Here is a 55,477-nt window from a genome sequence, read left to right as displayed (position 1 = left end):
CCGGTTCCACACCCCGGGTGGGGCAGCCCCATACCCGCAACGAGGACGCCTGCCATGATCTCAGCATCCGCGTGCGTGACCTCAATCTCTGGTACGGTGAGAGTCAGGCGCTCAAGGGCCTCGATATCGACCTGTTCCAGAAGAACATCACCGCATTGATCGGCCCCTCCGGCTGTGGCAAGTCGACCTTCCTGCGCTGTCTCAACCGCATGAACGACCTGATCCCCGGTGTGCGCATCGAGGGTCTGGTGGAGATGGATGGGCGTGACGTCAACCAGGTGAAGATGGACGAGGTGGCGCTACGCCGCCGGGTGGGCATGGTATTCCAGAAGCCCAACCCCTTCCCCAAGTCGATCTACGAGAACATCGCCTATGCCCCGCGCATGCACGACCTGGTCAGCCGCAAGCCCGAGCAGGATGAACTGGTGGAGAAGGCGCTGCGCGATGCCGGCCTGTGGGAGGAGGTCAAGGACAAGTTGCATCAGCCCGGCACCTCGCTCTCCGGCGGCCAGCAGCAGCGCCTGTGCATCGCTCGAGCCATCGCCGTGCAGCCCGACGTGATCCTGATGGATGAGCCCACCTCGGCGCTGGACCCGATCTCCACCGCCACCATCGAGGACCTGATGGACCGCCTCAAGAAGCAGTTCACCATCATCACGGTGACCCATAACATGCAGCAGGCGGCACGCGTGGCGGACTACACGGCCTTCTTCCACCTCGGTGAGATCATCGAGTACAACGATACCCGGACGATGTTTGCCAACCCCGCCACCAGGAAGGCCGAGGACTACATCACCGGCCGCTACGGCTGAGGGACGTCAGAGGCTGGATATCGGAGATTGAGAGCACCACGGGGAGGCTTTGGCCTCCCCGTCGTCGCCTGTGCGTGTCATGGGATTGACATCGCGGCGGTATATATATGGAATTCCAGATATCGATTTCCTCCGGCGAGAGAGCATCATGACCCTACGAATCGGCATCAACGGCTTCGGGCGCATCGGTCGCCTGGTGCTGCGCAGTCTCTGGCCCCGCGTGGAGGCCGGTGAGGTGGAGCTTGTCCACCTCAACGACCCGGGCGGTGACGCCGCGACCTTCGCCCATCTGCTGGAGTTCGATTCGGTCCATGGTCAGTGGTCGCCGGGGCAGGGGATCCAGGCGGAATCCGAGGCGCTGGTGATCGACGGCCGACGGATGACCTTCGGTGCCAGCAAGGCGCCGGAAGAGGGCGACTGGTCGAGCTGTCGGGTGGTCATCGAGTGTTCCGGCAGGCTCAGGACCGAGAAGGCCCTGCAGGCCTATCTCGACCAGGGCGTCGAGCGGGTGGTGGTCAGCGCGCCGGTCAAGGCGGAGGGGGTGCTCAATGTGGTGGTGGGCGTCAATGATCACCAGTACGATCCCGATGCCCATCGCATCGTCACCGCGGCGAGCTGTACCACCAACTGTCTGGCACCGGTGGTCAAGGTGGTCCACGAGACCTTCGGCATTCGTCACGGCTCGATGACCACGGTGCACGATATCACCAATACTCAGGTCATCCTCGATACCCCCAGCTCGCCGAGCAGCCCCGACCTGCGCCGCTCGCGAGCCTGCGGCATGAGCCTGATTCCCACCACCACCGGTTCGGCCAAGGCGATCACCGCCATCTTCCCCGAACTCGAGGGCAAGCTGAACGGCCATGCGGTGCGTGTGCCGCTGGCCAATGCCTCGCTCACCGACATGGTGTTTGAGCTCGAGCGAGAGGTCAGCGCGGAGGAGGTCAATGCGGCGCTGGAGGCCGCCGCCGAGGGGGAACTTGCCGGCATTCTGGGCTTTGAAAGGCGCCCGCTGGTCTCCATCGACTACCGCACCGACCCCCGCAGCTCGATCATCGATGCACTCTCGACCCTGGTCATCAACGGCACCCAGCTCAAGCTCTACGCCTGGTACGACAACGAGTGGGGCTACGTCAATCGCACCGCAGAGCTGGTCCTCAGGGTAGGCGCCCAGCGGATGGGACGTGGCTGATTCCCTCGCCTCTCGCGTCAGGGCACTGCCCTTCGAGGTGCGTCAGTACCTGTTGATCACCGGTAACTACTGGGCCTTCACCCTGACCGATGGCGCGCTGCGCATGCTGGTGGTGCTCCATTTCCACCAGTTGGGCTACTCGCCGCTGGAAGTGGCCATGCTGTTCCTCTTCTACGAGGCCTTCGGCGTGGTCACCAACCTGGTGGGGGGCTGGCTGGGCGCCCGGCTGGGGCTCAATCGCACCATGAACCTGGGACTCGGCCTGCAGATCCTGGCCCTGGCCATGCTGCTGGTGCCGGCCACGGCGCTAAGCGTGCCCTGGGTGATGACGGCCCAGGCGCTCTCGGGAGTCGCCAAGGATCTCAACAAGATGAGCGCCAAGAGCGCGGTCAGGGTGCTGGTGCCCGGGGATAGCGTCGGCGCCGGTAGTGCCCTCTACCGCTGGGTGGCGATCCTTACCGGCTCCAAGAATGCGCTGAAGGGTGCCGGCTTCTTCCTGGGCGGTGCACTGCTGGCGCTGATCGGTTTTCGAGCCGCGGTGCTGGTGATGGCGCTGATGCTCTGCGGGGTGCTGGTGCTGTCACTCTGGCGGCTTACCGCCGATCTGGGCCGCCAGACGCGCAAGCCGAAGTTCCGCGAGGTGTTCTCCTCCTCAAGGGCCGTCAATGTGCTCTCGGCGGCCCGGCTCTGCCTGTTTGCCTCCCGGGATGTCTGGTTCGTGGTGGCCCTGCCGGTGTTTCTCTTCGAGCAGCACGGCTGGAGTCACTGGACGGTGGGCGGTCTGCTGGCGATATGGGTCATCGGCTATGGCGGGGTTCAGACCCAGGCGCCACGGCTGACCGGCCTGGTCAAGGGCGGGGCGCGAGGCGTTACGGTCTTCTGGGCTCTAGCCCTAGCCGGGCTTCCGGCCCTGCTGGCGCTGTTGCCACTGGCCGAGGTGGGCGCGCTGGTGACGGGCCTGCTGGCCTTCGGCGTACTGTTCGCCGTGAACTCCAGCTGGCACAGCTACCTGATCGTCCACTATGCGCGCGCCGATGGCGTCTCCATGGACGTGGGCTTCTACTACATGGCCAATGCCATGGGGCGCCTCGCCGGCACCCTGCTCTCCGGCTGGGTCTACCAAACCCATGGCCTGGCCGCCTGCCTGTGGATCTCGGCGGCCCTGGTGGTGGCCAGCGCCCTGATGGCCCTGGCCCTGCCCAGGGAGGCCCGGGCCTGAACCTGGCCCGGGCCGTGGCGTAGAATGGCCGAGAGCCTCGACAAGGAATTCTCGATGACGCTGGACCCGCTGCGCCTGTTCAAGTGCCTGAGTGACGAGACGCGCCTGATGCTCACCCTGCTGGTCCTGCGCGAGGGGGAGCTGTGTGTCTGCGAGATGACCCATGCCCTGGAGGCCTCGCAACCCAAGGTCTCCCGTCATCTCGCCCAGCTGCGCCACTGCGGACTGCTCAACGATCGCCGCGAGGGCCAGTGGGTCTACTACGGCCTGGCACCGGCACTGCCCGGCTGGGCGGCGGCCGCGCTGGAGGCCGCGGCCGAGGGGCACGCAGGCGCCCTTGTCACCCTGCAGGAGCGCCTGGCGCACATGGGCAATCGCCCGGAGCGGCGAGCGGCACTGTGCTGATCAGTCTTGGCGTCTCTCGGCATCGATGACGGGAGACGCCTGCTGTTCGGTCAGGCGTCGCATGGCCCAGAGGCCCAGCAGCGGCCCCGGCAGCAGCCACCACACCACCCAGGCTCCTTGAAGAGACCATAGCGAGGTGGTCAGTGAGATGGCGGGAATGGTGAGCGCGAAACCCACGGTGTTCATGACTGCCAGGGTCGAGCCGACCCGTTCGCGAGGGGCACTGGCCGCGGCCAGGGCCGAGAACTGCGGCGAATCGGCGATCACGCTGAGGCCCCACAGGGCCAGTAGCCCCAGCAGCAGCCAGGGCGGTAGCCAGGTCATCAGCGGGTAGGCCAGGCAGATCAGCCCCGAGACAATCAGCGCCCAGCGTGCCACCCACAGGCTGCCGAGCCTTCGGCTCAGCTCTCCGCCGCCCACACAGCCGCAAAGCCCCAAGGCGATGATGCCAAACGACAGCCAGGGAACCCAGGCGAGGGAGGCGTCGAGACGTGCCACCTCCCTGGCGACCAGGAAGGGCACCAGCGTCCACAGTGCATAGAGCTCCCAGCAGTGTCCGAAGTAGCCTCCGGCCACGGCGCGAAACCGCCCCTCGCCAAGGGCCGCCAGCCCCTCGGTCAGTCTTGCACTGCCGCTCGAAGGGGGCAGATGAGGACCGTCGCCAAGGCGCCGGATCAGGCCGCCGCCGATTAGTGCCAGCAGTGAGGCCCCCAGCAGCGGCCACTCCCAGGGCAGGCCGATGGTGATGCCGCGCAGCAGGTGGGGCAGGGCGGTGCCCAGGGTCAGCATGCCCACCAGCCAGGCCAGGGCCGCCCCGGTGTGCTTCGGGGTCCAGCCGATCACCAGCTTCATGCCCAGCGGGTAAATGCCGGCGAGGCACAGCCCGGTCAGCAGGCGCAAGGTAAGCGCCAGGGGCAGATGGTCGGCTACCAGCACGAAGCCGGCATTGGCCAGGGCGCCGGCAAGGCTGGAGACGGCGAAGAGTCGGCTGGCGCGGAAGCGGTCGGCCAGGCCGGTGGTGGCGATTAACAGCGTTCCGGCGATAAAGCCTGTCTGCACGGCTAGGGTCAGGTGACCCAGGCCCGTCTCGGAGAGGCCCAGATCGCGCGACAGGGAGTGTCCCACGCCGTTGACGGAGAACCATAGCGAGGTACCGAACAGCTGGGCCAGCACGATGATAAGCAGCGGGAAGCGCCGCAGGAGGGTCGCCGTCATTGTCTGATCCTCACCGGAGGGCGCCGCGATGCAAGGGGGTTACCTGGCCAGGGGCGCGCCGTCCACGTAGAGATGACGGAAGGGGCCCCACCCCTCGAGGTCGACACGCAGCCCCTCGTCGGCCAGCTCCGGGGCAATATAGAGTGTGATCCCCTCGTGGTCGAGGCAACGATAGCGCTGTGGCGTCGCGGGGGCAGCGGCGTCCGCCACGGCGAGACTGGCCAGGCTGCCGCAGCAGCCGTGGCGTGGCGCGAGGCGCACCGTGACGATGCTGCCGCGGTCTTGCAGCCAGGTCCGGGCGCGCGCACTGAACTCGATGGCCATGGGTCAGCTCCTCGTGGCGTCGCCGGCCGGTGTGGCGGCCGGGAAGCGGGATCGGGTGGTATTGGCGATGCGCACCAGCGCCACCCATACCGAGAGAAAACGCTCGAAGAGCCCCATGCCCTCCGAGGTATCAGGGGGCCGTGCTGACTGATGTGTAGCCATGGCGTGACTCCTGTCAGATGGCGCGCTGGTTGACACGGTTGGCTGGCTGCTCGGCCGACTCCTTGCGTTCGGAGTAGCGTTCGAGACCGGGCAGGTCGTTACTCGGCGAGCTGATCACGCTGTTTCCGATAAGGCGGGTCGATGAGTTCGAAGATGTCCGTGCCGACAATATATGATTTTTCCATATATTCTCAATAAGGTTGCCGTGTTGTTGCCTGGAGACTGTCTTGTCGACTATCGATGCCCTGAGCCTGGAGCGGCTCGCGGTGGGTGAGCTCGCCGATGCAAGCCTGACCATCCATGCTGGCGAGGTTCACTGCCTTTCCGGCCCCAGCGGTTCGGGCAAGAGCCGCCTGCTGCGTGCCGTGGCTGATCTTGAGCCACATGGTGGCCAGGTATGGTTGGGCGATATTGCCCAGTCATCACTGCCGGCGCATGCGTGGCGAGCGAAGGTCATGCTGGTACCCGCGGAGAGTCAGTGGTGGGCGGAGCGGGTGGGCGAGCATATGCCCCGACCCAGTGACACGGACCTGGAGGCGTTGGGGTTTACCCCAGAAGTGCTGGACTGGCAGGTGGCGCGGCTCTCCTCCGGAGAGAAGCAGCGCCTGGCACTGTTGCGGGCGATCAGCCGTGAGCCGGCAGCCCTGCTGCTCGATGAGCCCACCGCCAATCTGGACGACGCCACCACCCGACGGATCGAGACCTGGTTGTCCCAGCGCATCCGGGAGCGGGGCTGGCCGGTGATCTGGGTCGCCCACAACCCTGACCAGATCGCCCGGGTGGCACAACGCCACTGGCGCATCGCGGGCAGCGAGCTGATAGAGGTGGCGGCATGGATGTGATTGCGCTTGCCTGGTGGCAGCTGGCCCTGGCGGCCTTGATGGTGGTGGCGCTGGCCGGCTGCACCGCTGTTGCCAGGCTGGGGATGGGACGCAGCCTGCTCATCGCCGCGTCGCGCACGGTGATCCAGCTGGCGCTGATTGGTCTGGTGCTCGAGGCGCTGTTCGCCTCGGCACGCCTGTACTGGGTGGCACTGATGGCGCTCGCCATGCTGCTGATCGCCGGACGCGAGGTGATGGCGCGCCAGCGGCGTCGTCTGCTCGGCGGCTGGGCCTTCGGTATCGGCACCGTGGCGATGTTCCTGTCGTCGTTCAGCGTCACCGTGCTGACGCTGACCCTGATCATCGGCCCGGAGCCCTGGTATCGCCCCCAGTATGCCATCCCGCTGCTGGGCATGATGCTCGGCAACACCATGACCGGCGTGGCCCTGGCGATGGACCGGCTCACCGACACCGCCTGGCGCCAGCGAGCCGCGATCGAGAACCGCCTGATGCTCGGTGAGCCTTGGCAGCAGGCGGTCGGCGATATTCGCCGCGAGGCGATGCGCAGCGGCCTGATGCCGATGATCAACGCCATGGCCGCCGCCGGGGTGGTCAGCCTGCCGGGGATGATGACCGGCCAGATACTGGCCGGCACGTCGCCGGGGCTGGCGGTTAAGTATCAGATTCTTATCATGTTCACCATCACCCTGGGTACCGGCTTCGGCACCCTGGCCGCGGTGGCAGCGGGAAGTCGACGGCTGTTCGATGACCGCCAGCGACTGCGCCTGGATCGCCTGTCTCGCCCCAGGGGATAGCTGGCCCCCGCTTGCTCTTAATCGATCAGCTCGACGGCCACCGCCGTGGCTTCACCGCCGCCGATGCAAAGGCTGGCGATGCCGCGCTTGCCACCCTTGGTGCGCAGGGCGTGGATCAGGGTCGCGATGATACGCGAGCCGGTGGAGCCGATGGGGTGGCCCTGGGCGCAGGCACCGCCGAAGACGTTGACCTTGTCATGGGGGATATCGAGTCCGTCCATGGCCAGCAGGGTGACCACGGCGAAGGCCTCGTTGATCTCGAACAGGTCGACGTCGTCCACGCTCCAGTCGAGCTTCTTCAATAGCTTGTCGATGGCGCCCACCGGGGCGATGGTGAACTCGCTGGGGTGCTGGGAGTGGGTGCTGTGGCCCAGCATGCGTGCCAGAGGCTTGGCGCCGAGCCGCTCGGCGGCGGCACCGCTTGCCAGGATCAAGGCCGATGCGCCATCGGAGATGGAACTGGCGTTGGCCGCGGTGATGGTGCCCTCCTTGGCGAAGGCGGGGCGCAGCGAACGGATCTTGTCGAGCTTGGCCTGGAAGGGTTGCTCATCGTGGTTGACCACGCTCTCGCCCTTGCGGCTGGTGACGGTGACCGGTGCCATCTCGGCATCCAGGTGGCCGGCGTTGGTCGCCTCCATGGCACGTTCCAGCGAGGCGATGGCGAAGTCGTCGAGGCGCTCGCGGCTGTAGTCGCGCTGAGTGGCGATATCCTGGGCGAACACGCCCATCAGCTTGCCGGTCTCGGCATCCTCGAGGCCGTCGAGGAACATGTGATCCTTCAGCTCGCCATGCCCCAGGCGATACCCGGCGCGGGCCTTGGGCAGTACATGGGGGGCGTTGGACATGGACTCCATGCCGCCGGCCAGGGCGACCTCGGCGCTACCCGCACGAATCAGGTCATGGGCCAGCATGGTGGCCTTCATGCCCGAGCCACACAGCTTGTTGATGGTGGTGGCTCCGATGGCATCTGGAATGCCCGCCTGGCGCATGGCCTGGCGTGCGGGCCCCTGCTTGACGCCGGCCGGCAGCACGCACCCCATGATGCCCTCATCGATGCTCTCGGCGTCGATGCCGGCACGTTCGATGGCGGCGCGGATGGCCACGGCGCCGAGCTCGGGGGCGGTGAGGCTGGAGAGGCTGCCGAGCATGCCGCCCATGGGGGTGCGAGCGGCGGAGAGGAAGACGATATCGTTGGAGTGGCTCATGATGGTTCTCCCGATGTGGAGAGCGGTACCCGATGGGGCCGCGTTGTAATGGTCGTTATGGCTGTGATGGTCGTTATGGTTGTAGTTGCCCTGTGTCACGTTGACCGACTGGCGGGGCTGTGGTTCTCTCACATTCAACCAAGCAAGCGCTAGTGTGAATGCCGATGAATGTAATGAATGCGTCCCCACGCCGCAAGGAGTTGACCCGCCTGGCCGCCCAGTTGTTCGTCCAGGAGGGCTTCGATCGTACCACGGTGCGTATGCTGGCCCAGGAGATGGGCATCAAGTCCGGTAGCCTCTTCCACCATTTCCGCGACAAGCAGGAGATCCTGGCTGCGGTGATCGAAGAGGGTACCGAGAATGCCCTGATCATCGCTCGAGACGCCCTTGCCCGCTGTGACAGCAGTGCCTCGGCACGCTTGCATGCCATGGCGCGTGCCCACCTCGAGACCCTGCTCACCGATCGCAATGCCCATGTGGTTGCGCTCTACGAGTGGCGCCGACTCGACACCGAGGCGCGTGCCCATCTGAGCCACCTGCGCGACGCCTACGAGGCGTTGTGGGAAGAGGTGATCGACGAGGCGCTGGCCGAAGGCCTGGTCCACGGTGATCGCTTCCTGGTCTCCCGTTTCGTGATGGGGGCGCTCAACTGGACGGTACGCTGGTATGACCCGGAAGGCACGCGTACCCCCGACGAACTGGCCGATGAGCTGGTGGCCATGATCACGCGCTCAGCCTCAACTCCTTGAATCCGGCGCCTATTCGGCGCCGCCTCGACCATCGTCTAGGCGCTTCTCTCTGCTCCTGCCCTTGTTCTGTGCGGTCCGACTCGCTAGGTTAGACCTAGCGCTTGTTAGGTTTACGCTTACGTTAACTGCTAACCATAACAATCACAAAACAAACCATGAGGACAGCCCATGAGCACGCAAGCCCGCCTGCCCAACTACCGTGACTACCTGGAGCGATTCTCCATCGATGACGTCATCGCCCGCCTGGACGACCACCGGGATGGCAAGTTCAACGCCTTCGAGTCCTGCTGTGGTCGCCACCTGCGAGCCGGGCGGGGCGATGTGCTGGCCCTGGTCCATGAGGACACTCAGGGCAACGTCAACCGGATGACCTACGCCGAGCTCGAGGCCGAAAGCGCCAGGCTCGCCGGCTGGTTCGCCGAGCGTGGCCTCGGCGTGGGGGACCGCATCGCCTGCATGCTGCCACGCTCGCCCCAGCTGCTGGTGGCCATACTGGCCACCTGGCGGATCGGTGCCGTCTATCAGCCACTCTTCACCGCCTTCGGCCCCGACTCCGTCGACTACCGGCTGGGGCGCGCCGATACCAAGCTGGTGATCACCGATCACCCCAATCGCTATAAGTTCGATGGCTTGAGCCAGTGCCCGCCGGTGCTGGCGGTGGGAGGCCCCAGCGGCGAGCATGCCGACGATCTCGACTGGCATCAGGCGCTGGCTCATGCACCGGTCGCGACCCAGCCGCCGCGTCTGGACCGCGAGGCTCCCTTCCTGCAGATGTTTACCTCCGGCACCGTGGGCAAGCCCAAGGGCGTGGCCGTCCCGCTCGCCGCGATGCCGGCCTTCGCGCTCTATATGGAGCTGGCCGTCGGCCTGCGCGACAGCGACCGCTTCTGGAACATGGCCGATCCGGGATGGGCCTACGGCCTCTACTACGCCATCACCGGGCCGCTGCTGCTGGGTGTGACCACGCATTTCTGTGAGGCAGGCTTTACGGCCGAGGGCGCACTGGCCTTCATGCGTCGTCACCGCCTCACCAACTTTGCCGCTGCCCCCACCGCCTATCGCCTGATGAAGGCCTCCGGCCTGTTCGACGATGCCCATCAGACTCTCAAGCTACGCGCGGCCAGCTCTGCCGGCGAGCCGCTCAATACCGAAGTGGTGAACTGGGTGGAGCGCTCCCTGGGGTGCCCGGTGACCGACCACTACGGTCAGACCGAAACCGGCATGACCTGCAACAACCATCAGGCCCTCGAGCATCCCAAGCATGCCGGGGGCATGGGGGTACCCATGCCCGGCTATCGCCTGGCGATCCTCGATGCCGAGTACAACGAGCTGCCACCGGGCGAACCCGGGGTGCTGGCGGTGGATATCGAGAACTCTCCGGCCTTCTTCTTCCCCGGTTACACCTGGCAGGAGAAGCACCCCTTCGCCGAGGGGTACTACCTGACCGGTGACGTGGTGGTCCGCAACGAGGATGGCACCTTCCAGTTCGCCGGCCGCGATGACGATATCATCACCACCGCCGGCTATCGGGTTGGGCCGACCGATGTCGAGAATAGTGTCATGACGCACCCGGCGGTGGCCGAATCGGCCGCCGTGGGCCAGCCTGACGAGATCCGCGGCGAGGTCATCAAGTCCTATGTGGTGCTTCGCGATAATTTTGAACCGAGCGACGCCCTGGCCGACGAGATCCGTCAGCAGGTCCGCGAGCGCCTCTCGACCCACGCCTTCCCGCGGGTGGTCGAGTTCGTGGATGAGCTGCCCAAGACGCCGAGTGGCAAGATCCAACGCTTCAAGCTGCGTGCCGATGCCGTCGACAAGGCCGCAGGCGAGTAATTCGAGGAGTTCCTATGCAGATCAAAGACAGTACCTTCCTGATTACCGGGGCCGCCTCCGGGCTGGGTGCGGCCACCGCCGAGCGCCTGGTGGCCGCCGGTGGCCGCGTGGTGCTCTGTGACCTGAGCGATGCCGTGAATGACCATGCCGAGCGCCTGGGAAAAGCGGCCCGGGCGGTGCGTGGCGATGTCACCTCGGGAGAGGAGATCCAGGCCGCGGTGGATGCCGCCGTCGAACTCGGTAGTGAGGGCGGTCTTGCGGGAGTTGTGCACTGTGCCGGTGTCGTCAGTGTGGGCAAGCTGGTCGACCGTGAGGGCAACCCTGCCGACCTGGAAGCCTATAACCGTGCGATCCAGATCAACCTGGTGGGAACCTTCAACGTGATGCGCCTGGCCGCCGCCGCCATGTCGAAGAATGCACCGGGCGAGGATGGCGAGCGTGGGGTAATCATCAATACCGCCTCCATCGCCGCCTTCGACGGTCAGGTGGGGCAGTGCGCCTACAGCGCCTCCAAGGCCGGGGTGGTAGGCATGAGTCTTCCGGCAGCGCGCGAACTCTCGCGCCACGGTGTCAGGGTCATGGCCATCGCCCCGGGTGTCTTCGAGACTCCCATGATGAGCGAGATCCCCGATGAGGCCGCCCAGGCCCTGGCGGCCGCCGTGCCCTTCCCCAAGCGCCTCGGCCGGCCCGAGGAGTTTGCCCGCATGGCCGAGCAGATCATCACCAATACCATGCTCAATGGCGAGGTGATTCGCCTCGACGGCGGGATTCGCATGCAGTGACCCGGTGTCGCCGGGAGCTGTAAGCCGTAAGCTGTCAGCTTTAAGAAAATGCCCGCGGTGTCGTTGAACAGCACCCCGAAGGCTGGACACTCGATCCAACCTTCGGGGTGTGTTCTTTTTTTGGGGCGTTCTCTCTTTTGGGGTGTGTTCAGTGGAGGGCAGCAGAGCCCGTACCGCTCGAGCTTTCAAACGAACGCTTGACTCTCGGTCGTGTGGCGGCTACTTTCAAACACATGTTTGAAAATGGTTGCCGTTGCCTTCCTGCAATCGACAGCTGGCGCCACTCTTGTGGTTTACCGAGTGGCGGTCAACCGAAGAATTGGAGAGTTCGAGATGCCCGACTATCAGGCCCCCCTGCGTGACCTTCGTTTCGTGATGGATGAGATGCTGGACTACCCGGGCCACTATGCTCGACTGCCCGGTGGGGAAGAGGCGACGCCCGACGTGGTCGCCGCCATCCTGGAGGAGGGGGCGCGCTTCTCACGCGAGGTGTTGCTGCCGCTGAACCAGAGTGGCGACCGCGAGGGCTGCCTGCTGGAGGGTGGCGAGGTGAAGGCCCCCAGGGGGTTCAAGGAGGCCTACGCCCAGTATGTCGAGGGTGGCTGGCCGAGCCTGGCCGCCGACCCCGCCCATGGTGGTCAGGGGCTGCCTCACTCGCTGGCCATGGTGCTCAACGAGATGGTCTGCTCCACCAACCTGGCCTGGGGCATGTACCCGGGGCTCTCCCATGGCGCCGCCGACGCGCTGCGTCATCACGGAACCGAGGAGCAGCAGGCCACCTATCTCACCAAGCTGGTGGAGGGCACCTGGACCGGTACCATGTGCCTGACCGAGCCTCACTGTGGCACCGATCTGGGCCTGATCAAGACCCGTGCGATGCCCAATGACGATGGCAGCTACGCGGTGACGGGCACCAAGATCTTTATCTCCGCCGGTGAGCATGACCTGGCCGAGAATATCGTCCATCTGGTGCTGGCCAAGCTGCCCGACGCGCCGGAGGGCTCCAGGGGCATCTCGCTGTTTGTGGTGCCGAAGTATTTACCGAATGAGCACCTGCCCGATAGCGACGGCAACCCCGGTGAGCGCAACGGCGTCACTTGTGGCTCCCTGGAACACAAGATGGGTATCCACGGCAACGCGACCTGCGTGATGAACTTCGACTCGGCGAAGGGCTTTCTGGTCGGGGCACCCAACAAGGGCCTGGCCTGCATGTTCACCATGATGAACGCTGCCCGCATCGGGGTCGGCATCCAGGGGCTGGGCCTCACCGAGGCCAGCTTCCAGAACTCGCTGGCCTATGCGCGCGATCGCCTGCAGATGCGTGCACTCTCCGGTGCCAAGGCGCCCGACAAGGTCGCCGACCCGGTCATCGTTCATCCGGATGTGCGGCGCATGCTGCTGACCCAGAAGGCCTTCGCCGAGGGTGGCCGGATGCTGGTGCTGTATACCGCCCAGATGATCGATATCGTCGAGCAGGGCACCGATGCCGACGAGAAGGCGCGGGCCGAGACCCTGCTGGGCCTGCTGACGCCCATCGTCAAGGCGTTCCTTACCGAGGTGGGCTTCGAGGCGACCAACGAAGGCGTGCAGGTCTTCGGTGGGCACGGTTTCATTCAGGAGTGGGGCATGGAGCAGCTGGTGCGCGATGCGCGCATCACTCGCCTCTATGAGGGCACGACCGGTATCCAGGCCCTCGACCTGCTGGGTCGCAAGGTGCTGATGAGCCAGGGCGAGAATCTCAAGGCCTTTACCAGGGAGATCCACAAGTTCTGCCAGGCCGAGGAGGGCAACAGCGAGCTCGCCGAGTTCGTCCGCCCGCTGGCCAAGCTCAACCGGGAGTGGGGCGAGATGACCATGGCGATCGGCATGAAGGCAATGACCGATCGCGAGGAGGTGGGGGCGGCCAGCGTCGACTATCTGATGTATTCGGGCTACGTGACCCTGGCCTACCTGTTCGCTCGTGCCGCCCGGCAGGCTCGCGCCGCACTTGCCGAGGGCACCGACGAGGCCGCCTTCTACCGGGCCAAGCTGGATACCGCGCGCTTCTTCTATCAGCGCCTGCTGCCGCGCACCCGCGCCCACAAGGGCGCGCTCGAGGCTGGGGCCGAGCCGCTGATGGCCATCAGCGCCGAAGATTTCGGGCTCGGCTTCGAGATCTGACGCCAGATTTCCCTGGCAAAACGATCGATGGGCGGCGAGGGCAACCTCGCCGCCTTTCTTGTGATGAACCTTTCCTGTTGGGACTGCTGGTGCCGGCGAGGCTGGGCAGGCATCATGCGTGACATACACGTCGTATCGACGCGCGCCAAGGTGCCGGGAGGCCAGCATGACCCGTTCCACTCGATTGCAGACGCTCATTCGCCTTCTGCGCCATCGCCAGGAGCCGATGCCTGGCCCCGCCCTTGCCGAGGCCCTGGGTATCTCGCTGCGTACCCTCTACCAGGAGGTTGCCGTGCTGCGCGCGGTGGGGGTCGAAGTGGTCAACGAACCCGGCCAGGGCTATCTATTGCCCTCTGAGGTGGTGCTGCCACCACCGGCCCTGCAGGAACCCCAGGTGGTCGGGCAGGGTGAAGGGGCCTCACCCCAGGCGCCGGCCGACGCACTGGTCTTCTATACCAACCCGCTGTCGCGTGGCGGCATCGTGCACTGGATGCTGGAGGAGCTCGACATCAACTACCGCACGGTCACGCTGGAGTACGGCAGCGCCATGAAGTCCCCGGAGTACCTCGCCATCAATCCGCTGGGCAAGGTGCCCGCCATCTGTCACGGCGACACCGTGGTGACCGAGGCCGCGGCGATCTGCGCCTATCTGGCCGATGCCTTCCCCGAGGCGGGGCTGGCCCCGCCGCCCGCCGCGCGCGGCGACTACTACCGCTGGCTGTTTCTTGCCGCCGGCCCCCTGGAGAGCGCCATCGCCCTCAACGACCTGGGCGTCACACCCAGCCCGGAGCAGGCGATGCGCCTGGGCTGCGGCGACTATTACACGCTGGTGGATACCCTGGCTGGAGCCGTGGCGGGCAAGCCCTTTATCGCCGGCGACGCCTTCAGCGCGGCGGATGTCTATGTGGGCTCGCACATCGGCTGGGGCATGCACTTCGGTACACTCCCTCGCCGCCCCGAGTTCGAGGCCTACTGGGATGGCTTGCGCGAGCGACCGGCCCAACGGCGCTGCGAGGCCTTTATCGAGCGGGTACTGGCCGGTGGCGCCTGACTTCCCTCAGGCACCGTGCAACCGGCGATGCAGAGAGCGGATCCGCTCGGCGAAGGCCGGTACCGGCCCCTCGACCACGGCGTCCGGCACCACCTGCTCGATGGGCAGTGGCGCCACCGGCGCCGGCGCAACGCCCATCTCCCTGAGCCAGCCGATCAGCTGCTCGGAAGAGCTGGCGTAGACGATGCGCCCGAGGCCGACCCAGCCATGGGCCGCCGCGCACATGGGGCAGTGCTCGCCGGAGGTATAGACGGTCGCCCCGGCGCGCTGCTCGGGTGTGAGGTGCTCCGCCGCCCAGCGGGCCAGGAAGAACTCGGGGTGCTGGGTGGCGTCGCCGCCGGCCACATGGTTGTGGTCCTCGGCCAGCACCTCGCCTTCTGCATTCACCAGCACCGAGCCGAAGGGCTCGTCACCCGCTTCCAGTCCTTTCTCCGCCAGCGCCACGCAGCGCTCCAGATGAACCATATCGGTGGCATCGATCATGTCAGGTCTCCAGTGGTGAAAGGGCCTCCAGCATAGGAAGCCTCGCCGCGATTTGCACTCCCCCCAGAGCGTCGCCCATGGCTGGCGTTCTGGTAAGATGGCCGGCCCAGATCGGATGCCTCTGCCAGGAGTGGCTCGCTCAACATGATCCCCGACCGTCTTCCTCAGCTCGACAGCATCGCCGCGGAGCGTGCCGTGCGACGTCTCGACCGACTCACCAAGCCGCCGGGGAGCCTGGGGCGCCTGGAGCGTCTGGCCGTGGAGTTGGCGGCCATTCAGGGGCAGCCGCTCCCCCAGGTTACGCCGCCCGCCATGCTGGTGTTTGCCGCCGACCACGGGGTGGCCGCCGAGGGGGTATCGGCCTTTCCCCAGGAGGTGACCGCGCAGATGGTGGCCAACTTCACCGCCGGTGGGGCCGCCATCAATGTTTTCGCCAAGCAGCACGCGGCGCACCTTGAGGTCATCGATGTGGGGGTGGTCACTCCCTTGCCCGAGGAGGTAGCCCGTCATCCGCGACTGGTGAACGAGAAGGTTCGTCTCGGCACCGCTAACATGCTGGAAAATGACGCCATGACGCGGGGCGAAGCCCTGCAGGCCATGGCGGCAGGGGCGCGCGCCGCCAAGCGTGCCGCCGCGGCTGGCTGTCGGTGCCTGGTCATCGGCGAGATGGGCATCGCCAATACCACGGCGAGCAGTGCCTTGCTGGCCGTGCTGACCGGCGGTCCTGTGGCGGGGCTGGTTGGAAACGGTACCGGTCTCGATGCCAGCGGTGTGGCCCATAAGCGCTCGGTGATCGAGCGCGCCCTGGCGGCACGTCGGCCGGATCGAAACGACCCGCTGGGGGCTCTGGCCGCGGTGGGGGGGCTGGAGATTGCCGCCATGGCAGGGGCCTTTCTGGGCGGTGCCGAACAGCGCCTGCCGCTGCTGGTGGATGGCTTTATCGCCACCGTGGCGGCGCTGGTGGCCCGTCGGCTCTGCCCCGGCCTGCGAGAGTATCTGATCTTCGGTCACCGCTCCCAGGAGCCGGGACATGAACAGGCGCTGAAGGCCCTCGATGCCCGACCGTTGCTCGACTTCGGGCTGCGCCTCGGCGAAGGCACCGGCGCCGCCCTGGCCTTTCCGCTGCTGGACTCGGCGTGTCGCCTGCTGTCGGAGATGGCCACCTTCGATGATGCCGGGATCGGCGCTGGGTCATGACGCCGGAGACTTCCCAGCTCGCCTTTGGGCCGGGGCTGACCCTGGCCGTCGATAAGGGGTGCGTGCACCTTGCCAGCCCGCAGCCACTCTGGACGCTGAGCAGCGCCCTGGTGGGTGGCGGCTTCGGCTGGCGTCACCATTTCTGCAACTTTCATGTGAACAAGGACTACGCTGGCCACGACCCGGCCGGGGATCTGGCGAGGTGGCTGACGGCACGCGGTATCCCGCTGGAGGGGAGCCTGGCCATGATGACCGCGGTGCGACTCGAATATCTGGCGGTGATGGAAGGGGAGGGAGTAGTGGTGGCGGTGACCGCGGGGGCAGGCAATGCCGTGGATATCACCGCCCCCCTGGCTGGCGACCCTCGACCGGTGGGCACCATCAACACCCTGGTGCTTATCGATGGGTGCCTCAGTGACAGTGCCATGGTCAACGCCTGCCTGTCTGCCAGCGAAGCCAAGGTACGCGCCCTTCAATCGCTGGAGGTGCGTGATCCCCACAGCGGCACGCCGGCCAGTGGTACCTCCACCGACTGCCTGGCGATCGCCGCGACCCGGCAGGGCGCGGTGACTCCCTATGCCGGGTCCGGTACGCGTCTGGGACGCGAGCTGGGCAAGGCGATATATCGGGCCACTCGAGAGTCGCTGCTCGCCTCCCGGGAGTGGCGGCGAGACGCCGAGGAACGGGCGGTGTCCCATGGCTGAGCCGCTATCGCTTGCGCTGCTCGGCCTGGTGCTGGCCGCCGTGGGAATCGACCTGCTGATCGGTGACCCGCGTCGCCTGCCGCATCCGGTGGTGGGCATGGGGCAGGTGATCGCTCGCCTGGAAGGCGCCTGGAACCATGGCAGCCCGTTGAGCCGCCGGCGCAAGGGGGCCTTGATGACGGCGCTGGTGGTACTGGGCAGCGGGGGACTGGCCTGGTCGGCCATTACGCTACTGGCACGCGTTCACCCCTGGCTGGGCTGGCTCGCCGAGGGGTGGCTGCTGGCCAGCTGTCTGGCGATCAAGGGCCTGCGCGACGCCGCCCTCGCCGTCGCGGCGCCCCTGACGGGTGGCGATCTGCCCGGCGCTCGTCGGGCACTCTCCATGATCGTCGGGCGCGATACCGCCGAACTGGATGAGGCCGACATCGCCCGTGGCACGGTGGAAACCGTGGCCGAGAACAGCGTGGATGGCATTACTTCTCCGCTGTTCTTTGCCCTGCTGGGCGGTGCGCCTCTGGCGCTGGCCTACAAGGCGATCAACACCCTCGACTCCATGGTGGGCCATCGCAGCGCGCGCTATCTCGACTTTGGCTGGGCCTCGGCCCGGCTCGACGATCTGGCCAACTGGTTGCCGGCACGCCTGACCGCCCTGACGCTATGGCTCGGCGCGCGGCTGAGCGCTGGGTGGCGGACCCGGGGAGCGCTGGTCGCCACCCGCCGGGAAGCGCCGCTCCACCTTAGCCCCAACAGCGGCTGGCCCGAGGCCATGGTGGCCCATCTGCTGGGCGTGCAGCTCGGTGGCAACAACCACTACCTCGGTGAACTCTCCGAGCGGGTTCGGCTCGGCTTCCCCCATGAGGCTCTCGGTGCCCGGCATATCCCGGCGGCGGTTCGCTTGATGCATGGCGGTTGGGTCGTCTTTCTGGCGTTGCTGGCCCTTGTCATCCTGCTGAAGGAGGTGCTGACATGAGTTCGAAGGAGTGGCCGCTCCACGGCGGTCAGGCGGCGCCCTTGCTGGCTCGCTTCGGGCTGGCCGACGACACGCCGGTGCTGGATGCCAGCGCCAATCTCAATCCCCTGGGGCCGCCGGCCTGGCTCCCCGACTGGGTGTCGGCTCGTCTGCAGGGGGAGGGTGAGGCACTGGCCCGCTATCCCGATCCCGACTATCGCGAGGCGCGTGAGTCGATCGCCGTCCACGATAGAGTGGCACCCGAGCAGATACTGCTGACCAACGGTGGGGCCGAGGCGGTCTTTCTGGCCGTTGCCCTCCATGCCCGGGAGTTCCCTGGCACTCCCGTGGCCATCGTCGAGCCCACCTTCGCCGAGTATGCACGAGCCTGCGCGGCCCATGGCCTGCCAGTCACTCGCCTGACTCTCGAGCCACCGGACTTTCGCCTCGACCCGGAGGCGGTGGTCGCCGCCCTGGGCGAGGCGCGGCTGCTCTTCCTGTGCCGACCCAACAACCCCACCGGCACCCTGGTGCCGCGAGCGTGGATGCAGCGGCTGCTCGAACTCACCGCGGAGCGTGGCTGTCGCGTGGTGGTGGACGAGGCCTTTATCGATTTCGTGGGCAACGCGGAGGGAAGGTCGACGGGAGAGGAGGCCTTGACGCCTCTGCTGACCCGCTTCGAACACCTGATCCTGCTGCGCTCGTTGACCAAGCACTTTACCCTGCCCGGATTGCGCCTGGGCTATCTGCTGGCCGACCGCGAGACGGTGCGACTTGCCGCCGGCTGTCAGCCCGCCTGGAGCGTCAATGGCCTGGCGGCGGCACTGGTGGCACCGCTGCTCGCCGACCGCGACTTCGCCGGTCGCACCGAGGCGTGGCTCGCCACCGAGCGGCCACGGCTGCAGGCGGGTCTCGCTGCCCTGGGCCTGGAGGTGATCCCCAGCCGGGCCAACTTCTTCCTGGTGCGTCACCCCGGGGGGCGCGAGGCGACGCGCCAACTGCTACCGGCGCTGCTGCGCCGCGGTGTGCTGGTGCGTCATACCGAATCCTTCCCGGGCCTCGACGGCGGCTGGTTGCGTCTGGCCCTGGGCGATGCCACGGCCAATCAGCGCCTGCTGGCGGCCCTGGCCGAGGTGTTGCGGGAAGCCGAGGAGGGCGCGCCGTGATCGCCTTCGTCGGTGGTGGGGCGCGCTCCGGCAAGAGTCGCCATGCCGAGGCGCTGGCCGGCGCCTTGCATCAATCCCGCGGTGGCGAGCTCGTCTATCTTGCCACGGCCCAGGCCACGGATGCCGAGATGGCCGCGCGAATCGCGCGCCATCGTCACGAGCGTGGCACCGGTTGGCGCACCCTGGAGGCGCCCCTGGCGCTGGACACGGCCCTTGCCGAGGTGGCCGCGGGAGATAGCGTGCTGCTGGATTGCCTGACCCTCTGGGCCAGCCAGTGGCTCTATGCCGGTGGCGGCCCGGAGACCGACGGGGAGGCGATGCTGGCCCGGGTGGTCGAGAGGGCCCGCATGCGCGATATCGCCCTGGTGGTGGTCTCCAACGACCTCAACGAAGCGCTGCCGCCAGCCGATGCCGAGACCTGGCGCTACCTGGCCTTTCTCCAGCGACTGCATCGCCGGCTGGCGCGAGAGGCGGACCGGGTGATCGAGGTGGTGGCCGGCATGGCGCTCGAGTGGAAGGCCACCGACGGCCAGGCTGCAGGGGATTGCCGCGCGGGGGCGAGACGATGAAGGAGGCCCTCCATGGGCTGGTGCTGGCCCTGCAGTTTCTGACTCGAATTCCTCTGCCTGTTGCCTGCCCGTGGCATGCCGGCACCTGTCGCTGGGCGTTGCGCTGCTATCCCCTGGTGGGTCTGCTGATCGGCGCCGCCCTGGCGGTCGTGGCCGCTCTCGGGATGGGGCTTCCCACCCCGCTGCTGACGCTGACCCTGCTCAGCCTGTGGGTGGCCCTCAGCGGGGGGCTACACCTCGATGGGGTCATGGATCTGGCCGATGCACTGGGCAGCAATGCGCCCCTGGAGCGGCGCTGGGCGATCATGAAGGATAGTCAGGTGGGCAGCTTCGCCATTCTCGCCCTCGTCTTCCTGCTGGCCTGGAAGGGGGTACTGCTGTGGGCGCTGCTCGACGCCGGGGTCAGCCCCTGGCTATGGGTGGCACTGCCGGCCCTGGCGCGCTTCGGCGCCCTGGTGCTGTTGCGCCTGGCGCCCCTGGCACGGCGGGAAGGGTTGGCCTGGACCTGGCGGCAACACCTGGGGCATCGCGACCTGGCGCTGTCGCTGCTGCCGTTGCTGGCCATCTTCGGCTTCGTGCCCGGCGGCGCCTGGCTGCTGGGGGCTCTGCTGCTCTTTCTATGCCTCTATGGCCTGTTCATGGTCAGGGCCTTTTCCGGCATCAACGGCGATATCGTGGGTGCCGCCATCGAGGGAGGAGAACTATGGCTGCTGCTCGCCGCCTGGAGCTGGTGGTGGTTCGGCATGGCGTGACGCGCTGGAATCTCGAACGACGCTACCAGGGGCAGCGCGACATTCCGCTGCTGCTGCCCGATGCCGTGCCAGGCATGGAGTGGTTGCGCGAGCATCTGGCGGGCATCGAGTTCGATGCCATCCACTGCAGTGACCTGGCCCGCTGCCGACAGACGCTGGCCCATGTTCAGCCGGGCCGCGACGCCTCGGCGCTGTTTGACCCGCGCCTGCGCGAACTCGACTTCGGCGAGTACGAAGGCCGCACCTGGGACGAGCTCAAGGACGATCCGCACTATCGGGCCTGGATCGATAGCGCCGGCATGCAGGCACCCCCCGGCGGTGAGTCGGCCGATGCACTCTGGGGCAGGCTCTCTGCCTGGCTGGAGGGTGTGCTTGCACAGTCAGGTGAACGACAGTGCGTGTTGGCGGTAAGCCACGGTGGCGTGATTCGCGAGCTGCGCCGTCGTCTGGAGGCCGTCGACTTCTGGGAGGGCGTGGTGGGCCAGGCCCAGGGGCGTCATTTCACGTTTACCCACCAGGAGGGAGGCTGGAGATGCAGTGCTTCATCGGCGGTGCCTGTTCAGGGCGACGCGAACTAGTCAGCAAGCGCTTTCCGGCGGCGCACTGGGAGCGGCTGAACCCGGGGGAGGGTGTGGCGGACTGGCTCGGCGACCTGCCTGAAGGTGCGACCCTGGTGGTCACAGGCTGGGCCGGCTGGCTTACCGCCGCCCAGGCCGAGGTTGATGACGACGGCGTACGGGCAAGCTGGCGTGCCATGCTGGAGGCACTGGCGGCGCAGGAGACCCGGGGGCTGGAGGTTGTACTGATTCTCGACGAGATGGGGCGCGGCATCGTGCCGATGGCGCCCGAAGCTCGCCGGCTGCGGGATCTCAATGGCTGGCTGGTCCAGGAGGTCGCGTCACGCTGCTCGGCGGTGTGGTATGTGCGCCATGGGCTGGCCAGACGACTGGATCTTGCTCAGTAGCTGCCCAATGTGTAGCAGGGCTATCGCAGATAGCTTGGCTGCTCGATAGCTCGGGGCTGATCTGGCGACAAACCTACGAGGGGGCGCTATGAACCCCTCCATGGGCGCTACCGACGCCTTCCCTGGCGTAGGACCCCCTCTTCGGCTTGTCCCCAGCGCCCCTTGGCTCGGTAACTGCGATAGCCCTGCAAGGCGTCGACGCCGCGTTGACGCTTCCCATGGGGATTGGTAGCTTACGCGCACTCTCAGGTGCTGGCGGAGTGAATGCCGCCAGGTAAACGGGAAGTCGGTCCATTCCGACGCTGCCCCCGCAACGGTGATCGAGTCAAGAACCGTCACTACCCTCAAGGGTATGCCACTGTGCCAATCGGCATGGGAAGGCGACGGTTCTGCAGGGTCGTTGGCATCACGCCAGCCCCTCGCTCGTCAGTCCGGAGACCGGCCCGAGAGCGCATGCCGGACCGCGGAGGGTGGTCAACAGGCAGGGCATCGACCGCACGCTTCCTCGCCGTCTCCCTACCTTCCGTCCCTCTGCACCGGCCCTAAAAAAGCAGTATGACACCGTGCGGGTGAGTACGGTGAGCAAGGGACAGAAATGAACACGACACACGCAACCCGTGGCCTGGCGACCTTCGCACTGGCCGCACTCCCCTTGGCTGTGCAGGCCGCTGACGCCCAGACCGCCGACACCGGCGAGACTCAGGTACTCAACCCCATGGTGGTCACAGCGGCCCTGGCGCCGCGCACCGCCGACGAGAGCCTCGCCTCGGTGACGCTTCTGGATGAGGCTACCCTGCGTCGCCAGGACCCCGCCAGCCTGACCGATCTCTTCCGCGGCCAGCCGGGAGTGGACGTTAATACCAGTGGCAGCTTCGGCAAGAGCAGCAGCATCTACATTCGTGGCACGTCCAGCAATCAAAGCCTGCTGATGATCGATGGTATTCGCCTGCGTTCGGCGACAACAGGTGCTCCGGCCTGGGAATTTCTCGATCCGCGCATGTTCGAGCGAGCCGAGATTGTGCGCGGCCCCCGCGGTAGCCTGTATGGCGCCGATGCCATGGGTGGGGTGATTCAGCTGTTTACGCCCGAGGGTGAAGAGGGCGGGGCGACACCGCGCATCTCCTTCGGCGGCGGCTCCTTCGATACCCAGCGCTACAGCGCCAGCCTCTCCGGTGCCGAGGGTGGCACGCGATACCATTTCGCCGCCAGCCGCTTCGACACCGAGGGTGCGCCGGTTCGCCGCGACGGCGACGACAAGGGCTTCGACAATACCACCGGCCTGGCTCGGCTCTCGCATACCTTCGAAAGCGACGCCGAGGTGGGGGTGCTGGCGCTGCGGGCAAGGGGCAATACCGAGTTCGACGGCGGCGAGACCGACTTCGTCCAGCAGGTGGCCGGGGTCTACGGCGAGATTCCTGTCAGCGAAACGTGGCGCAGCCGCCTGACCTTGAGTGAGTCACGGGATGAGAGCGATACGCTCGACGCCTTCGGCTTTTCCGTCTTCGATACCCAGACCCGGACGGCACGGTGGGAAAATACCTTTGGCGTCGGTGTTCATGAGCTGGTGGCCGGAGCCGAATATAGCGAAGACAGTATCAGCAGCACGAACGTCTACGACGAGACAAGTCGTGATAATGCCGCCGTCTTCGCCCAAGGCCTGCTCGATTTCTCTCCTGTCGCCGTCCAGGCAAGCCTGCGCTACGACGATAACCAGGCCTTCGGTGAGGAGGTCACGGGCAGCCTGGCGCTGGGTTACGATCTCGACCGCCACCATACGCTGCGTGCCAGTTACGGCACGGCCTTCAAGGCGCCAAGCTTCAATGAACTCTATTTCCCCAGCTTCAGCAACCCGCACTTGAATGCGGAGACTTCAGAGGCGCTCGAGCTGGGTATCCGTGGTCAGTACCGAACCCTCTTCTGGGATCTGGTGGCCTATCAGACCGATATCGATGACTTGATCATCAACGTTGACACAACGGGAGATGGTTGGGTCGACACGCCACAGAACGTTGCCAAAGCGCGTATTCGAGGTATCGAACTGGCTGCTGGAGCCGAGATTGACGATTGGACCCTGGCAGCGGCGCTGACCTATACCGACCCTGAAAATCGCAGTGGCGACAATGCAGGCAATCGATTACAGCGGCGTGCCAGCCAGAGCCTACGTTTCGATGTCGATCGCGAGTTGGGCGACTGGACACTCGGGGGCTCCTGGATCGCGCAGAACCACCGTTATAACGACGCCGGCAACGATGTTCGTCTGCCTGGCTACGGCATCGTCAATCTACGTGCTGGTTGGGCGTTTGCCCCGATGTGGTCGGCTCGCGTGACGCTCGAGAACGCCCTGGACAAGGAGTACACCACGGCCAAGTTCTTCGACGGAGATGACTATATCAATGCCGGTCGTGCGGCCTTCCTGAGCGTGCACTTCGGACCGTGATAACCAGACGGCTCTCTCGGCTATTGCTGGCCGGTCTTGTGTTGGCCAGCCTCGCGCTGCTGCCCCTGGTGGCGGCGCAGGCCCGGGCCGAAATATGCGCGGTCGATGCCCTGGATCGCGAGGTGTGCCTGGAGCGGCCCGCCTCGCGCATCGCCGCGCTGTCACCGGGTGCCACCGAGCTCGCCTTCGCCGCCGGCGCGGGTGAGCGGGTGGTGGCGGCGGTCGAGTACAGTGACTATCCGCCCGAGGCCCTCAAGATTCCTCGAGTCGGCAGTCATAACCGCCTCGATCTGGAGCGCCTGCTGGCGCTCACTCCTGACCTGGTGATCGGCTGGGTCACCGGCAACCCCGCCGAGCAGCTCGAGCGCCTGGAGGCGTTGGGCATGGCGGTGTTCTATATCGAACCACGCAACTTCGACGAAATAAGTGCCACGATCGAGCAGTTGGCCCGCTTCGCCGATACCCGGGAAGCGGGCGAGGCAGAGGCCGAGCGTTTCCGCCGGGAGATAGCCTCGCTGGCCGAGCGCCATGCTCAGGCCGAGCCGGTCTCGGTCTTCTACCAGGTCTGGGACCAGCCACTGATGACCATCAACGACAGGCACTGGATCGGTCAGGTGCTGCAGCTGTGTGGTGGTATCAATGTCTTCGGCGAGCTCGAGCGCCTGGCGCCCCGACTCGATGAGGAGGCACTACTGGCGGCGAACCCCGAGGTGATTCTCGCCGGTGGCAGGGGGGAGGATAACCGAGACTGGCTGGCACACTGGCGAGGCTATCCATCACTCACGGCGGTTGCCCAGGACAATCTCTTCTTCGTGCCGCCCTCGCTGATCCAGCGTCCGACGCCCCGTCTCCTGGAAGGCACCAGCATGGTCTGTGAACGGCTCGACCAGGCCAGGGCGCGGCGCGGAGGGCATCAGCAGTGATCGCCCTGCTTCGCCCCCTGGGGTTGCTGACCCTCGCCGCCCTGGCCGCGCTGGTGCTCTCCGTGGCGCTGGGTAGCGTAACGCTGCCACCCGGCGAGATCCTGGCGGCCCTGAGCGGGCGTGGCGAAGGGCTTGCGCGTACCCTGATCCTCGAGTTGCGCCTGCCCCGCTCGCTCGCCGCCTTTGCGGTCGGCGGGCTGCTCGCCGTGGCCGGGGCGCTGATGCAGGTGCTGCTACGCAACCCTCTCGCCGATCCTTATGTGCTGGGGCTCTCCGGAGGGGCCGCGGTGGGGGCGCTGATGGCCATGCTGGCGGGCGTGGGGGGACTGTTGATCTCGGGTTCCGCCTTCGTGGGAGCCCTGATCTCGACTCTGCTGGTTTTCGGCCTGGCCCATGGTCGTGGCGGCTGGACACCTTCAAGGCTACTGCTGACCGGCGTGGTGGTGGCGGCCGGCTGGGGGGCGGTGATCACACTGATGCTCTCGGTCAGCCCCGTCGAACGCCTGCCTGGCATGCTCTACTGGCTGATGGGTGATCTCGCTCATGCCGGCACGCCCTGGCCGCTGCTGGCGCTGCTGCTGGGCGCCTGCCTGCTGGTGGTGCCCCTGGGGCGCCACCTCAATGTCCTGGCGCGGGGCCCCTTGCAGGCCGCCGCCCTGGGGGTGGCGGTGCGACGCCTTGAGTGGGGGCTCTACCTGACGGCGAGCCTGTTGACGGCGGCGGCGGTGACCGGTGCCGGCAGCATCGGCTTCGTCGGCCTTGTAGTGCCGCATATGCTGCGCCTGGCGCTGGGTAATGATCAGCGCCTGATCCTGCCTGCCTGTGCGCTGGCGGGGGGCACCCTGTTGCTGGTCGCCGATACCCTTGCCCGCACCGTGATCGCACCGGAGCAGCTGCCGGTGGGGGTGATCACCGCGCTGCTCGGCGTTCCCACCTTCCTCTACCTGCTCTATCGAGGCTCCTGATGGTTGATCCAGTGACACCGCCGCTGGTGGTCCGCCATCTGGTGATCGATGTGCCGGGGCGAGTCGACGGTGACGCTCTTGATCTCGAGGTCGAGCCGGGACAGGTCTGGGGCGTGCTGGGGCCCAATGGCGCCGGCAAGACCACTTTGCTGCATACCCTGGCGGGGCTGCGCCCGCCTCGCGTCGGTGAGGTGCTTCTGGGGGATACGCCGCTTGCCTCGCTGCGTCGTCGTGAGGTGGCCAGGCGGCTGGGGCTGGTGTTTCAGGAGCGCCACGACGGCTTTCCATCCACGGTGCTTGAGACGGCGCTGATCGGCCGCCACCCCTGGCTTTCGCCCTGGCAGATGGAGGATGGCGAGGATCTCCGCCTGGCCGCGGCGGCACTCGAACGGCTCGATGTGGCCCATCTGGCCGAGCGCCTGGTGAGCACCCTCTCGGGGGGCGAGCGTCAGCGATTGGCCATCGCCACGGTGCTGACCCAGGCACCGGCGATCTGGCTCGCCGATGAGCCCACCAATCACCTCGACCTGCATCATCAGACGGCGGTAATGGCCCTGCTCAACGAGCTGGCCGACGAAGGGCGTTCGGTGATGATGTGCCTGCATGATCTCAACCTGGCCGCACGCTGGTGCGACCATCTGTTGCTGCTCTACCCGGATGGGCGAGCGTGCTGGGGGCCGGCGCAGGAGATGCTGGTTCCCGAGGCGCTGGAGCGCCTCTATGGTCAGCGCCTGGCGAGTGCGGAGATCGATGGAGCCCCTGTCTTCGTACCGGTGAGCGGAACATGACCGACCTCCAGGGGCGCGGCGAGGCGCGTGGCGTCTGATCCCCCATCATCTGTCGTCGATAACAGTCATTACTCGACCCTGATCAATGTGCTCAATATCGTCTGTGCGGGATAGGCGAAGAGGAGTGAAGCATGCACAACCCCAATATGCCCTTCTCCGAGGCGGAGAAGGCGGGTCTCTATCGGGCCATCCATGAGCGCCGGGACGTGCGTTCGCAGTTTCTGCCGGACCCGGTGCCGCCGCGGGTCCTGGGTCGACTGCTGGAAGCGGCCCATCACGCCCCCTCGGTGGGCTTCATGCAGCCCTGGGATTTCCTGGTGATCGACAGCATCGAGGTGCGCCGGCAGGTACATGGCATCTTCACCCGAGAGAACGAAAAGGGGGCGCGACAGTTTTCCGGAGAGCGCCAGCAGCACTACCGCAGCCTGAAGCTTGAAGGGATCCTCGAGAGCCCCCTCAATCTCTGTATTACCTGCGATCGTAGTCGCGGGGGTGGCCCGGTACTGGGCCGTACCAGTGTTGTCGAGATGGACCTGTTCAGCACCTGCCTGGCGGTCCAGAACCTCTGGCTGGCCGCGCGTGCCGAGGGTATCGGCGTGGGTTGGGTCAGTATCCTCGACCAGGAGGAGCTGGCCACGGTGCTGGGCCTGCCGGAGCATGTCTACCCACTCGCCTATCTATGTATCGGCTATGTCAGTGAGTTTCTGGATGAACCGGAACTGGCCCGCAAGGGCTGGCGGCAACGGCTGCCGCTGGCCGAGCTGGTGCATGCCAACGGTTGGGGGGAAGGGGTCAGCGATGACGAACTTCGCCAGGCCTTGGGGGATTCATGCCCACGCTGATGATCCAGGGCACCACCTCGGATGCGGGCAAGAGTACGGTGGTGGCGGCGTTGTGCCGGGCGCTTCATCGGCGAGGGGTATCGGTCGCCCCGTTCAAGCCGCAGAACATGGCGCTCAACAGCGCGGTGACGGTGGATGGCGGCGAGATCGGCCGCTCCACGGCGCTGCAGGCGTTGGCGGCCGGCGTCGAGCCCCATAGCGATATGAATCCGGTGCTGCTGAAGCCGGAGAGCGACCGCGGCGCCCAGGTGATCCTGCGTGGCCAGGTGCATGGCCATATGGATGCGCTGGATTACCACGCCTACAAGCGAGAGGCGCGCCATAGCGTTCTGGCCGCCTGGCAAGCGTTGTCGAAGCGCTACGATGTGATCATCGCCGAGGGAGCGGGGAGCCCGGCGGAGATCAATCTGCGCGAGAACGATATCGCTAACATGGGCTTCGCCGAGATGGTCGACTGCCCGGTCTTGCTGGTGGGCGATATCGACCGGGGTGGGGTCTTCGCCCAGTTGGTGGGTACCCTGGAGCTGCTCAGTGGCAGCGAGCGGGCGCGTGTCCAGGGCTTCATCATCAACCGCTTTCGTGGCGACTCTGCCCTGCTGGAGCCGGGCCTCGAATGGCTCGCCGCGCATACCGGCAAGCCAGTGCTCGGCACGCTGCCCTATCTGCATGGCCTGCTGCTCGATGCCGAAGACAGTATCGGTTGCGCTGGGCGAGAAGAGGGCGTTCCGGCCCTGCGCGTTGTAGTGCCGGCCCTGCCGCGTATCAGCAATCACAACGACTTCGACCCGCTGCGGCTGCACCCGCGGGTGGCGTTCACCTTCGTGGGGCCGGATCGGCCCATTCCGTCGGCCGACCTGATCATCCTGCCGGGCAGCAAGAGCACTCGAGCCGACCTCGCCTGGCTGCGCAGCCAGGGCTGGGAGTCTGCTATTCAGCGTCACCTTCGCTATGGCGGACGGGTGCTGGGCATCTGCGGGGGTTTCCAGATGCTGGGGCGTGCCATCCATGACCCCGAGGGCCTGGAGGGGCCGACCGGTTCCTCTGTTGGACTGGGCCTGCTCGAAATGGAGACACGCCTGGTGGCCGGCAAGCAGCTGCGCAATGTGAGCGGGCGCCTGCTGCCCGAGAGCGTGCCGATCGCCGGCTACGAGATTCACAACGGCGTTACCACGGGGCCGGCGCTCGAGCGCCCCCTGTGCGAGCTGGCGGGGCGCCCGGACGGGGCGGTGAGCGACGATGGCCGGGTGCTGGGCACCTATCTGCACGGCCTGTTCGACCGACCCGAGGCCTGCGCGGCGCTGCTGGCGCGTTGCGGACTGGTCGGCAAGGCGGGGGCGGTCGACTATGGGCGTCATCGCCAGGAGGAGCTCGATCGCCTGGCCGATGCCCTGGAAGCGTATCTTGATATGTCCGCTATTCAGCGGTTGTTGCGGTGTTAACGCCAGGCGTCTCGTGAGCGCGCTACAGCGTGACCCGGTCGATAAAGCGGCGGAAGTACATCTCCAGGCGCAGGGTGAGCGCCCAGCGGTGCTCGTAGTCCACGTCGCGGGGGAAGTGCAGGGAGGGCGCGATATCCAGGAAGGTGAAGCCCTTGTGGATATCGCGGCGGAAGCGCAGCTGCAGATAGCTGTCCTCGATGGTGGTATGGGAGAGGCTCTCGCCCAGCACCACGGCGGAGTAGCGCAGTACGCTGCGGCGGTTGATGCGTTGGTTGAGCTCGGCGGCCTGGCTGAACTCCAGGGTGTCGACCTCTTCGCGCCACTGGGCGTTGCTGATAAAGCGCAGATGGCGCTTCTCATCTATAGGACGGCCGAGATCCCAGCGAGTACGCGCCGAGTAGCCGTCTTTGTTGAACCAGGAGAAACGGTTGTCGCTATGCAGCTTCCAGGGACCGTCATCCAGGGTCCAGAGCCGCTGGGTGGTAATACGAGCATAGGGGTCGAGCGGCAGGCGGACCTTGATGCCGGCGCCGAGCTCGGTATCCCACTCCCGGGTCCTGTCGCCCTTCCCCAGATGACGTAGCCCCACCAGCACATCCTCGATGCTGTTGGATCGGTCATCGGTCAGTGCCGACTCCTGATCGCCGAGAGTGCCGCGCGTCTCATCCGGCTCGCTCTCGATGATCAGGCGCAGGCGCTCCTCGGTGGTGGGCAGGTCGAGGCGAAAGCGAGCGCTGAGGTCATGGTCGAACGCTTCGCCCTCCTTCCAGGCGTTCTCCTGGCTGATCCGCAGGTAGGAGTCGGAGTCCACCGTCAGGGCATCGGTGGTACCGAAGAACCCGTCGATGTTACGCGAGGTGCCGTCTACCCAGTCGGTCATGGTGGCATGGAAGGGGCCGATACGTTTCTCGGCCCACTCCGGGAGGTCGCTGTCATCATCGGACATCGGGGCATCCGCGTGGGCGGCCAGGCTGAGACTGGCGGCCAGAGCGATCAGCGCCTTCTTCATCTTGTTGGTCTCGCGTCGGTTCCGTCTTACGCAGAGTCTATCTGAACCAGCCCTTCATGACCTCGGTAATCTGGCGGATTTGTGCCTCCGAGGTGACATAGGCGGGCATGGTGTAGAGCCAGCGGCCGATGGGGCGCAGCCAGATGCCCTGTTCGCGCGCCCAGTCCGCTACGCCGTCCAGGACGGTTGCGTCGTGAGTCTCGATCACCGCGGTGGCACCGAGCACGCGTACATCCGCTACCGCCGGGTGCTCGGTCAGGCGCGTGTCCTCGAGCAGTTCCTGGCGCAGCACATCGCTGAGGAGAGCGATACGCCCCAGGTAGTCCTCCTCTTCGAACACCGCCAGGCTCTCCAGGGCCACCGCGCAGGCCAGCGGGTTGCCCATGAAGGTGGGGCCATGCATGAAGGCGTGCTCGGGCGAGTCGCCCACGAAGGCGTCATGCACCCGGGTGGTGGCCAGTGTCGCCGCATGGCCGAGATAGCCTCCCGTGAGCCCCTTTGACAGCACCATCATGTCCGGGGTGACATCGGCGTGATCGGCGGCGAACATTCGGCCGGTGCGACCGAAGCCCGTGGCCACTTCATCGAATATCAGCAGCACGTCGAACTCGTCGCATAGCTCTCGCGCCCCACGAAGGTAATGGGGCGAGGTCATGTTCAGCCCGCCGGCGGCCTGCAGCAGCGGTTCCATCAGGAGGGCGGCGACCTCCTGGTGATAACGTTCCAGCACATTGCGCAGGGCGGCCAGGTCCGCCGCTACCGTCTCGGGGTCGGCATCGAAGGGGGACTCTGGTGCCGGGGCGAAGTGGTGGCGGGGTAGGTAGCCGGCGAACAGGGAGTGCATGCCCTCTTCGGGATCGCACACCGCCATGCAGCCTGCGGTGTCGCCGTGGTAGGCCTTCATCAGTGAGAGCATTCGGTGCTTACCGCTGCTGCCGTGCAGCTGATGGAACTGGATGGCCATCTTCATGGCCACCTCCATGCCTACCGAGCCGCTGTCGGAGAAGAACACATGGTTGAGCCCCCTGGGGGTGATGCGTACCAGCTCGCGTGCCAGGCGGTCGGCGGGATCGTGGGTCAGGCCTCCCAGCATCACATGACAGAGCGTATCGGCTTGCTGCTGGATGGCCTTGACCAGCCGCGGGTGGCGATAGCCATGAATCATGCACCACCAGGAGCAGGTGGCGTCGAGCAGGGTCTCGCCGCTCTCCAGCCGGAAGCTCGGGCCTTCGCCGCCGACTACCTTGGGTGCCGGTTGCTGGGTCTTGAGGTGGGCATAGGGGTGCCAGACGGGGGATGAGTCGAGAGAGCTAGACATCAGCAGGATCCAGGGCCGTTGTGGTCGGGAAGGTTGTGAAGGGAAACGACAGACACGCGAAAGCACCGCACATCTCGTTGGAGATGACGGGGGTGTTGGCGTTGGATGCTGGGGAGGCTACTGGGGGAGAAGATGGTGCGGATGGGGAGACTTGAACTCCCACGCCCTGAGGCACCAGAACCTAAATCTGGCGTGTCTACCAATTCCACCACATCCGCACGGATAGGCTGGCGTGGTATTTTACGGACGCACACGGACAAGTCAATGATCATCGGGCAACTCCAGGTGGTCGGCAGCCGCCGCGGCCAGGGCCGGCGGATCGCAGGCCGGTAGGTGCGGAACGACACCCAGGCAGGGGGCGTCCAGCGTTCGCGCCAGCGTTGCCAGGTTGTCGCGATAAAGACCTTCGTCGTTGCCGAATGCGGGATCGACGAGGCTGCCGGCCCAGCCGGCCAGCCGCAGACCGTCGGCGCGTATTGCCTCGGCCGTCAATCGTGCGTGACTGATGCAGCCGAGCCGGAGGCCAACCACCAGAATCACCGGTAGCGCCAGCTGGGTTGCCAGGCCGGAGAGGTCCTCCCGGGCATTCAGCGGCACCCGCCAGCCGCCGGCGCCCTCCAGCAGGGTGAGGTCCCGACCCAGGGCGAGCCCTTCGCGCATGCTCTCGCTCAAGGCGTCGAGCGTGAGCGTGACCCCCGCATCTCGAGCGGCGAGGTGAGGCGCTATCGCCGGCGAGAAGGCGTGGGGATTGACCGTGGCATAGGGCACTGCGGGGTGGCTGCAGGCCTGTAACGCCAGGGCGTCGGTATTGCGCAGGCCCGCATCGGTGGGCTCACTGCCCGAGGCGACGGGCTTGAGGCCCAGGGTCGACAGGCCCTTGCGGCGTGCCAGGGCCAGCAAGCCGGACGTGACCAGGGTCTTGCCGGCGTCGGTATCCGTGCCGGTGACAAGGTAGGCGGCCATATTAGCGTTCGAGCTCCAGCGTCAGAAGGTGATAGGTGACGGGCAGCCCCTCGGGTTCGCGCAGGGCTTCGAACCGTTGTGAGGCGCGAACAAGGTCGGCCCGGGTCAGATGGCCCCTGGGGCGTGAGGCCTGGGCACCGATGCCCTTGATCGAGGCCATTACTGCGGTCATGTCGGGATAATGGAATCTTGGCCGACTTACCTCGACCGCGACGCGTCGGAAACCCGCCAGGCAGGCGGCCTTGCGATAGTGCTCGGGGCTGCGAAAGTCGAGCAGGGCGGCGTGACGACCGGGCCGCTTCCAGGCGTAACCCACTTCGCTCAGGGTCTCGGGGCCCAGGGTGTTGATCAGGGCGCGACCGCCGGGACGCAGCGTGCGATACAGCTCGGCCATCACGGCGTCGAGGTCGGGGCACCATTGAACGGCCAGGTTGGAGAACACCAGCTCCAGGCTGGCATCGGGCAGCGGCAGGGCGCCTGCATCAGCGCAGATCCAGCGCACCTTGTCGCCTCGCTCTCGTTGGGCGACTTCCAGCATTCCCGGGGCGATATCGAGGCCGATGACGCGGGCGTCGGGTGCATAATCATCGGCCAGTCGCTGGCTCCAGCTACCCGGGCCGCACCCGAGATCGAGGATATGCATCGCTCCCCGGGGTAGCCTGGCCCAGAGGGTTTCGCCCATGTCCTGCTGTGCCGCCGCCAGGCGCTCGTAATCACCGGCGGCGCGTGAAAAGGCATGGGAGACGCGCTGCTGAAAACCGGCGGGCGCCCCCGTGGGCATCAAGGCGGTTGAATTCATGTCTGCACCTCGAGATTGGCCGCGCTCCTACTCCCAAGGCACTCTCGGGAGAGTCCAATCAGAGTCGTCACCAGAGTATCCGGGCGTGACAGCATGGGGCAGTGGCCGGCCCCATCGATGGTGCGATCGGCATCTTGCCCTCGTGTCGCGGACAGCAGTGGGTCGTCGGTTCCAGACAGGAGGCGCATCGGGCAGGGTGGCTCGGCCAGGAGGCGACTGTTGTCAAGCTCGGCAAGCCACTGCAGCCCGGCGGCAAGGGTGGCCAAATCGGGGGGAGGACCCTCCCCGAGCAGGTCGAGAAGGTGACGGTAAGCGTCCCGGGGAGACGCCTCTCCGCGCAGCATCCAGCGTCGAAAATGTGCCAGGGTCGCGTCCGGGTCTCGAGCGAAGGCACGGCGGAAGCGGCCAAGCTCCTGCTGTGTCACCCCCTCGGGGTGGCAGAAGCGTGGGCCCATGCCGATCTGGATCAGCCCCCGGGGAGGGGGAAGCGCGGTCGACGCAAGGCCGAGCAGGGTGGTCGCCAGCAGCCCGCCCAGGGACCAGCCAACCCAGACGGCGTCCCGGGGAAGCTCGTCGGCAAATGCCCAGGCAAGGGCTTCCAGGTCGGAAGGAGGCTCAAGGGCCGGCTGGGCCCCATAGCCCGGCCAGTCTGGCGTCTCGACGGTGACCCCGGCCGGCCACAGGGGCGCCAGGGGCTGCCAGATTCGCGCATCGACCCCCCAGCCGGAAAGCAGCACCAGACGGGTCATGCCAGGGGGGCTCCATCGGTCATGACGCTCCTCTCCTGGCATTCGGCCAGGGCATCGATCAGGGCATCTATATCATCGTCGGCATGGGCGGCGGAGAGGGTAATACGCAACCGAGCCTTCCCGCGTGGCACGGTCGGCTCGCGAATGGCGCCGACATTGATACCACGCTCGGCGAGTCGTGTGGCCCAGGCCATGGTCGTTGTGTTGTCGCCGAGCACGACTGGCTGGATCGGCGTGGCGCTGGCCGCCAGCGGGAGCCCGAGCTCGCTTGCTGCCGCGCGGAAGCGGGCGATCAGGGCGTGTAAACGTTCACGCCGTTCCGGCTCTTCAGCCAGGATATCCAGCGCTGCTAGGGTGGCGGCCGCCACCCCGGGTGGTTGGGCCGTCGTGTAGATATAGGGGCGCGCGAACTGTATCAGGTGCTCGATCAGTGCCTCGCTCCCCGCGACGAAGGCCCCGGCGGTGCCAAGCCCCTTGCCCAGGGTACCGACCAGCACTGGCACGTCGTCGATGCTGTAGGCGCGGCCCACGCAGCCGTCGCCTCGCTCGCCCAGCACGCCCATGCCGTGGGCATCGTCGATCATCAGCCAGGCAGCGTGGCGACGAGCGGTGGCTACGAGCCCCGAGATATTGGCCACGTCGCCATCCATGCTGAAGACACCGTCGCTCACCACCAGCCTGGGGTGGTCGGCCGGGCTGCGCGCCAGCAGTCGCTCGAGGTCGGATAGGTCGGCATGGTGGAAACGACGCGAACAGGCGCCGGCCAGCCTGGCGCCATCCAGCAGTGAGGCGTGGTTGAGGCGGTCCTGAAAGACTCGGGTATGCGGGTCACAGAGCGACTGGAGCACACCCAGGTTGGCCATGTAGCCGGTGGAGAAGAGCAGCGCTCGGGGGCGACCGGTGAGCTCGGCGAGACGACTCTCCAGGGTCTCGTGAACCGCCAGGTGTCCGTTGACCATGTGCGAGGCTCGGGCCCCGCCTCCGTAATGCCGTGCTCCCTCGGCCATGGCCTCGGCCAGGCGCGGGTCCCGGGAGAGACCCAGGTAGTCATTGCCGGCAAAGTCACGCAGCCGACTCGTCGGCCGACGTGTCGCGCGGTGTCGCCACAGACCGCTATCGCGGCACGCCCGGGCGCGATCGGAGAGACGGCTTGGCCAGTCGTGCTGGGTCATGGCTCAACGCTTGTCGCATCGTAGGCCAGCTCGCCGACCCGAGCGGCGGCCCGGTGTGCCATCTGCTGGGCAAGGTCGGCCTCCACGCTTGCCTGAATCCAGTCGTCGTCGGCACAGGTTTCCCTGCGCTCCGGATGCAGGCCGAGCCGGGAGAACAGGGCCCTGTCGCGCTCCGCCTGGGGATTGGCGGTGGTCAGCAGTCGATCACCATAGAAGATGGAGTTGGCGCCGGCCAGGAAGGCCAGGGCCTGGGTCGAGTCATCCATCTGCTCGCGTCCCGCGGAGAGGCGCACATGGCTTTGCGGCATCAGGATGCGCGCCACGGCAATGGCACGAATGAACTCGATGGGGTCGAGATCCTCGACATCTTCCAGTGGGGTGCCGGGGACCTTGATCAACATGTTGATCGGCACCGACTCCGGGTGCGGCTCGAGGCGTACCAGCTGCTGGAGCAGGGCGGCCCGGTCGCGGGGAGCCTCACCCATGCCCAGAATCCCCCCCGAGCAGACCTTCATGCCTGCCTCACGGACCTGGGCGAGCGTATCCAGACGCTCGGCGTAGGTTCGCGTGGTGATGATCTCCCCGTAGTAGTCGGGAGAGGTGTCGAGGTTATGGTTGTAGTAGTCGAGCCCCGCCCGGGCGAGCCGCGCGGCCTGGTCGCCATCGATCATTCCCAGGGTCATGCAGGTCTCGAGCCCCAGTGCCTTGACCCGGCGGACCATCTCCAGCACCACCTCGAGATCCTTCTCGCGGGGGCTCTTCCAGGCCGCTCCCATGCAGAAGCGGCTGGCACCGGCGGCCTTTGCCGCCTGGGCCTCCTCCACGACCCTCTCGATCTCCAATAACTTCTCCTTGCCCAGGCCGGTGTTGTAATGGCCGGACTGGGGACAGTACTTGCAGTCCTCGGGGCAGGCGCCGGTCTTGATCGAAAGCAGGGTGGAGACCTGAACGGCGTTGGGGTCGAAGTGGGCGCGATGCACCTGCTGGGCGCGATAGAGCAGGTCATTGAAGGGTAGTGCGAACAGCGCCTCGATCTCATCGAGACGCCAGTCGTGGCGTATCTCGGCCGGTGCGGCTAGGGTCTGGGAATCGGCTGTACAGGCTTGCGACGCTTGAGACATGGGGGAGTCGCCTATGGTCAACTTGTTTCTAAGTGGGAAGTTGACGAACAGCTTACGGGTCGGGCTCGAGATGTCAACCCGTGTAAAGTTTATAGTTGACAGCGCCCTGCGCCGAGCCCTGCCGGGCCGCTGTGCCTTCTGCCTGGCACCGGCGCTCGATGATCGCCCCTGGTGTCGCGACTGCTTCGAGACACTGCCCTGGAACCTGCCCGCCTGTCCTGTCTGTGCCGAGCCGCAGCCCGGGGCCAGCCAGGGGCGCCGTTGTGGTACTTGCCTGCGACGCGCTCCGGCCTTCGTGCGTGCTCGGGTACCACTGCGCTATAGCGAGGAGGTGGCCTGGCTGGTGCGTCGCTTCAAGTTTCGGGCCTCGCCGAGGGCGGGGATGGTGCTGCTGGCGTTGCTGGAGGCGTCGCTCACCGAGGAGGCACGAGCCTGGCCCCAGGCACTGGTACCGGTGCCGCTGCATGCCAGCCGTGCCCGTGGCCGGGGTTTCGATCAGGCCGAATGGCTGGCGAAGCGCCTGGCCTCGCGACTGAGGGTGCCGTTGCGTCATGGCACTCGTCTGCGTGACACGCCCAGTCAGCGTGGGCTCGATCGCCAACAGCGCCGGAGCAACCTGAGGCGCGGATTTCGCGTGGTGGGGCCCCTGCCATCTCGAGTGGTGCTGCTCGACGATGTGATGACCACCGGGGCGACCCTGGAGGCGCTGGCCCTGGCCTGTCTGGCCGCCGGGGCCGAGGAGGTCGAGGCCTGGGCGATAGCCCGCACGCCGCTGGGGGAAACATGAGTCAGGCCTGGTAGAGTAGGGGTTTTCTGGAGGATGGACCATGGACGCCGATCATCACCCCTTCTCCACGCTGTCGCCGGCTCGGGTCGTGGCGGCCATCGAGTCGCTGGGGTTCTGGCTGCCCGGTGAGCCCTTTGCGCTGAACAGCTACGAGAACCGAGTCTACCTGGTTCATGATGACGAGCGTCGTCGCTGGGTGGCGAAGTTCTATCGACCGGAGCGCTGGAGCGATGCCTGTATCCAGGAAGAGCACGACTTCCTCGCCGAACTCGCGTCAGCAGGCGTGGCGGTGGCCGCGCCGTGGCGTGATGGCGATGGGCGCAGCCTGCTGCATGCCGAGGGGTTTCGCTTCGCGCTCTTTCCCCAGCTCCCCGGCCAGGCCCCGGAGCTGGAGAATCCCGACCATCTGTTTGCCCTGGGCGAGCTGATCGGCAGCGTGCATGCGGTGGGGGAGCGTGCCTCCTTCGGGCAGCGAGGTGTGTTGGATCTGGACGCGATGGTGATCGATGCCCGCGAGCGGGTGCTCGCCGGCCCCTGGCTGGACCAACGACAGCGCCAGGCCTACGAGCGGGTCACGGCGGCACTGCACGAGGCGCTGGCGGAGTATCGCTGGAGCCCGGAGCGGCAGATTAGGGTCCACGGTGACTGCCATATCGGGAATATCCTGGGCCGCGACGACCGCTTCGCGCTGGTGGACTTCGACGACTGCCTGATGGCCCCGGCGGTGCAGGACCTGTGGATGCTGATCACCGCACAGGCGCCCGAAGAGCGGCATATGCAGCTCTCGGAGGTGATCGAAGGCTATGAGCAGCAGCGTGAGTTCGATCGCCGTGAACTGGCCCTGACCGAGCCGCTGCGGACCCTGCGGCTGCTGCGCTACAGTGCCTGGCTGGTATCACGCTGGGAGGATCCGGCCTTTCCGGCCGCCTTCCCCTGGGTGGCCGATAATGGCTACTGGGAGTCGCATATCAGAACGCTGGAGCAGCAGCGCCTGGCGCTGGATAGCGCGCCGCGCTGGCTGGCATAAGGGCAGGGGCCTGGTCCTGTCGCTGGACGACAAGGCCAGGCCCTTGCAAAACCAGACCCTTGCAAAAAGTAGTGCAGATCAGGGTTACGAGTCGTCGGGATCGGGCTGGTCGGCGGGGATCGGGTTGGCGACACCGCTGCCTTCGGCCTGACGCCGTTCGATATTGATCTGCTCGGAGGGGTTCTCCTGCTCCTCGATGGCCAGGTCGCTGGCCAGCTGGAGTTCGAAACCGTGCTCCGGAGAGAGCTCGCAGCGGCCATCCTGACACGCGTCGATGCCGAACTTGCCGTCGCTGCCGTAGGCCGCCGCGGAGATCTCGCCGCTGTAGATATGGCTGTCGCTGCCTTCGGTGTCGATACAGGTGACGCTGGAGGTGGTGATGCGGATGCGCTCACCATCGAGCTGTGCGTCGCCGACCATCACGCAGTAATCGGGCACCTGGTGGCTCCCGCTGCCGTTGGCCACCGGCCGCAGCAGGACGTCGTCATGGCGGGGTGTGTCGGGGTCGAGGCTCAATGACTCGACAACCTGCACTTCCAGGCGAGCATCGGCAGGCAGTTCCAGGGTGGCGGCGAAGGCCAGGGAGGGGGCCAGCAGCAGGCCCAGCAGCAGGGATGTCTTGGTCATGTCGGGCTCTCGCGGAAAGGTCTGCACAGCATGAAAACCTGCATACTATCACAGCCTGATGCATCGACTCATCGACCTTGTCGAGGTGCGGCAGCATGTCGCGAGCCGAGCAGGGATGGGTAAAGCGAGAAAGTGGCGGCGAAGTGCCGAACCAGGAGGGTGGGCTGATAGACTATAGGCTCGGGATGTTAGAATCTTGTACGCTTCAGAGATTCTGTATATATATTGCACATGAAATGCGGCAACCAGCGACGACTTGACGGAGCCCCCCATGACAGAAGAGCTCGCCAACCACTATCGGCAGATTATCCTTGCACTGGGCGAGGACCCCGAACGGGAAGGGCTGCGTGATACGCCAAAGCGGGCCGCCAAGGCCATGCAGTTTCTCAACCACGGCTATCTTCAGTCGCTGGAGGAGATCGTCAATGGCGCCGTCTTCGAGTCGGAGACCGACGAGATGGTGCTGGTCAAGGACATCGAGCTCTACTCCATGTGCGAACATCACCTGCTGCCCTTTATCGGCAAGTGCCATATCGCCTATCTGCCCGATGGCAAGGTGCTGGGCCTCTCCAAGTTTGCGCGTATCGTCGACATGTTCGCTCGACGCATGCAGATCCAGGAGAGCCTCACCCGCCAGATCGCCGAGGCCGTGCAGGAGGTGACCGACGCTCGCGGCGTGGCGGTGGTGGTCGAGGCCCGTCACCTGTGCATGATGATGCGCGGCGTCGAGAAGCAGAACTCCAGCATGACCTCCTCGGTGATGCTCGGTGGCTTCCGCGAGAATCCAGCGACCCGCCAGGAGTTTCTGACCCTGATCAACGGGCGCTGATTCGTCCCGGGGCACGCTCGGATGCATTTCCCTGGCGCACTTATTGAGGAGAGTCGGCCATGCCGCTGCACGCCATCGATGACCAGCACTTCGACCATGGTCTGGCGACCATTCGCATCAAGAACCTCCGCCTGCGCACCCATATCGGCATCAAGGAGGAGGAGATTGCCAATCGCCAGGATGTGGTGATCAACGCGGTAATACGCTATCGCGCCGACAAGGCGGTGGCGTTCAACCATATCGAGCAGGCGCTGAACTACCGCACCATTACCAAGCAGGTGATCGCCCACGTCGAGGAGAACCGTTTCCTGCTGCTCGAGCGTATGACCCGCGAGGTGCTCGACCTGATCATGTCCCACGAACAGGTGTTGACGGCCCAGGTCGAGATCGACAAGCCCCATGCCCTGCGCTTCGCCGACTCGGTTTCCATCACCCTGTCCGAGAGTCGCAAGCCGCGTTGATCTCGCCGTGGGAATAATGTGGCCCCGTCACTTGGAGTGTCGGGGACTTTGCGCTTAGCATGAGGTCAAACTGGTCAGTGCCGCAACGCGGCAGGAGAACGTCATGGAAGCCCTCAAGGAAACGCAACTCTACTGCCCCTTCGCCTATATCGACGGCAGCTGGGTGGCCGCCGACAGCGGTGAGCAGATTCAGGTGATCAACCCGGCCACCGGTGAGGCCGTGGGCGATGTGCCGCGCCTGGGGCGTGCCGAGACCGAGCGGGCCATCGATGCCGCTTATGCCGCGCTGCCGGCCTGGCGGGCGCTGAGTGCCCTGGAGCGCGCCGACATCCTGATGAAGTGGCATGACCTGATGCTGGAGCATCAGAATGACCTGGCAATGATCATGACCCATGAGCAGGGCAAGCCGCTCAAGGAGGCCGCCGGTGAGATCGCCTATGCGGCCAGCTTCCTGCGCTGGTTCGCCGAGGAGGCCCGGCGTGTCTACGGTGAAACCATCCCGCCCGCCAAGGGCAATCAGCGTATCGTGGTCACCAAGCAGCCCGTCGGAGTGGTGGGGGCCATCACCCCCTGGAACTTCCCGGCGGCCATGATTACCCGCAAGGCGGGGGCGGCGTTGGCCGCGGGCTGCACCATCGTCTGCAAGCCGGCCAGCCAGACGCCGTTCTCTGCTACCGCCCTGGCCCTGCTGGCCGAGCGCGCCGGTGTCCCGCGCGGGGTGTTCAACGTGGTGCCGGGGCGTGCCAGCGAGATCGCCGCGGCCATGACCGAGTCGCCGCTGGTGCGTAAGATCACCTTCACCGGCTCCACCGAGGTGGGTCGCGAGCTGATGGCCAGCGCCTCCCAGCACATCCAGAAGATATCCCTCGAACTGGGCGGCAATGCGCCCTTTATCGTCTTCGAGGATGCCGACCTGGACGCCGCGGTGGAGGGCGCCATGGCGGCCAAGTTCCGCAATGCCGGCCAGACCTGCGTCTGCACCAACCGCTTCCTGGTGCAGTCCAGTGTGGTCAATGCCTTCTGCGAAAAGCTTGCCGTGGCCATGAACAGCGAGCTCAGGGTCGGCGATGGCACCCAGCCCGATATCAATATCGGCCCCTTGATCGACCACAAGGCGGTTGACAAGGTCAGTGAACATGTCCATGACGCCGTGGACAAGGGGGCCGAGCTGCTGCTGGGGGGCCACCCCCACCCGCTGGGCGGCAACTTCTTCACGCCGACCCTGATCAGCTTCGCCACCGAGCAGATGCAGGTGGCTCGAGAAGAGACCTTCGGTCCGCTGGCGGCGGTGTTCCCCTTCGATGACGAGGAGAGTGCCGTGGAGATGGCCAATGATACCGAGTATGGCCTCGCCGCCTACTTCTACTCTCGGGACCTGGGGCGCGTATGGCGTGTCGCCGACGCCCTGGAGTACGGCATGGTGGGAATCAACACCGGGTTGATCTCCAACGCCGCCGCGCCCTTCGGTGGTGTCAAGGAGTCCGGACTCGGTCGCGAGGGTGGCCACCAGGGACTGGAGGAGTTCCTGGAGACCAAGTACCTCTGTATTGATCTCGGCTGACCGGGCTTGGCCCGGAGCCGTAAGCTTTACGCCTTAAGCTGTAAGAAACGAAAACCCCGTCGGCCATGGCCGACGGGGTTTTCTGATTATGGCGGCTGTTTACGCTGTGCTTACAGCTTACAGCTTACAGCTTACAGCTTACAGCTTATAGCTTGCCGCTCGCCGCAGGCGCTTAGTGCCTGAAGTGGCGCATGCCGGTAAACACCATGGCGATGCCGGCCTCGTTGGCGGCGTCGATCACTTCCTGGTCGCGCATGGAACCGCCGGGCTGGATCACCGCGGCGATGCCGGCGGCGGCGGCGGCATCGATGCCATCACGAAACGGGAAGAAGGCGTCGCTGGCCATCACCGAGCCGGGAACCGAGAGGCCCTCGTCGGCGGCCTTGATGCCGGCGATCCTGGCCGAGTAGACGCGGCTCATCTGGCCGGCTCCCACGCCGATGGTTTGGCCATCCTTGGCATAGACGATGGCGTTGGACTTGACGTACTTGGCCACCTTCCAGGCGAAGGCCAGGTCGCGCAGCTCCTGCTCGGTCGGCACCCGCTCGCTGACCACGGTGAGCTCGTCGCGCCCGACCATACCCAGGTCGCGGTCCTGGACCAGCAGGCCACCGGTGACGCGCTTGAAATCGTGGGCATGGCCGCGCTCGCCTGGCCAGCTGGCGCCCACGTCGAGCAGACGCACGTTCTGCTTCTCGGCGACGATGCCGGCGGCCTCGTCGTCGACCCCCGGGGCGATGATTACCTCGACGAACTGGCGGTCGATGATGGCGCGCGCGGTGTCGGCGTCCAGTGGCACGTTGAAGGCGATGATGCCGCCGAAGGCGCTGGTGGGATCGGTGGCGAACGCCTTGTCATAGGCTTCCAGGGCGCTGGCGCCGACCGCCACGCCGCAGGGGTTGGCATGCTTCACGATCACGCAGGCGGTATCGGTGAAGGCCTTCACGCACTCGAAGGCGGCGTCGGTATCGGCGACGTTGTTGAACGAGAGCGCCTTGCCATTGAGCTGCACGGCGGTGGCCACGCTGGGCTCGCTGGCATCGCTCTCGACATAGAAGGCCGCCTTCTGGTGCGGGTTCTCGCCGTAGCGCATGGACTGCTTCTTCTCGAACTGCAGGTTGTAGGTGCGCGGGAAGCCATCCTCGCCACCCTGTACCCGCTGGCCGAGATAGTCGGCGATGGCGGCGTCGTAGCCCGCGGTGTGCTCGAAGGCCTTGACGGCCAGGTCGAAGCGGGTCGCCTCCGATACCTTGCCATCCTGGGAGGCGATCTCGCCCAGCACCCGGGCGTAGTCGGCGGCATCGACCACGATGCTGGTGTGAGCGTGGTTCTTGGCGCAGGCACGCACCATGGTGGGGCCACCGATATCGATGTTCTCGATGGCGTCCGTGAGGGTGCAGTCAGGCTTGGCGACCGTCTGGGCGAAGGGGTAGAGATTGACCACCACCATGTCGATAGGCGTGATGTCATGCTCGGCCATCACCGCATCGTCCTGGCCACGACGGCCGAGGATGCCACCGTGGATCTTCGGGTGCAGGGTCTTGACGCGGCCGTCCATGATCTCGGGGAAGCCGGTGTGTTCGGACACCTCGATGACCGCAATACCGTTCTCCTGGAGCAGGCGGAAGGTGCCGCCGGTGGAGAGCAGTTCGACGCCATGCTCGCTGAGTCCACGAGCGAAGTCGACGATGCCGGTCTTGTCGGAAACGCTGATCAGGGCACGGCGTACCGGGAGGGAGGAGGCTTGGGCCATGGGGACACTCTCTTGACGTCTGGGGCGGTGGGTGGTGGATGCGAAAGGGGGTGGTGGCGGGTCGTGAGACGCACCGCAGGGAGCCAGAGGCTCCCTGCGTCATATCAGGTCATACTGCTTGAGCTTCTTGCGCAGCGTGCCGCGATTGAGGCCGAGCATCTCGGCGGCGCGGGTCTGGTTGCCCTGGGTGTGTTCGAGCACCGAGGCGAGCAGCGGGGCCTCGACCTCGGCCATCACCATGGCATGGAGGCCGGTCACCTCGCCGCCATCCAAATGGGCGAAATAGCGGCGCATGGAGAGCTCCACCGCTTCACGCAGCGGCTGCTGGCCACCTGCCGGCGCGGACAGCTCGGTGCTGGCATCCTGCGACGGGTGGCCGGTTGACATCTGTGGGTCGGAGGGAAGGGCTTGACTGGTCATGCGGCTCGTATTCCTTTCGCGGTCGCGCCCTGCTCGTCCGGTGCTATGGCGGGCGAGGGGGCATGACCAAAGAGGTCGTCGATAAAACGATGCTGGTCGGCACGGCTTTCGAGACGGTTGAAGCGTCCCTTCAGTTCACGTCGCTGCCCCTCGTTGAGGCGGATATCGCCGGCCAGGTACCAGCCGACGTGCTTGCGCGCGATGCGCACCCCCATGAAGTCGCCATAGAAGTCATGTAGCGCGTTCAGGTGGTGGCGCAGCACCCTCGCGCGTTCGTCATCGCCGGGCGGGGGCAGGCAGACGCCATGGCGCAGGTAGTGGTCGATCTCGCGGAAGATCCAGGGGTTGCCCTGGGCGCCCCGGCCGATCATCACCGCATCAGCGCCAGTATAGTCGAGGACGGCGGCGGCCTTCTCGGGAGAGTCGATATCGCCATTGGCGAATACCGGAATCTTCACCGCCGCCTTGATGGCCGAGATGGTGTCGTATTCGGCGTAACCGGAATAACGCTGCTGGCGATGGCGACCGTGTACCGCCAGGGCCTGGATGCCGGCCTCTTCGGCCAGGCGTGCCACGCGCAGCCCGTTGTTGCTCTCGGCACACCAGCCGGTACGGATCTTCAGCGTGACCGGGATATCCACCGCCGCCACCACCGCCGTCAGGATCTCGGCCACCAGCGCCTCGTCGCGCAGCAGGGCGGAGCCGGCGGCCTTGTTGCAGACCTTCTTGGCCGGGCAGCCCATGTTGATATCGATGATCTCGGCACCCTGGTCGGCATTGAAGCGGGCGGCCTCGGCAAGCATGGCGGCATCGCCCCCGGCGATCTGCACGTTGCGTGGTCCCGGCTCGCCCCGGTGGTCCATGCGCAGCTGTGACTTGCGGGTATGCCACAGGCTGGGGTCCGAGGTGACCATCTCGCCCACCACCATGCCGGCGCCCAGCTGCCGACACAGCTGCCGGAACGGGCGGTCGGTGACGCCGGCCATCGGTGCCAGGATCGTCCGATTCGGCAGCGTATGGTGGGCGATGCGGGGAAGTGACTGACTGGCGTCGAACATGGCTCGGGGCAGTGGAGGCTAGAGGGGGGCATATCATACGCCCCCCGCCGGGTAGGGTGAAGTGGTGGTGAGGGCGAGCCTAGGCCGGGCGACGGCCGGTCAGGCGAACCCACCCTTCGCGGGTGACCGGTTCATCCATCCGCAGGCCCTGCTCGCGATAGGCCTGCAGCACCTGTTCGGCCTGGCCCTCGAGGATGCCGGAGAGCGCCAGGCGCCCCCCGGGGGCGACATGGCCTGCGATCATCGGCGCCATCTCGACCAGTGGCCCGGCGAGGATATTGGCCACCACCACGGGGAATGTCTCTGCGTCGTCGAGCTGTTCGGGGTAGCAGAGGTGCAGGGCCTGCTCCTGCACGCCGTTACGCTCGGCGTTGTCGCGGCTTGCCGTCAGGGCCTGGGGGTCGATGTCGGTCGCCACCGCCTGCCTGGCCCCCAGCTTGAGGGCGGCGATGGCCAGGATGCCCGAACCGGTACCGATATCGAGCACCGTCTGACCCTCCAGGGCCTCGCAGATGGCGAGGGCGTCGAGCCACGCCAGGCAGAGGGCGGTAGTGGGGTGCGTGCCGGTGCCGAAGGCGAGCCCCGGGTCGAGATGCAGGTTGACCGCACCGGGCTCGGGCGGCGTGTGCCAGCTGGGCACGATCCATAGTCGCTCACCCATCTGCAGCGGCACGAAGTCCTCCATCCATTCGCGCTCCCAGTCGCGATCGGCGAGCAGCTCCACGGAGATCTCGGGGCAGGGGTCCTCGGCCTGCTCGGCGGCCCAGGCCTGCTGGACCCGTTCAAGCATGGCGTCGACGCCCTCGAGGTCGTCGTACAGTCCGGTGAGCACCGTCTCGTGCCAGAGCGGAGTGCTGCCGCGCTCGGGCTCGAAGACCGGGTCGTCGTGGGCGTCCTGCAGGGTAATGGCGGTGGCACCCTCGGCGAGCAGCAGCTCCTCGAGGGTCTCGGCCTGTTCCGGGGCGACGTGGGCCTTGAGTTGCAGCCAGGGCATGGGATCTCCGATAAGCAGGGGAAGCGCAAGCGGGGCGGCCGAGGCCGCCCCGCTGAATACCGAAGCCGGGAAGGTCAGAGGCCCAGCTTCTTCTCCAGATAGTGGATATTGACGCCGCCCTGTCGGAAGTCGCCATCACGCACCAGATCCTTGTGCAGATCGGTGTTGGTCTTGATGCCTTCCACCAGCAGCTCGTCCAGGGCAACCCGCATGCGAGTCAGGGCGGTTTCACGGTCGCTGCCCCAGGTGATCAGCTTGCCGATCAGGGAGTCGTAGTGGGGTGGCACCGAGTAGCCGGTATAGAGATGAGAGTCCATGCGCACGCCGATACCGCCCGGAGGGTGAAAGAGGGTCACCTTGCCGGGGGAGGGGATGAAGGTGCGCGGATCCTCGGCGCAGATGCGGCACTCGAAAGCGTGGCCGTTGAGAGTGACGTCCTCCTGGCGGATGGAGAGCGGCAGACCGGAGGCGATGCGCAGCTGCTCCCTGATGATATCCACGCCGGTGACCATCTCGGTGATGGGATGCTCCACCTGTACGCGGGTATTCATCTCGATAAAGAAGAACTGGCCATCCTCGTAGAGAAACTCGAAGGTACCGGCGCCGCGATAGCCGATGGTGATGCATGCCTGGCGACATGCCTCGAGCACCTCCGCGCGGGCCTTGGGGTCGAGCATGGGGGCCGGCGCCTCTTCGATCACCTTCTGATGACGGCGCTGCAGCGAGCAGTCGCGGTCATAGAGGTGGATGGCGTTGCCCTGGCCGTCGGCCAGCACCTGCACTTCCACGTGGCGCGGGTTCTGGAGGAACTTCTCCATGTAGACGGTGCCGTCACCGAAGGCCGAGTGGGCCTCGGTGCGGGTCACGGTGACCGCCGAGAGCAGGTGAGCCTCGGTGTGTACCACACGCATGCCGCGACCACCGCCGCCGGCAGCGGCCTTGATGATCACCGGGTAGCCGATGCGGCGTGCGGTGGCCAGAATCTGGCCATCGTCATCCTCGGGCAGGGGACCATCGGAGCCAGGCACGGTGGGGACGCCAGCCTTCTTCATCGACTCGATGGCGCTGACCTTGTCGCCCATCAGGCGGATGGTCTCGGCCGTGGGACCGATGAAGGTAAACCCGGAGCGCTCCACCTGTTCGGCGAAGTTGGCATTCTCGGCGAGAAAGCCGTAGCCGGGGTGGATGGCGCTGCTGTCGGTGACCTCGGCGGCACTGATCAGTGCCGGAATGTTGAGGTAGGACTGGGCCGAGGAGGCCGGCCCGATGCACACGACCTCGTCGGCCAGGCGCACGTGCATCAGCTCACGGTCGGCCTTGGAGTGGACCGCCACCGTTCTGATACCCAGCTCCTTGCAGGCACGCAGGATGCGCAGGGCGATCTCGCCGCGGTTGGCAATAAGAACCTTGTCCAGCATGATGGGTCCGCCAGTATCGAGTGAATGACCAGTATCGGGTATTTGAGGGGGAGCGGGGCTCAGGCGATCACGACCAGAGGCTGGTCGTATTCCACCGGCTCGCCGTCCTCGACCAGGATGGCCTCGACCACGCCGTCACGCTCGGCCTCGATCTGGTTCATCATCTTCATGGCCTCGACGATACACACCGTTTCGCCCTTCTTGACCTGGGAGCCGACGTCGACGAAAGCCTTGGCGCCCGGAGCCGGTGAGCGGTAGAAGGTGCCCACCATGGGCGAGGTGATGGCCTGACCCTGGAAGCTGGGGCCCTCGGCGGCGGCCGGCTCGGCACTCTCGGCGGCTGCCGGTGCGGCGGCGGGGGCGGGCTGTGCCGCAGGCGCATAGGCCTGAGGCATGCTGGGCTGCCAGCTCACGCCATTGGGATGACGGCTGATACGGACCGACTCCTCGCCCTCCTGGATCTCGATTTCGCTGATGTTCGATTCTTCCAGCAGCTCGATCAGCTTCTTGACCTTGCGGATATCCATGACGTTCGTCCCGATCGGTTGGGTGCGGTGAATGGCCGTTGGCCCGGCGCTGTCAACCCGGGCCAAGTTTCATTAGATCGCGGCAAGATGGCGACTCTTCCGCCTCTACGGACCATGAAAAGAGGATAGCGGCGGAGTTTGCCGAAAAACCCGTGCGATGTCCAGTACCGTTGAAAACGCTGTTCGAACGGGCGTTTCAAGGTGCTTTCCCTCGCTGCTTCCCTGGTCAAGAGAGCGGCTCAGGCGTCGCTTCCGCTGTCGAGCCAGTCGCGCACACCAGTCAGGTGGCTGGCAAGCTCTCCGGCATTCGGTGCGCCCAGGATGCGTGCCTCGCGGATCTCCTCGCCTGCACGGAAGAATAGCAGGCTGGGAGGCCCGAAGAGTTCGAAGCGCTCCAGGAGTTCGCGGCTGTTGGCGTCGCTGTCGGTGACGTCGACGTTGATGCGAGCGAACTCCGAGAGCGGCTCTGCCACCCGTGGGTCCGGGTAGACCCGGCGCTCGAGCTGCTTGCAGGAGATGCACCAGTCGGCAGTGAAATGAACGAAGGCGGCCTGGTCATCCGGCACCGAGGCGAGAGCCTGATGCAGCTGGTCGAGACGCTCCACCGTGATGATCTCCTGTGGCGCGGAGGTGCCGGCAGCGGGCGATGAGCCCGCGCCACCGGTCAGTGGCGCCAGGGGACGCAGCGGGTCGCTGGCGCCGCTGGCGGCACCGAGAACCAGCACCACCCCCCAGGCGAGCAGCAGCAGTCCCAGGGCCTGGCGTGCTCGTGCCCATCCCTGGGGAAGGTTGGTGGACATGGCGCCAAGCGCCACCGCGGTGCCGACGGCCAGGCCGGCCCACAGCAGCAACACCAGCGTGGCCGGCAGCAGGCGTTCGACCAGCCAGATCGCCACCCCCAGCAGCAGGATGCCGAAGGCGATCTTGACGCCGTTCATCCAGGCACCGCTACGGGGCAGCAGGGTGGTGCCGAAGGTGCCCACCAGCAGCAGGGGAACGCCCATGCCCAGCCCCAGGGCGAGCAGGGCGGCCCCGCCCAGCAGCGCATCACCGGTGGTGGAGATGAAGACCAGGGCGCCGGCCAGCGGAGCTGTGACACAGGGGGATACCACGAGAACCGACAGCGCCCCGGTCAGTGCCAGGCCGGCGGGGCCGCTCTGCTGGGCGCGGGCCTGCCAGGCGTCGATGCGGCCGGCCAGCCGGGGTGAGAGGCGCAGGTCGAAGGCGCCGAACATGGCCAGGGCGAAAATCGTGAAGAGTACCGCAAAGGTGATCAGTACCGGGGCGGACTGCAGTTGCGCCTGGAGATTCAGTCCGGCTCCGAACAGCCCCATCAGCACCCCGACGAGGGCGTAGGTGAGTGCCATGCCCCCTACATAGCTGGCGGAGAGCGCGAAGGCGCGCGGCCGGCTCGGGTTCTGCCCGACGATGATGGAGGAGAGGATCGGCACCATGGGCAGTACGCAGGGCGTAAAGGTCAGCCCCAGGCCGGCGATGAAGAACAGCCCCAGCGTCAGCGGCAGGCTGGCTTCGGCCATCAGGGTCTGAAAGCGGCCATCCTCGCTCTGGGGAGCGGTGGGAGCTGTGGTGGAGGCGTCGCCACCCCCATTCTCGACAGAGTCGGAGCTGGAACCAGAGTCGGCATTCGATGCCTGCCAGCCGGCAAAGGCGGCGGGTGCCTCCTGCTCGGCGGCGTCCAGGTCAACATGTTCCGGGGGGTAGCAGAGGCCGGCATCGGCGCAGCCCTGAAAGGTTAGCGTGACGGGGATCACGCCGCTGGCCTCCTCCTCGAGGGGAACCTCGAAGACCACGCTGTCGCGGAATGTGTAGACGTCACCGAGGAACTCGTCGCTGGTGAAGGTGCCTTCGGGGATATCGGGCTCACCCAGTGCTACCGTATCGCTCTTTACCGCGAACTGATGGCGATAGAGATAGTGCTCCTCTTCCGCCTCCATGCCGATATAGAGGGTCTCGCCATCATGCCAGGCGCTGGGCTGGAAGGCTTCCAGTACCGGCAGAAATTCCGAATCATCGTTGGAAAACCACTGTCCCAGGGCGGCGATCGGCAACAGCAGGAGCAACAGGGCGGTCAGAGCTAGGCGTTGAATGCGGATCACGAAAGTCCTGTCCTTGGTTGGTAGTGTGACTGGCGATCAGACCTCGCTTGCCGCGCGGGGTTCCGGTGCGTTCCCTGACGTGACGATGTATCCAGCAGAGGTTTCGCATCAGGGCCTGTTTTCCAGGCAAGGTCGAGCTGACCGCTTGTACGGGTCGGGTGCTAGGATAACGCAAGGGGAGGGCGTGTCTTCATCGAGAAGGGTGGCATCTGGTGTGCCACGTTGTCGCACGCTCCATATCTCATATAGAAAAGTCTCGTATAGGAAAGGAACCTGCACATGGCTTGGATGGGCAACAGCGACGCCAGGCGTCGCAAGAAGATCGAAGCGCTGGAGCGGCCCGACTACGGCTGGATCTGGAAGCCGTTGCTGGCACTGCTGGTGATCTATCTGGTGGTGACGCTGGCGCTCGGGACCTGGTGGAGTCGCACACCGGCGCCGCACAGCGTCGAGCGGGTGCCCATGGAGCGTCGCGGTGATGCCGGCAGCGAACCCGCCGCCAGAGGGGCGGTAACGGTCGCGACCCTGGCCTCCATCATCGAGACACTCTACGACAAGCCCGGCGGCTATCTGCGTAATGACCGGCTGCCGCCCGGCCTGTGGCTGGACAATATGCCGAGCTGGGAGCGAGGTGTGCTGATCCAGGCCAAGAACCTGGCGCGGGCGCTGCCCTCGATGAATCCGGGCGAGGTCGAGCATCTCGAGAAGGCGGTTCGTGGCCTGGCCGGCGACGGCCTCGACTGGTATCGACCCGCCACCGAGGATCGCCTGATGTCGGCGGTGACCGCCCTGGACCGCCAGCTGATGGCATTGAGCGGCATGGAGGCCGAAGGCTTCGTGCCCGGGGCGGGGCTGCGCCGCTGGCTGGCCGATGTTCGCGTAGATCTCGACGACCTGTCGTTGCGTCTGGCCTCGGGTGCCGAGGGGCATCAGCTGCTGCAGGAGCTCGCCATCGATGGCGAGGCGCTCCCCGAGGGTACCCCCTGGTATCGGGTCGACAACGTCTTTTTCGAGGCGCGCGGCACCGGCTGGGCGCTGGTGCAGATGCTGGAGGGGGTGCAGCGTGACCAGGCCGATGTGCTGGGGGCGGCCGAGGTTGTCGAGCAGTGGGAGCGGCTTCGGGCGGAGCTTGCCATGACCCAGCGTCGCCTGTGGAGCCCGGTGGTGATGAGCGGCCAGGGTTTCGGCCCCTTCGCCAATCATACGCTGGTGATGGCACATCACATCAGCCGGGCCCGCGACCTGGTCGAGTCGATCATCACTCGCCTTGCCGAGAGTGCCGAGCAGAAAGTGGCCGGAGAGGAAGTCCAGCAAGCACCCGCCAGCGAACCTGAAGTGCTCGATATGGAGCGCGCCGAGCCCGAGCAGGAAGCTACCGACTATCAGGAGGCCGAGCAGAAGACTGAGCAGAAAACCGAGCAGAAGGCCGAGTCAGCTCAGGCGCCCAGTCTGGACGACCAGGTGGAGCCGGAAGCGCAAGAGGACCAGGCTGCCGAGCAGTGAGCTGGCTTCCTAGGCCGGGTTTCCTATGCCCATAAACCGCAGCGGGCCGCCTCAAGGGCGGCCCGCTGCGTTTATGCTCGACACTCATGACGGGGAGCGCAGAGTGCCGGGTCTGGAGTGGTCTTCGAATCAGGCCTTGTGATAGGCGTCGACTGCCTTCTCGATGGCCTTGCGGGCCGCCTCGGCGCCCTCCCAGGACTCCACCTTGACCCACTTGCCCTTCTCGAGGTCCTTGTAGTTCTCGAAGAAGTGGGCGATCTGCTGGCGCAGCAGCTCGGGCAGGTCGGTCACTTCCTGGACGTCGTCATAGAGACTGGACAGCTTTTGATGCGGCACGCACACCAGCTTGGCGTCCTCGCCCGCTTCGTCGGTCATGTTGAGGATGCCTACCGGACGGGCGCGGATGATGCTGCCGGGCTGGACCGGGCAAGGGGTAACCACCAGGGCGTCCAGGGCGTCACCGTCGTCGGCCAGGGTGTGCGGGATGAAGCCGTAGTTGGCCGGGTAGAACATCGGGGTGGCCATGAAGCGGTCGACCAGCAGGGCGCTCATGTCCTTGTCGATCTCGTACTTGACCGGCGCGTGGTTGGCCGGGATCTCGATCGCCACATAAAGGTCGTTCGGTAGCTCCTTGCCGGCGGGGATATTATCGAAGTTCATCGTCGCTTCCTTGGTTGGTAAAAGAAGGGGTTGGCAGAAGATCTTGGCGCGTCGTCTGGAAGAAAAAATCCGCAAAATTATACGGGCCAGCCCGGCCGAATACCAATTCGACATAGGTGCCGGCGCGCGTTTCGGTGCTCACAAGGTGCCACTAGGGTCAAGCTGTTGCACCCGTGCCGGGTCGCGGCGTGTATGATGGCCGCGCATGATTCAACGGGTAAGGAGAGGCGAGTGTCACCCGCGCAGCTGTCATTGAGTTTTGGTCAGGCCTTCGTGGCGCCGGATCGCCGGCGGCACCGCAGCTCCATGTCGGTATGCCTACCCGAGCCCCCCCAGCTCAACGCCAAGGGCGCCTGCGCGCTGATCAGCGATGCGACCCAGCGCAACAGCATGGCCAAGCAGGCCGGCGATCTCAGTGTGCGCAGCTTCCTGAGCGACTACTACTCCACCCCCGACCACTGGGACATCAAGACCTCGGCAACTCGCGTGCTGCTTGCGCTCAATGCCTGGACCTATAGTCAGAGTCGTCAGGTGGCGGACGGCAGTTACGTCACCTCGCTGTCGGCCCTGGTGCTGCGCGGCACCGAGGGCCACCTCTTCCATATGGGAGACACCCTGGTGTTCCGGCTGCGCGGGGCGGAGTTCGAGCAGCTGACGCGAGACCATGTCACCGACTTGGGGGGCTATCGCTACCCCTCGCGTGCACTGGGCATGGATAACAGCATCGATATCGATTACGTCCGCTTTCCGGTCAAGCAGGGGGACCTCTTCCTGTTCACCACCCAGGCGGTGCTGGGCACCCTGATGCCATCCGAGTATGTGCAGCTGATCCGCCAGGACGCCAGTGATCTGCATGCCGCCTGCGACCGGCTGGCCGAGGCGGCGGTGGAGCGTGCCCAGTCCCGCGGCTACGGGGCCGATCAGTTCTGCTTTCAGCTGCTGCGTATCGATGAGCTCCCCGAGGAGCAGTCGGACAACCCGGCGAAGGTGTATGGCGAACTGCCGATCCCGCCGGAGCTCTCGCCCGGGGACCGCCTCGAGGGGCTGGAGGTTCAGGCCGTGCTGTCGCGTACCGCCCAGTCACGCGTCTACCGAGTGCGCGACCTCCAGAGCGGGCGTGTGATGGTGATGAAGGCGCCGAGCCCCGAGCTCTCCCTGCGCAATATCTATCTGGAGCACTTCCTGCTGCAGCAGTGGGTGGTGGAGCGCGTCAAGTCGCCCTTCGTGGCGCGTATCATGGAGCCGTCGCGGCCACGACGCTACCTCTACTATCTGATGGCCTATGTGGAGGGTGAGACGCTGGCCGACTGGGCGCGACGCCACCCCCAGGCGAGCCTCGCCCAGCGCCTGGATATCGCCAACCAGCTGGGCAAGGCGGTGCAGGCCCTGCATCACCGGGAGCTGCTGCATCAGCTGATCCATCCCGGCAATGTGCTGATCGATCCTCATGGAAAGGTGGTGTTGACCGATTTCAGCGCCTGCCGAAGGCGTGACGGGGCGGGGCTCAAGGATGCCCACGAACTGCTGCGTCAGGTGGGGCTCACCGAACACAGCGCTCCCGAGTATGCGCTGGGTGACGGGATCGGTCGGCGCAGTGACCAGTACTCCTATGCCTCCACGGTCTACTGGCTGCTGACCGGGGAGTTGCCCTACGAGGTGCCCCCCAACCGCCTGCTGCGGCATACCGACCTCGAGCAGCTGGTCTATCGCAGCGCGCGGCAGCGCAACCCCGAGGTCCCCCAGGCCCTCGACGAGGCGCTGCGTCGGGCACTGGATCCCCAGCGAGCGCTGCGCTATCGACGGATGTCGGAGTTCCTGCGCGAGCTGCGCCAGCCGTTGGCAACCCTGCATCGCGAGCCGGAAACGCGTAGCGCCCCGGGGAGATTCCGGGATGCCGGTCAATTCTGGCAGGGGGTGGCTGCGATACTGCTGCTGCTGCTGGTGCTTTCCTGGTTGCTGCGATAAAGCGTCGAGCGCCAAGCTGCCCCAGGTGCTATCAGTCACAAGTTGACGATCGCGCGATTAATCACGTTCCCCCGGGCGTCAGTAGCAGGCCGGCTATGCCGGGCGAGTGGAGGCCGAAGGCCTCCCCTCTGGCTGTTTGGTGCTTGGCCGCTTCGAGCCTGGCTGCTTAATGTGGTGAGGCTGAGAACGAGAAACCCCACCAGGAAGTGGCCTGGTGGGGTTAATTGGTAGGAGCGCGATTTATCGTGCGATAGGGTTTTTACAGCTCGAAGTCGGGCAGCTTGCGCTCGACGCGGTGCTTGGCAAGCTTTGCCACCCGGGGCAGGCCGTTATCGAACGGGGGGAAGTCCTCGCCCTGGATCAATGGCAGCAGGTAATCACGGCAGGCTTGGGTGATGCCGAAGCCATTCTCGCTGATGTAGTCGCGGGGCATGAACTTCTCGCGGTTGGCGATCTCGGCGAGAGGGGCCGGCTCGATGCGCCACTGGTAGGGAGCCTCGGAGACCCGCTTGATGGCCGGCATCATCGCATTCTTGCCCTCGATGGCCAGCTCCACCGCCGCTTCGCCGACGGCGTAGGCCTGCTCCACGTCGGTCGCGGAGGCCAGGTGGCGGGCGGCGCGCTGCAGATAATCGGCCACCGCCCAGTGATACTTGTAGCCCAGGTCCTGCTTGACCATGCCGGCCAGGGTCGGCGCCACGCCGCCCAGCTGGCGATGGCCGAAGGCGTCGGTGTTACCGGCATCGGCGAGGAAGGTGCCATCCTCGTAGCGCGCCCCCTCGGAAACCACGATCACGCAGTAGCCGTACGTCTTGACCGCATGGTCGACGCGAGCCATCACCGCCTCGCGGTCGAAGGCGATCTCGGGGAAGATCACCAGGTGGGGCGGCTCACCCTCGCCCTGGCCGGCCAGGGCGCCGGCGGCGGCGATCCAGCCGGCATGACGGCCCATCACCTCGAGCACGAAGACCTTGGTGGAGGTCGCGCACATGGAGGCGATGTCCAGCGAGGCCTCGAGGGTCGAGGTGGCAATATACTTGGCCACGCTGCCGAAGCCCGGCGAGTTGTCGGTGATCGGCAGGTCGTTGTCCACGGTCTTGGGCACGTGAATGGCGGTGAGCGGGTAGCCGAGCTTCTCGGAGAGCTGAGAGACCTTGAGGCAGGTGTCGGCACTGTCGCCGCCACCGTTGTAGAAGAAGTAGCGGATATCGTGGGCGCGGAACACCTCGATCAGCCGCTCGTACTGGGCGCGGTGGGTCTCGATGTCCTTGAGCTTGTAGCGGCAGGAGCCGAACGCGCCGCCCGGCGTGTGGCGCAGTGCGGCGATCGCCTCGTCTGACTCTCGACTGACGTCGATCAGCTCCTCGGTGAGGGCGCCGATGATGCCGTTGTGGCCGGCATAGACCTTGCCGATCTGGTCGGGATGACGGCGGCAGGCCTCGATCACGCCACAGGCGCTGGCGTTGATCACGGCGGTGACGCCGCCGGACTGGGCGTAGAAGGCGTTATGGGCCATGGGGCTGTTCTGCTCCTGGTCGTCGCTACTGTTGGGATGGAAGGGGTTGAAGGTGGAGGGGATTCTAGCCGAAACCCCCTTGCCCTGCACCCGGGGGGTATCGCAGAAAGCTTGGCAGCTCGGAAGCTCGGGGCTGGTCTGGCGACAGGCCTACGAGGAGGCGCTGTAAACCCCTCCCTGGGCGCTACCGACGCCATCCA

The 55,477-nt window shown here is 66.1% G+C and carries 54 protein-coding genes, 1 tRNA gene and 1 riboswitch (1 of these 56 running past the window's edge); of the genes, 32 read left to right on the top strand and 23 right to left on the bottom strand.

Going from position 1 to position 55,477, the window contains the following annotated elements; translation table 11 throughout:
• The 4 genes from pstB to IOC61_RS08780 all read left to right on the top strand — a co-directional run.
• Window positions 1-812, top strand: partial view of a phosphate ABC transporter ATP-binding protein PstB gene (gene pstB, locus IOC61_RS08795; protein ID WP_195688461.1) — the 3' portion only. The gene continues 31 nt to the left of window position 1, outside the view; 812 of the gene's 843 nt are visible here — the last part of the coding sequence; its start codon lies off the left edge, out of view; the stop codon is at window positions 810-812.
• 148 nt (window positions 813-960) lie between these two features.
• On the top strand, window positions 961-2,004 hold the full coding sequence (locus IOC61_RS08790) for an ArsJ-associated glyceraldehyde-3-phosphate dehydrogenase (RefSeq protein WP_195688460.1): 1,044 nt from the start codon (window positions 961-963) through the stop codon (window positions 2,002-2,004).
• Window positions 1,997-3,223, top strand: a complete 1,227-nt coding sequence (gene arsJ / locus IOC61_RS08785; protein WP_195688459.1) for an organoarsenical effux MFS transporter ArsJ — start codon at window positions 1,997-1,999, stop codon at window positions 3,221-3,223. Before IOC61_RS08790 ends, arsJ begins: the two co-directional genes overlap by 8 nt.
• A gap of 54 nt (window positions 3,224-3,277) precedes the next feature.
• The gene (locus IOC61_RS08780; protein ID WP_195688458.1) at window positions 3,278-3,628 is read left to right on the top strand and encodes a metalloregulator ArsR/SmtB family transcription factor; all 351 of its coding nucleotides are present in this window, start codon (window positions 3,278-3,280) and stop codon (window positions 3,626-3,628) included.
• Here IOC61_RS08780 and IOC61_RS08775 read toward each other — a convergent pair whose 3' ends face one another.
• The 3 genes from IOC61_RS08775 to IOC61_RS08765 are packed head-to-tail and all read right to left on the bottom strand — an operon-like array spanning window position 3,629 to window position 5,329.
• Window positions 3,629-4,843, bottom strand: a complete 1,215-nt coding sequence (locus tag IOC61_RS08775; protein ID WP_195688457.1) for an MFS transporter — start codon at window positions 4,841-4,843, stop codon at window positions 3,629-3,631.
• Between the two features lie 39 nt (window positions 4,844-4,882).
• Window positions 4,883-5,167, bottom strand: coding sequence for a CC/Se motif family (seleno)protein (locus IOC61_RS08770; RefSeq protein WP_195688456.1), 285 nt, complete (start codon window positions 5,165-5,167; stop codon window positions 4,883-4,885).
• A 3-nt stretch (window positions 5,168-5,170) separates the two neighbouring features.
• Window positions 5,171-5,329, bottom strand: a complete 159-nt coding sequence (locus IOC61_RS08765) for a hypothetical protein (RefSeq protein WP_195688455.1) — start codon at window positions 5,327-5,329, stop codon at window positions 5,171-5,173.
• 227 nt (window positions 5,330-5,556) lie between these two features.
• On the opposite strand from IOC61_RS08765, the gene IOC61_RS08760 reads away from it, so the two are divergent.
• Together IOC61_RS08760 and IOC61_RS08755 are read left to right on the top strand one after the other, a co-directional pair.
• Window positions 5,557-6,171, top strand: coding sequence for an ABC transporter ATP-binding protein (locus IOC61_RS08760; protein WP_229333005.1), 615 nt, complete (start codon window positions 5,557-5,559; stop codon window positions 6,169-6,171).
• On the top strand, window positions 6,162-6,965 hold the full coding sequence (locus IOC61_RS08755; protein WP_195688454.1) for an ABC transporter permease: 804 nt from the start codon (window positions 6,162-6,164) through the stop codon (window positions 6,963-6,965). Before IOC61_RS08760 ends, IOC61_RS08755 begins: the two co-directional genes overlap by 10 nt.
• A gap of 17 nt (window positions 6,966-6,982) precedes the next feature.
• On the opposite strand, the gene IOC61_RS08750 is transcribed toward IOC61_RS08755, so the two are convergent.
• The gene (locus tag IOC61_RS08750) at window positions 6,983-8,170 is read right to left on the bottom strand and encodes an acetyl-CoA C-acyltransferase (protein WP_195688453.1); all 1,188 of its coding nucleotides are present in this window, start codon (window positions 8,168-8,170) and stop codon (window positions 6,983-6,985) included.
• 173 nt (window positions 8,171-8,343) lie between these two features.
• Here IOC61_RS08750 and IOC61_RS08745 point away from each other — a divergent pair, with 173 nt between their 5' ends.
• The 5 genes from IOC61_RS08745 (at window position 8,344) to IOC61_RS08725 (ending at window position 14,745) form a co-directional block, all read left to right on the top strand.
• The gene (locus IOC61_RS08745; RefSeq protein WP_195688452.1) at window positions 8,344-8,919 is read left to right on the top strand and encodes a TetR/AcrR family transcriptional regulator; all 576 of its coding nucleotides are present in this window, start codon (window positions 8,344-8,346) and stop codon (window positions 8,917-8,919) included.
• A 168-nt stretch (window positions 8,920-9,087) separates the two neighbouring features.
• Window positions 9,088-10,752: an AMP-binding protein gene (locus IOC61_RS08740; RefSeq protein ID WP_195688451.1), complete on the top strand. Its 1,665-nt coding sequence runs from the start codon at window positions 9,088-9,090 to the stop codon at window positions 10,750-10,752.
• A gap of 14 nt (window positions 10,753-10,766) precedes the next feature.
• Window positions 10,767-11,534, top strand: coding sequence for an SDR family NAD(P)-dependent oxidoreductase (locus tag IOC61_RS08735; protein WP_195688450.1), 768 nt, complete (start codon window positions 10,767-10,769; stop codon window positions 11,532-11,534).
• Between the two features lie 333 nt (window positions 11,535-11,867).
• On the top strand, window positions 11,868-13,694 hold the full coding sequence (locus IOC61_RS08730) for an acyl-CoA dehydrogenase C-terminal domain-containing protein (RefSeq protein WP_195688449.1): 1,827 nt from the start codon (window positions 11,868-11,870) through the stop codon (window positions 13,692-13,694).
• A gap of 166 nt (window positions 13,695-13,860) precedes the next feature.
• Window positions 13,861-14,745 (top strand): glutathione S-transferase N-terminal domain-containing protein, encoded by an 885-nt coding sequence (locus IOC61_RS08725; protein WP_195688448.1) that lies wholly within the window; start codon window positions 13,861-13,863, stop codon window positions 14,743-14,745.
• 6 nt (window positions 14,746-14,751) lie between these two features.
• Here the strand turns inward: IOC61_RS08725 and IOC61_RS08720 are convergent, their stop codons facing one another.
• Window positions 14,752-15,228 carry a nucleoside deaminase gene (locus IOC61_RS08720; RefSeq protein ID WP_195688447.1) on the bottom strand — a complete coding sequence of 159 codons (477 nt, stop codon included), beginning with the start codon at window positions 15,226-15,228 and terminating at the stop codon, window positions 14,752-14,754.
• Window positions 15,229-15,372: 144 nt separating this feature from the next.
• Here IOC61_RS08720 and cobT point away from each other — a divergent pair, with 144 nt between their 5' ends.
• From cobT to IOC61_RS08650, 14 genes are all read left to right on the top strand, one after another.
• Window positions 15,373-16,425 (top strand): nicotinate-nucleotide--dimethylbenzimidazole phosphoribosyltransferase, encoded by a 1,053-nt coding sequence (gene cobT, locus IOC61_RS08715; RefSeq protein ID WP_195688446.1) that lies wholly within the window; start codon window positions 15,373-15,375, stop codon window positions 16,423-16,425.
• On the top strand, window positions 16,422-17,129 hold the full coding sequence (locus IOC61_RS08710; protein WP_195688445.1) for an adenosylcobinamide amidohydrolase: 708 nt from the start codon (window positions 16,422-16,424) through the stop codon (window positions 17,127-17,129). The genes cobT and IOC61_RS08710 overlap by 4 nt, the downstream gene beginning before the upstream one ends.
• Window positions 17,122-18,099, top strand: a complete 978-nt coding sequence (gene cbiB, locus IOC61_RS08705; protein WP_195688444.1) for an adenosylcobinamide-phosphate synthase CbiB — start codon at window positions 17,122-17,124, stop codon at window positions 18,097-18,099. Before IOC61_RS08710 ends, cbiB begins: the two co-directional genes overlap by 8 nt.
• On the top strand, window positions 18,096-19,244 hold the full coding sequence (gene cobD / locus IOC61_RS08700) for a threonine-phosphate decarboxylase CobD (protein WP_195688443.1): 1,149 nt from the start codon (window positions 18,096-18,098) through the stop codon (window positions 19,242-19,244). Before cbiB ends, cobD begins: the two co-directional genes overlap by 4 nt.
• Window positions 19,241-19,813, top strand: coding sequence for a bifunctional adenosylcobinamide kinase/adenosylcobinamide-phosphate guanylyltransferase (locus IOC61_RS08695; protein WP_195688442.1), 573 nt, complete (start codon window positions 19,241-19,243; stop codon window positions 19,811-19,813). The genes cobD and IOC61_RS08695 overlap by 4 nt, the downstream gene beginning before the upstream one ends.
• Window positions 19,810-20,565 (top strand): adenosylcobinamide-GDP ribazoletransferase, encoded by a 756-nt coding sequence (locus IOC61_RS08690; protein ID WP_195688441.1) that lies wholly within the window; start codon window positions 19,810-19,812, stop codon window positions 20,563-20,565. Before IOC61_RS08695 ends, IOC61_RS08690 begins: the two co-directional genes overlap by 4 nt.
• Window positions 20,517-21,143, top strand: coding sequence for a histidine phosphatase family protein (locus IOC61_RS08685; RefSeq protein WP_195688440.1), 627 nt, complete (start codon window positions 20,517-20,519; stop codon window positions 21,141-21,143). The genes IOC61_RS08690 and IOC61_RS08685 overlap by 49 nt, the downstream gene beginning before the upstream one ends.
• Window positions 21,098-21,529 (top strand): bifunctional adenosylcobinamide kinase/adenosylcobinamide-phosphate guanylyltransferase, encoded by a 432-nt coding sequence (locus IOC61_RS08680; RefSeq protein ID WP_195688439.1) that lies wholly within the window; start codon window positions 21,098-21,100, stop codon window positions 21,527-21,529. The genes IOC61_RS08685 and IOC61_RS08680 overlap by 46 nt, the downstream gene beginning before the upstream one ends.
• A gap of 230 nt (window positions 21,530-21,759) precedes the next feature.
• Window positions 21,760-21,991: riboswitch (cobalamin riboswitch) on the top strand.
• 133 nt (window positions 21,992-22,124) lie between these two features.
• Complete coding sequence (locus tag IOC61_RS08675) at window positions 22,125-23,966, top strand: TonB-dependent receptor domain-containing protein (RefSeq protein ID WP_195688438.1); 1,842 nt, start codon at window positions 22,125-22,127, stop codon at window positions 23,964-23,966.
• Between the two features lie 41 nt (window positions 23,967-24,007).
• Window positions 24,008-24,889, top strand: coding sequence for a cobalamin-binding protein (locus IOC61_RS08670; protein ID WP_195688863.1), 882 nt, complete (start codon window positions 24,008-24,010; stop codon window positions 24,887-24,889).
• Window positions 24,886-25,854 (top strand): iron ABC transporter permease, encoded by a 969-nt coding sequence (locus IOC61_RS08665; RefSeq protein WP_324254707.1) that lies wholly within the window; start codon window positions 24,886-24,888, stop codon window positions 25,852-25,854. Before IOC61_RS08670 ends, IOC61_RS08665 begins: the two co-directional genes overlap by 4 nt.
• Window positions 25,854-26,642 (top strand): ABC transporter ATP-binding protein, encoded by a 789-nt coding sequence (locus tag IOC61_RS08660; RefSeq protein WP_195688437.1) that lies wholly within the window; start codon window positions 25,854-25,856, stop codon window positions 26,640-26,642. Before IOC61_RS08665 ends, IOC61_RS08660 begins: the two co-directional genes overlap by 1 nt.
• A 131-nt stretch (window positions 26,643-26,773) precedes the next feature.
• Window positions 26,774-27,484, top strand: coding sequence for a 5,6-dimethylbenzimidazole synthase (gene bluB / locus IOC61_RS08655; RefSeq protein ID WP_195688436.1), 711 nt, complete (start codon window positions 26,774-26,776; stop codon window positions 27,482-27,484).
• Complete coding sequence (locus tag IOC61_RS08650; RefSeq protein ID WP_195688435.1) at window positions 27,472-28,923, top strand: cobyric acid synthase; 1,452 nt, start codon at window positions 27,472-27,474, stop codon at window positions 28,921-28,923. Before bluB ends, IOC61_RS08650 begins: the two co-directional genes overlap by 13 nt.
• Window positions 28,924-28,945: 22 nt before the next feature.
• On the opposite strand, the gene IOC61_RS08645 is transcribed toward IOC61_RS08650, so the two are convergent.
• The 8 genes from IOC61_RS08645 to bioB form a co-directional block, all read right to left on the bottom strand.
• Window positions 28,946-29,932, bottom strand: a complete 987-nt coding sequence (locus IOC61_RS08645) for a hypothetical protein (RefSeq protein WP_195688434.1) — start codon at window positions 29,930-29,932, stop codon at window positions 28,946-28,948.
• A 37-nt stretch (window positions 29,933-29,969) separates the two neighbouring features.
• On the bottom strand, window positions 29,970-31,250 hold the full coding sequence (gene bioA / locus IOC61_RS08640; RefSeq protein ID WP_195688433.1) for an adenosylmethionine--8-amino-7-oxononanoate transaminase: 1,281 nt from the start codon (window positions 31,248-31,250) through the stop codon (window positions 29,970-29,972).
• Window positions 31,251-31,383: 133 nt separating this feature from the next.
• Window positions 31,384-31,468: transfer RNA gene (locus IOC61_RS08635), tRNA-Leu, on the bottom strand.
• Between the two features lie 43 nt (window positions 31,469-31,511).
• On the bottom strand, window positions 31,512-32,213 hold the full coding sequence (gene bioD, locus IOC61_RS08630) for a dethiobiotin synthase (protein ID WP_195688432.1): 702 nt from the start codon (window positions 32,211-32,213) through the stop codon (window positions 31,512-31,514).
• Window position 32,214: 1 nt separating this feature from the next.
• Window positions 32,215-33,012 carry a malonyl-ACP O-methyltransferase gene (locus IOC61_RS08625; RefSeq protein ID WP_195688431.1) on the bottom strand — a complete coding sequence of 266 codons (798 nt, stop codon included), beginning with the start codon at window positions 33,010-33,012 and terminating at the stop codon, window positions 32,215-32,217.
• On the bottom strand, window positions 33,009-33,761 hold the full coding sequence (locus tag IOC61_RS08620) for an alpha/beta fold hydrolase (protein ID WP_195688430.1): 753 nt from the start codon (window positions 33,759-33,761) through the stop codon (window positions 33,009-33,011). Before IOC61_RS08620 ends, IOC61_RS08625 begins: the two co-directional genes overlap by 4 nt.
• The gene (gene bioF, locus IOC61_RS08615; RefSeq protein ID WP_195688429.1) at window positions 33,758-34,933 is read right to left on the bottom strand and encodes an 8-amino-7-oxononanoate synthase; all 1,176 of its coding nucleotides are present in this window, start codon (window positions 34,931-34,933) and stop codon (window positions 33,758-33,760) included. Before bioF ends, IOC61_RS08620 begins: the two co-directional genes overlap by 4 nt.
• Window positions 34,930-36,054 (bottom strand): biotin synthase BioB, encoded by a 1,125-nt coding sequence (bioB, locus tag IOC61_RS08610; protein WP_195688428.1) that lies wholly within the window; start codon window positions 36,052-36,054, stop codon window positions 34,930-34,932. Before bioB ends, bioF begins: the two co-directional genes overlap by 4 nt.
• A gap of 70 nt (window positions 36,055-36,124) precedes the next feature.
• Here bioB and IOC61_RS08605 point away from each other — a divergent pair, with 70 nt between their 5' ends.
• Both IOC61_RS08605 and IOC61_RS08600 read left to right on the top strand, forming a co-directional pair.
• On the top strand, window positions 36,125-36,841 hold the full coding sequence (locus IOC61_RS08605; protein WP_229333004.1) for a ComF family protein: 717 nt from the start codon (window positions 36,125-36,127) through the stop codon (window positions 36,839-36,841).
• Window positions 36,842-36,881: 40 nt separating this feature from the next.
• Window positions 36,882-37,868, top strand: coding sequence for a serine/threonine protein kinase (locus IOC61_RS08600; protein WP_195688427.1), 987 nt, complete (start codon window positions 36,882-36,884; stop codon window positions 37,866-37,868).
• An 84-nt stretch (window positions 37,869-37,952) separates the two neighbouring features.
• On the opposite strand, the gene IOC61_RS08595 is transcribed toward IOC61_RS08600, so the two are convergent.
• Window positions 37,953-38,495 (bottom strand): hypothetical protein, encoded by a 543-nt coding sequence (locus tag IOC61_RS08595; RefSeq protein WP_195688426.1) that lies wholly within the window; start codon window positions 38,493-38,495, stop codon window positions 37,953-37,955.
• Between the two features lie 271 nt (window positions 38,496-38,766).
• On the opposite strand from IOC61_RS08595, the gene folE reads away from it, so the two are divergent.
• The 3 genes from folE (at window position 38,767) to IOC61_RS08580 (ending at window position 41,346) form a co-directional block, all read left to right on the top strand.
• Window positions 38,767-39,324 carry a GTP cyclohydrolase I FolE gene (gene folE, locus IOC61_RS08590; RefSeq protein ID WP_195688425.1) on the top strand — a complete coding sequence of 186 codons (558 nt, stop codon included), beginning with the start codon at window positions 38,767-38,769 and terminating at the stop codon, window positions 39,322-39,324.
• A 59-nt stretch (window positions 39,325-39,383) separates the two neighbouring features.
• On the top strand, window positions 39,384-39,785 hold the full coding sequence (folX, locus tag IOC61_RS08585; RefSeq protein ID WP_132041493.1) for a dihydroneopterin triphosphate 2'-epimerase: 402 nt from the start codon (window positions 39,384-39,386) through the stop codon (window positions 39,783-39,785).
• Between the two features lie 103 nt (window positions 39,786-39,888).
• Window positions 39,889-41,346: an NAD-dependent succinate-semialdehyde dehydrogenase gene (locus IOC61_RS08580; protein WP_195688424.1), complete on the top strand. Its 1,458-nt coding sequence runs from the start codon at window positions 39,889-39,891 to the stop codon at window positions 41,344-41,346.
• 172 nt (window positions 41,347-41,518) lie between these two features.
• Here IOC61_RS08580 and purH read toward each other — a convergent pair whose 3' ends face one another.
• The 7 genes from purH to dsbD form a co-directional block, all read right to left on the bottom strand.
• Window positions 41,519-43,099 (bottom strand): bifunctional phosphoribosylaminoimidazolecarboxamide formyltransferase/IMP cyclohydrolase, encoded by a 1,581-nt coding sequence (purH, locus tag IOC61_RS08575; RefSeq protein ID WP_195688423.1) that lies wholly within the window; start codon window positions 43,097-43,099, stop codon window positions 41,519-41,521.
• A 99-nt stretch (window positions 43,100-43,198) separates the two neighbouring features.
• A complete protein-coding gene (gene fis, locus IOC61_RS08570; RefSeq protein WP_420706337.1) occupies window positions 43,199-43,486 on the bottom strand; it encodes a DNA-binding transcriptional regulator Fis in 288 nt (95 codons plus the stop codon).
• Window positions 43,487-43,515: 29 nt separating this feature from the next.
• Complete coding sequence (dusB, locus tag IOC61_RS08565) at window positions 43,516-44,577, bottom strand: tRNA dihydrouridine synthase DusB (protein ID WP_195688421.1); 1,062 nt, start codon at window positions 44,575-44,577, stop codon at window positions 43,516-43,518.
• Window positions 44,578-44,656: 79 nt separating this feature from the next.
• Window positions 44,657-45,571: a 50S ribosomal protein L11 methyltransferase gene (gene prmA / locus IOC61_RS08560; RefSeq protein WP_195688420.1), complete on the bottom strand. Its 915-nt coding sequence runs from the start codon at window positions 45,569-45,571 to the stop codon at window positions 44,657-44,659.
• Between the two features lie 74 nt (window positions 45,572-45,645).
• Window positions 45,646-46,989, bottom strand: coding sequence for an acetyl-CoA carboxylase biotin carboxylase subunit (gene accC / locus IOC61_RS08555; protein WP_195688419.1), 1,344 nt, complete (start codon window positions 46,987-46,989; stop codon window positions 45,646-45,648).
• A 59-nt stretch (window positions 46,990-47,048) separates the two neighbouring features.
• The gene (gene accB, locus IOC61_RS08550; protein WP_195688418.1) at window positions 47,049-47,516 is read right to left on the bottom strand and encodes an acetyl-CoA carboxylase biotin carboxyl carrier protein; all 468 of its coding nucleotides are present in this window, start codon (window positions 47,514-47,516) and stop codon (window positions 47,049-47,051) included.
• Between the two features lie 239 nt (window positions 47,517-47,755).
• Entirely contained in the window at window positions 47,756-49,633 is a 1,878-nt protein-coding gene (gene dsbD, locus IOC61_RS08545; RefSeq protein ID WP_195688417.1) for a protein-disulfide reductase DsbD, read from the bottom strand.
• Window positions 49,634-49,912: 279 nt separating this feature from the next.
• Here dsbD and IOC61_RS08540 point away from each other — a divergent pair, with 279 nt between their 5' ends.
• A complete protein-coding gene (locus IOC61_RS08540) occupies window positions 49,913-51,136 on the top strand; it encodes a DUF2333 family protein (RefSeq protein WP_195688416.1) in 1,224 nt (407 codons plus the stop codon).
• 129 nt (window positions 51,137-51,265) lie between these two features.
• On the opposite strand, the gene ppa is transcribed toward IOC61_RS08540, so the two are convergent.
• Window positions 51,266-51,796, bottom strand: a complete 531-nt coding sequence (ppa, locus tag IOC61_RS08535) for an inorganic diphosphatase (protein WP_195688415.1) — start codon at window positions 51,794-51,796, stop codon at window positions 51,266-51,268.
• Window positions 51,797-52,027: 231 nt separating this feature from the next.
• On the opposite strand from ppa, the gene IOC61_RS08530 reads away from it, so the two are divergent.
• Window positions 52,028-53,761 carry a protein kinase domain-containing protein gene (locus tag IOC61_RS08530; protein WP_195688414.1) on the top strand — a complete coding sequence of 578 codons (1,734 nt, stop codon included), beginning with the start codon at window positions 52,028-52,030 and terminating at the stop codon, window positions 53,759-53,761.
• A gap of 259 nt (window positions 53,762-54,020) precedes the next feature.
• Here the strand turns inward: IOC61_RS08530 and IOC61_RS08525 are convergent, their stop codons facing one another.
• Window positions 54,021-55,277: a 6-phosphofructokinase gene (locus tag IOC61_RS08525; RefSeq protein ID WP_195688413.1), complete on the bottom strand. Its 1,257-nt coding sequence runs from the start codon at window positions 55,275-55,277 to the stop codon at window positions 54,021-54,023.
• Window positions 55,278-55,477: the final 200 nt, after the last annotated feature.

The sequence above is a fragment of the Halomonas sp. KAO genome (genome assembly GCF_015595025.1).
Lineage (GTDB): Bacteria > Pseudomonadota > Gammaproteobacteria > Pseudomonadales > Halomonadaceae > Halomonas.
The sequence above is the reverse complement of the archived record's forward strand: the minus strand, read 5'-3'. Positions and strand labels throughout refer to the sequence as shown.

Bases quoted from the DNA above. Each gene is read 5' to 3' on its own strand.
- IOC61_RS08600 (WP_195688427.1), top strand. From the start codon at position 36,882: ATGGACGCCGATCATCACCCCTTCTCCACGCTGTCGCCGGCTCGGGTC.
- ppa (WP_195688415.1), bottom strand. From the start codon at position 51,796: ATGAACTTCGATAATATCCCCGCCGGCAAGGAGCTACCGAACGACCTT.
- cbiB (WP_195688444.1), top strand. From the start codon at position 17,122: ATGGCTGAGCCGCTATCGCTTGCGCTGCTCGGCCTGGTGCTGGCCGCC.
- cobT (WP_195688446.1), top strand. From the start codon at position 15,373: ATGATCCCCGACCGTCTTCCTCAGCTCGACAGCATCGCCGCGGAGCGT.
- IOC61_RS08735 (WP_195688450.1), top strand. From the start codon at position 10,767: ATGCAGATCAAAGACAGTACCTTCCTGATTACCGGGGCCGCCTCCGGG.
- purH (WP_195688423.1), bottom strand. From the start codon at position 43,099: ATGGCCCAAGCCTCCTCCCTCCCGGTACGCCGTGCCCTGATCAGCGTT.
- IOC61_RS08620 (WP_195688430.1), bottom strand. From the start codon at position 33,761: ATGACCCGTCTGGTGCTGCTTTCCGGCTGGGGGGTCGATGCGCGAATC.
- prmA (WP_195688420.1), bottom strand. From the start codon at position 45,571: ATGCCCTGGCTGCAACTCAAGGCCCACGTCGCCCCGGAACAGGCCGAG.
- bioA (WP_195688433.1), bottom strand. From the start codon at position 31,250: ATGTCTAGCTCTCTCGACTCATCCCCCGTCTGGCACCCCTATGCCCAC.
- IOC61_RS08660 (WP_195688437.1), top strand. From the start codon at position 25,854: ATGGTTGATCCAGTGACACCGCCGCTGGTGGTCCGCCATCTGGTGATC.
- IOC61_RS08775 (WP_195688457.1), bottom strand. From the start codon at position 4,843: ATGACGGCGACCCTCCTGCGGCGCTTCCCGCTGCTTATCATCGTGCTG.
- cobD (WP_195688443.1), top strand. From the start codon at position 18,096: ATGAGTTCGAAGGAGTGGCCGCTCCACGGCGGTCAGGCGGCGCCCTTG.
- IOC61_RS08725 (WP_195688448.1), top strand. From the start codon at position 13,861: ATGACCCGTTCCACTCGATTGCAGACGCTCATTCGCCTTCTGCGCCAT.
- IOC61_RS08750 (WP_195688453.1), bottom strand. From the start codon at position 8,170: ATGAGCCACTCCAACGATATCGTCTTCCTCTCCGCCGCTCGCACCCCC.
- IOC61_RS08755 (WP_195688454.1), top strand. From the start codon at position 6,162: ATGGATGTGATTGCGCTTGCCTGGTGGCAGCTGGCCCTGGCGGCCTTG.
- IOC61_RS08765 (WP_195688455.1), bottom strand. From the start codon at position 5,329: ATGGCTACACATCAGTCAGCACGGCCCCCTGATACCTCGGAGGGCATG.
- fis (WP_420706337.1), bottom strand. From the start codon at position 43,486: ATGTCAACCGGCCACCCGTCGCAGGATGCCAGCACCGAGCTGTCCGCG.
- IOC61_RS08605 (WP_229333004.1), top strand. From the start codon at position 36,125: ATGTCAACCCGTGTAAAGTTTATAGTTGACAGCGCCCTGCGCCGAGCC.
- bioF (WP_195688429.1), bottom strand. From the start codon at position 34,933: ATGACCCAGCACGACTGGCCAAGCCGTCTCTCCGATCGCGCCCGGGCG.
- IOC61_RS08645 (WP_195688434.1), bottom strand. From the start codon at position 29,932: ATGAAGAAGGCGCTGATCGCTCTGGCCGCCAGTCTCAGCCTGGCCGCC.
- IOC61_RS08540 (WP_195688416.1), top strand. From the start codon at position 49,913: ATGGCTTGGATGGGCAACAGCGACGCCAGGCGTCGCAAGAAGATCGAA.
- folE (WP_195688425.1), top strand. From the start codon at position 38,767: ATGACAGAAGAGCTCGCCAACCACTATCGGCAGATTATCCTTGCACTG.
- IOC61_RS08720 (WP_195688447.1), bottom strand. From the start codon at position 15,228: ATGATCGATGCCACCGATATGGTTCATCTGGAGCGCTGCGTGGCGCTG.
- IOC61_RS08740 (WP_195688451.1), top strand. From the start codon at position 9,088: ATGAGCACGCAAGCCCGCCTGCCCAACTACCGTGACTACCTGGAGCGA.
- IOC61_RS08595 (WP_195688426.1), bottom strand. From the start codon at position 38,495: ATGACCAAGACATCCCTGCTGCTGGGCCTGCTGCTGGCCCCCTCCCTG.
- IOC61_RS08625 (WP_195688431.1), bottom strand. From the start codon at position 33,012: ATGAATTCAACCGCCTTGATGCCCACGGGGGCGCCCGCCGGTTTTCAG.
- IOC61_RS08685 (WP_195688440.1), top strand. From the start codon at position 20,517: ATGGCTGCTGCTCGCCGCCTGGAGCTGGTGGTGGTTCGGCATGGCGTG.
- accC (WP_195688419.1), bottom strand. From the start codon at position 46,989: ATGCTGGACAAGGTTCTTATTGCCAACCGCGGCGAGATCGCCCTGCGC.
- IOC61_RS08730 (WP_195688449.1), top strand. From the start codon at position 11,868: ATGCCCGACTATCAGGCCCCCCTGCGTGACCTTCGTTTCGTGATGGAT.
- IOC61_RS08650 (WP_195688435.1), top strand. From the start codon at position 27,472: ATGCCCACGCTGATGATCCAGGGCACCACCTCGGATGCGGGCAAGAGT.
- dusB (WP_195688421.1), bottom strand. From the start codon at position 44,577: ATGTTCGACGCCAGTCAGTCACTTCCCCGCATCGCCCACCATACGCTG.
- IOC61_RS08580 (WP_195688424.1), top strand. From the start codon at position 39,889: ATGGAAGCCCTCAAGGAAACGCAACTCTACTGCCCCTTCGCCTATATC.
- IOC61_RS08525 (WP_195688413.1), bottom strand. From the start codon at position 55,277: ATGGCCCATAACGCCTTCTACGCCCAGTCCGGCGGCGTCACCGCCGTG.
- IOC61_RS08780 (WP_195688458.1), top strand. From the start codon at position 3,278: ATGACGCTGGACCCGCTGCGCCTGTTCAAGTGCCTGAGTGACGAGACG.
- IOC61_RS08770 (WP_195688456.1), bottom strand. From the start codon at position 5,167: ATGGCCATCGAGTTCAGTGCGCGCGCCCGGACCTGGCTGCAAGACCGC.
- IOC61_RS08745 (WP_195688452.1), top strand. From the start codon at position 8,344: ATGAATGCGTCCCCACGCCGCAAGGAGTTGACCCGCCTGGCCGCCCAG.
- IOC61_RS08790 (WP_195688460.1), top strand. From the start codon at position 961: ATGACCCTACGAATCGGCATCAACGGCTTCGGGCGCATCGGTCGCCTG.
- accB (WP_195688418.1), bottom strand. From the start codon at position 47,516: ATGGATATCCGCAAGGTCAAGAAGCTGATCGAGCTGCTGGAAGAATCG.
- bioB (WP_195688428.1), bottom strand. From the start codon at position 36,054: ATGTCTCAAGCGTCGCAAGCCTGTACAGCCGATTCCCAGACCCTAGCC.
- IOC61_RS08675 (WP_195688438.1), top strand. From the start codon at position 22,125: ATGAACACGACACACGCAACCCGTGGCCTGGCGACCTTCGCACTGGCC.
- IOC61_RS08710 (WP_195688445.1), top strand. From the start codon at position 16,422: ATGACGCCGGAGACTTCCCAGCTCGCCTTTGGGCCGGGGCTGACCCTG.
- IOC61_RS08680 (WP_195688439.1), top strand. From the start codon at position 21,098: ATGCAGTGCTTCATCGGCGGTGCCTGTTCAGGGCGACGCGAACTAGTC.
- IOC61_RS08690 (WP_195688441.1), top strand. From the start codon at position 19,810: ATGAAGGAGGCCCTCCATGGGCTGGTGCTGGCCCTGCAGTTTCTGACT.
- bioD (WP_195688432.1), bottom strand. From the start codon at position 32,213: ATGGCCGCCTACCTTGTCACCGGCACGGATACCGACGCCGGCAAGACC.
- bluB (WP_195688436.1), top strand. From the start codon at position 26,774: ATGCACAACCCCAATATGCCCTTCTCCGAGGCGGAGAAGGCGGGTCTC.
- folX (WP_132041493.1), top strand. From the start codon at position 39,384: ATGCCGCTGCACGCCATCGATGACCAGCACTTCGACCATGGTCTGGCG.